Raw genomic sequence first — 57671 nt, forward strand, 5'->3', positions numbered from 1 at the left:
ACTTTGCCCAGCGAGCTGCGCACGCTGGTTTGGCAGCATCAACGCGTTGCCTACACCGCCTTGATGGATTGCGCCTGGCAGACGTTACGCGTCTTCAGTGCCAACCACAAACAGTTGCAAGGCACGCCCGGGGCCATGGCCGTACTGCATACCCATTCGCGGCAGTTGGAGTTTCATCCACACGTTCATGTGCTCATGCCTGCGGCGGCGCTGGATGCCAACAAAGGCTTGTGGCGCAGCATGCGCCGCAGCAATAAGGGCGGCGACTACTTGTTCAGCCACAAAGCATTGGCCAAAGTCTTTCGCGCCAAGTTCTTGGCCGCCCTGCGTGAACAAGGTCTGACGCCGCCGGCGAACTTGCCGCAAGTGTGGGTGGTTGATTGCAAGCGTGTGGGCAGTGGTCACAAGGCCATCATCTACTTGGGCCGCTATCTGTACCGGGGCGTCATTCAGGAGAAGGACATCTTGCGCTGCGACGGCAACAACGTCACCTACCGTTGGCGCGACAGCAAAACCAAACGCTTGACCACGCGCACCGTGAGTGGCGCGCAGTTTCTGCGCCTGGTGATGCAGCATGTGCTACCCAAGGGCTTTCGAAGGGCGCGCAACTATGGTTTCTTGCATCCGAACAGCAAAAGGCTGATCACCTTGTTGAAGTTGCTGGTGTTCAAGCGCCCAAGTGGCACCGCAACCCCATCAACGACATCTCAGACCACTCCTCGTGCGCAATGGAAGTGCGCGTGCTGCGCCGGTGCCATGAGGGTGCTACGCCGCCGAATCTTGCCATCGACCAATGCGCCGCCACCGCAACACAGTCAGGCCACCACGAACCAGTAACACGCCCGATCTCAACTTGAGGATCGCGCAACAGTGCCCCAAAAGCACTGTGCATGTGCTCGACCAAAAACAGCCTCACATTGCCCAAAAAGTGCCGCAATGGCACAAGGCGCACCGCCTTTGTATCACGTGAGCCAAGTGAATGCTCAATCGCACAGGCAGGACAAAAAAGATATTTTCTGTAGGGCAAAAACCAGCGCCTAGAACCGGGCTCGTCCAACAAACGGATCAGGTCGCGGCTTCGCGCGACCTATCCTTACTCGTTAGGCCGCACCGCCACGAGCTCGGGCCTCTTGTAGCGCCGAGTACAACAGCCGGATTCCGAACACACCGACCAGGGCTCCTGCCACGCGAGCCACGAGCGCATGAGACCGCGCGTATGCGGTTTGGATTCGGCTGTGAGAGAAGGCAACGGCGAGCAAGGTGTGCCATGCGAACGCGTTTGCCAGTACGACCACGACCGCGAGCGAGAGGAGCAATGGCGATGGTTGCTCCGGCATCGATGTAGCGAACACACTGGCGAAGAACAGCGCGGACTTGGGATTCATGATGTTGGTAAGGAAGCCAACTCGGAATGCAGCCAGCGCCGAAAGTTCGGCGGCCTCGTGTGCCGCGCTCGAAGTGCTCGACCTCCACAGTCGCAGTGCGACGTAAATGAGATAGAGGCCGCCAGCAACTTGGATGCTCAAGCGAAGCGCTGGATGTGCGGCGAAGACTGCGCCCACGCCCAAGACGGCCAAGGCGGACCAGACACCGGCAACTGCAGTCACGCCAAGGCCTGCGAAGAAAGCCACACGACGAGACTGACTGGCGGCGAGGCTCGTCACGACAAGGACGTTGGCTCCTGGTGTCACCAGGATGACCCAGTGCAGCAGGGCAATGGAGATGAGGACGGGAAGCATGTTCTGTGCGGCCTAACGCTGAAGTTGAACGGCGGCTTGCATGAGCCAGCGCGGAGCGGACCATTCACGGGCTGCGGTTCGTCGGCCCATGCAAGCCTTCCGCTCCAACTTTGAATTGGGCACTGTTTCTTTCCTAATCATGCTTTGCAAAGACCCGTGAGGCGAAACCATCCAATTCGCCTAACGGCCTGCCGTAGAGGTGAAGATGAAACGTCGGTCCATCTCCGACAACCTCTGTTGAATGAATGGCGTCTGCCGCAAGAACCATTGACTCACCGGGGCCGACGACTACGCGGTTGATCGGCGCGACACGTCTGCCCGGAACCCTCCGATACAGATCATTGGCCTCATTCCCGCAGACCCCGGCGATAACCGTCCATGTTCCGTGTTCGTGGGGCGGACTTGTGACGCCCTGTCCATCCGACACCAGATACAGCGACGGGGCGCCTGCGAGAACGGCCAACTCGTAGAGAAGTTCCTCGCTCGGCGCCGCCGCGCGCCAAGATGTCGCCCTCCAGTACGGCGATCGCGCAAGGCGCTGAAGCACAGCGGCGACCTCCTCCAGCGCGCTTTCACCGCTTCTCGGCGTTAACGCGCGGATCGTAGACATCGCCGCGATTGAATCGCGCAGCGCTTCGGAAGAAGAAGTCGTCATGTCTACCTAACGTTGGAGGTAATTGGGCCGTTGCGGTATGTGGCTAAAGGCCCAGAATGAAATAGCGAGGTCATGCCGCATTGCGCATTGATACCACTGACATCAGACGTTTTGGCATACGGAAACCTCTTTCGAGAAAGAACGCCTCGGTCTCCTGAAATGGTGTGGCGTAAATGGGAACACCACGGCACTTCTCGACCACATGCGCCAGTAATGATGAACCAATGCCCCGATGTTGATGACTCGGACGAACGACAAGCTCACCGACAAAGGTTGAGAATGCGCCATCCGTGAAGGCACTGATGTAACCAACGAGTACGCCATCAGAGTCTCGGCAATAGGCAATGATCGGATAGGCCGACAATGATCTTTCGATCTCTGCTGCGTTGTAATTCGTCTCTTTGCCCCATCCCACAGAGGCCATCAAATTGGCAACCTCTGTTGGGGCGACGTTCTTGTCTGAAATTACCTTGAAACTAGACATTGCAATCTCCTACGAAAGTGGATGCGGCATATGTCATGTAAACCGCAAAACCTGGTTGACACATCCGGGCCGTGTCGATACATCTTTCAGATAAATTGGCTGCAAGCCGCTTGCGCCTAGGCTTACAGATTCACAGACTGTCTTTTGATGCAGGTACAAAATTGCCATGAAACCCTGCGCCCCTTCCTTGCAGTCCAACCGCTTGCTCGATCAGGTGCGCGAGCGGCTTCCAAGTCCAAACTATAGCCTCAAAATATAGATAAATTAATTCTATTGATTTCGTTTTTTAATCAAAAGGAGAGCTATTTAGGATGGTGGCATGCAACACCCTCGCGAGAAGTGTGTGGCCGTATTGGAAGCGTTTTTGGCCATGCTAACCAAGGACGAGGTGGCTGGCCTATTGGCGCAAATGGAGGTGGCGACCGCACTGCTGGCGGGTGGCACCACCCGCCCTTTGGATTTATGGTTTCAAGTCTGAACAGACCTCATAAGCGCACAGGAATGCCCCGCTCCCGCATCCGCTCTTTAGCCTGCTGCACCGTGTATTCACCGTAATGGAAGATGCTCGCTGCCAGCACGGCATCAGCCCCTCCGATGCTCACGCCGTCGGCCAGGTGGTCGAGGTTACCCACGCCGCCAGATGCGATCACCGGCACGCTCACGGCGTCGCTCACGGCGCGGGTCAGTTGCAGGTCAAAGCCGCTTTTGGTGCCGTCGCGGTCCATGCTGGTGAGCAGGATTTCGCCCGCGCCGTATTCGGCCATTTGCGTGGCCCAGGCCACGGCGTCCAGGCCCACGTTTTTGCGGCCGCCGTGGCTGTACACGTCCCAGCCGGGGCCCATGGGAAGACCGTTGTTGCCAATGCGTTGCTCGTCTTCCACGCTGCGGCGCTTGGCGTCGATGGCCACCACGATGCACTGCGCGCCGTATTTGGCAGACGCTTCGCGGATGACTTGCGGGTTGGCAATGGCGGCCGAGTTGAAGCTGGTTTTGTCGGCACCGGCGTTGAGCAAGCGGCGCACGTCTTCCACCGTGCGCACACCGCCGCCCACGGTGAGCGGGATGAAGACCTGGCTGGCCACGGCTTCGATGATGTGCAGGATCACGTCGCGCCCGTCGCTGGTGGCGGTGATGTCCAAAAACGTGAGTTCGTCAGCGCCCTGCTCGTTGTAACGGGCCGCGATTTCGACCGGGTCACCTGCGTCGCGCAGTTCGACAAAGTTGACGCCCTTGACGACGCGACCGCCGGTCACGTCGAGGCAAGTGATGATGCGTTTGGCGAGCATGTTTCAGTGACCCTCTTGCGATTCGATGGAGACGGTAATGGGCTTGATGTCGGTTTGTGTGGCCGAGATGTACAGATGCTCCAGAACGCCATTGCGCTCGACGACCACAGCGGTTTGGGTTTGCGCAGCCGTTCGCCGGGCTTGATTGGCCGCCCTGGCCATGGCAGCCACCGATCCTCTCAGGCTGCTGCTGCGTGCTTGTTCAATTGACATCATCTGACTCATTTTTTTGCCCAATCCAAAGTTGCTTGCATCATGCACACAAAGCCAAGCGTTGCCAGCCAGCCCAGCGCCCACCCGCAGGCAAGGTGATGGGCTCGTAGACCTGCGCGGCTTCGACGCACAGCATGTGCCGCCAGCCGTCTTCGGGCATGTCGGCCAGGCGCTTGCACAGGTCTTGCGCGGGGTTCCAGACCACGGTGTTGGCCCAGCTGGGGCTTTGGCTGATGTGCAATGTATCGTTCAGCGTCATGGGCTGTGGCCCAGCTTCGTACACGCGGTCAAATTCGGCGGCAAAACAGATCGTGTCGGGAGCGGGCGCATGGGTGTCGGTGAGTGAATCCCACTCGGGCTGACCGCCCAGGCCCTGCAGCGTGGCCTGCGTCACGTCGGGCACGGCCAAATAGGTGTGCAGTGCACCAGAGAACGCCAGCGCTTGGGTGTCTGTGTTGTGCACGTCCAGCGTCAGTTGCAAGGCACCCGGGCTCAGGTCGATGTGCAGCGCCAAGGCAAAGGCTTGGGGCCAGCAGGCGCGGGTCTGGATGTTGTCATTCAGGCGCAGCGTGAGGCGGGCATGCTCGGCACCTAGTTCGGGGGCATCAGCCTGCCAGGCCACGTTGCGGGCAAAGCCGTGTTTGGGCAAACGGTCGGCCATGGGGCCGCGTTGGTTGAACTGCGGAAAGCACACAGGCACACCGCCGCGAATGGCGGCTTGGCCGTCCAACATGCTTTGGGGGCTGAGGTACAAGCGCTCTTGCCCGCCCGACACCCAAGACAGCACATGCGCGCCGTGCAGCGCCACCAGCAGGCGGTCGCCTTGCGGCAGCGTCAATTCGCAAGCGGGCATGCCCGCGAACGCGGTGTCGCGACAAGTGGCCTGAGCGCTCATGTGCAATCGCGAAGGGATGGATCAGCCGTTGAGTTCGTCGGCGCGTTGCTGCGCCAGCGCGAAGTCGAGGTCGCCCGAGTACACGGCACGGCCGCAGATCACGCCTTCCACGCCTTCATCTTCGACAGCGCACAGCTGCTCGATGTCAGCCATGTTGGAAAGGCCGCCCGATGCGATCACGGGAATGGTCAGGGCTTGAGCCAGCTTGACGGTGGCGTCGATGTTGATGCCGCTGAGCATGCCGTCACGGCCGATGTCGGTGTAAATGATGGACTCAACGCCCCAGTCTTCGAACTTCTTGGCCAAGTCCACCACTTCGTGGCCGGTGAGCTTGCTCCAGCCGTCGGTGGCCACTTTGCCGTCTTTGGCGTCCAGGCCCACGATGATGTGGCCGCCAAAGGCGGTGCAGGCGTCTTTCAAGAAGCCGGGGTTCTTGACGGCGGCGGTGCCGATGATGACGTAGCGCAGGCCGCTGTCGATGTATTTTTCAATGGTGTCCAGATCGCGGATGCCACCACCGAGCTGCACCGGGATGTCGTCGCCCACGGCCTTGAGGATGGACTTGATGGCGCTGAAGTTTTGCGGCTTGCCCGCGAACGCGCCGTTCAGATCCACCAGGTGCAGGCGGCGTGCGCCTTTTTCCAGCCAGGTGCGCGCCATGGCAGCGGGGTCTTCACCGAAGGTCGTGGCTTGGTCCATATCGCCTTGCTTGAGGCGAACGCAGTGGCCGTCTTTGAGGTCAATGGCGGGGATCAGAATCATGGCGAATTAAAAAAAGACTGAGGGGCTGAAAAACGGCAGTGAAAACTTCTCAAGGCTGCCAGTGGAGGAAATTGCGGAACAAGGCCAAACCTTGGGCCGCGCTTTTTTCGGGGTGAAACTGGGTGGCAAATATGTTGTCACGGGCAATGGCGCAAGCAAAGCGGCCGCCGTAATCGGTCTGGGCCGCGCTGTGCGCCGGGTTGGCCACCTGGGCATAGAAGCTGTGCACAAAATAATACCAGCTGCCGTCCTCGACGCCTTGCCACAGGGCATGCGCTGGTTGGTCTTGCCAAACTTGGTTCCAGCCCATTTGCGGCACTTTGTAGCGGGTGCCATCGGGCTGGATGCGTCCGGCCAAATCAAACTTGACCACGCATCCGGGGATCAGGCCCAAGCCAGGTGTGTCGCCCTCTTCGCTGTGGTCCAGCAGCATTTGCATGCCCACACACACGCCAAACAGGGGTTTGCTGGCTGCGGCTTCGAGCACGGCGTCCATCAATCCCGAATCGCGCAGCTCGCGCATGCAGTCGGGCATGGCGCCCTGCCCCGGCAAAACCACACGGTGCGCGTTGCGCACGACTTGCGGGTCGGATGTGACGGTGACTTCGGCATGGTCCACGCTGGAGGCGGCATGCATCACCGCCTGCGCCACGCTGCGCAGGTTGCCCATGCCGTAGTCCACGACGGCGACGCGATTGACGCTCATGTCAGAGGCTGCCTTTGGTCGAGGGGATCACGCCTGCCGAGCGAGGATCGAGTTCGAGTGCAGCACGCACGGCGCGGGCAAAGGCCTTGAAGATGGTCTCGCACTGGTGGTGTGCGTTCACGCCCTTGAGGTTGTCGATGTGCAAGGTGCACAGGGCGTGGTTCACAAAGCCCTGAAAAAATTCGTAAATCAACTGGGTGTCGAGCGAGCCCAGCGAGCCGGAGGTGAAGTTCACATCCATGTGCAGGCCGGGGCGACCCGAAAAATCCACCACCACGCGGCTCAGGGCTTCGTCCAGCGGCACGTAGGCGTGGCCATAGCGGCGGATGCCTTTTTTGTCGCCAATGGCCTGTGCAAAAGCCTGGCCCAGGGTGATGCCGATGTCTTCCACGGTGTGGTGGCCGTCAATGTGCAAGTCGCCTTCGCACGAGATGTCCAGATCAATCAAACCGTGGCGGGCGATCTGGTCCAGCATGTGGTCCAGAAAACCGATGCCCGAAGCCAACTTGGCCTGGCCTGTGCCGTCCAGGTTGATGGCGACACGGATGTTCGTCTCGGCGGTCTTGCGCGTGACATCGGCGATGCGGTCAGCACTGCGGTTCATAAGGAGACTTTCAGAGCGGCAAGGAGTTGGTCGTTTTCTGCAGCGGTGCCCACCGTCAGGCGCAGGCAATTGGCGAGCAATGGGTGCATTTTAGAAATGTTCTTGATCAGCACACCGTGGGCCTTCAGACCGTCGAAGGTTTTGGCCGCATCGGGCACGCGGGCCAGGATCATGTTGGCTTCGCTCGGGAACGGGGTCACACCAGGCAAGGTGGCCAGTTCTTTCAGCAAACGGGTACGCTGCTCGCGCAGGTCTTTGGCTTGGGCTGCAAACACCTCGGCGTGTTCCAGCGCAAACAAAGCGCATTCGGTGTTGAGCACGCTGATGTTGTAGGGCGGGCGCACTTTGTCGATCTCGGCCACCAAGGCCTTGGGGCCAATCATGTAGCCCAGGCGCACCCCGGCCAAACCAAACTTGGACAGCGTGCGCATCAAGAGCACATGGGTGTGGCGGGTGATGCGGTCTGCGTAGCTGCGGCTGGCAAAGGGCTGGTAAGCCTCGTCCATGACGACCAAGCCGCCTTGTGCACCTTGGGCGAGGACGATCTTTTCGATCGTGTCGTCGTTCCACAGGTTGCCGGTGGGGTTGTTGGGGTAAGCCAGGTAGACAATGGACGGCTTGTGCTGATCAATCGCGGCCAGCATGGCGGCTTCGTCGAGTTCAAAGTCGGCGGTGAGCGGCACGCCGTGGAAGGCCAGGCCTTGCAGCTGGGCGCTCATGGCGTACATCACAAAGCCGGGCAAAGGCGAGAGGATGCTGGCACCGGGAACGTCGCAGGCCATGGCCAGCAAGGAGATCAATTCGTCAGAGCCGTTGCCCAGCATGATGTCGAAGCCTTCGGGCATGCCGGCGTGGTGGGCCAAAGCATGGCGCAGTTCGTTCACGCGGCCGTCGGGGTAGCGGTTGAGCGCCAGGGCACCCAAGCGCTCGCCCAGCGCTTTTTGCAGCTCAGCCGGCAGTCTGTGCGGGTTTTCCATCGCGTCGAGCTTGACCATGCCGACCGAGTCCTGGATGGCGTAGGCGTGCATGGACTTCACGTCTTGGCGGATGCGTTGCGTCAATTGGGGGCTCACGGTCATGTCGGCTCTCGCATGGGGGGAACAGGGTTCAAACGCAATTCGGCAGCGCGGGCGTGGGCTTGCAGGCCTTCGCCATAGGCCAGCTCGGCGGCGATGCGGCCCAGAGGCTGCGCACCGGCTTCGCTCACCTCGATCAGGCTGCTGCGTTTTTGGAAGTCGTACACGCCCAAAGGCGAGGAGAAACGCGCTGTGCCGCTGGTGGGCAGCACATGGTTGGGGCCTGCGCAGTAGTCGCCCAGCGACTCGCTGGTGAAAGCGCCCAAAAAGATGGCCCCCGCGTGGCGCAGCAGCGGCTCCCAGCGGTGTGGCTCGCTGCTCGACACCTCCAAGTGTTCGGGTGCAATGCGGTTGCTGATGGCGCAGGCTTCTTCCATGCTGCGTGTCAGGATCAAAGCGCCGCGGTCGTTGAGCGACTTGGCGATGATCTTGCGGCGGGGCATGGTGGGCAGCAGGCGGTCAATGGCGGCTTGCACTTCGGCGATGTAGGCCGCATCAGGACACAGCAAAATGCTTTGCGCCAGCTCGTCGTGCTCGGCCTGGCTGAACAAATCCATCGCCACCCATTCGGCGGGCGTGCTGCCATCGGCCAACACCAGAATTTCAGAGGGGCCCGCGATCATGTCGATGCCCACGGTGCCGAACACGCGCTTTTTGGCGCTGGCCACATAGGCGTTGCCCGGGCCGGTGATCTTGTCCACCTTGGGGATGGTGGCGGTGCCGTAGGCCAAAGCCCCCACCGCTTGCGCTCCACCCACGGTGAAGGCACGCGTGACGCCTGCCACATAGGCGGCGGCCAACACGAGTTCATTGCGCTCGCCCCGGCTGGAAACGGCTGCCTCTCCAGAGCCGCCCGTGGCCACGCTGCCGCGCACGGGTGTGGGCACGACCATGATGATGTCCTGCACCCCGGCCACATGGGCGGGGATGGCGTTCATCAACACCGAAGAGGGGTAAGCGGCCTTGCCTCCGGGCACATAAATGCCCACGCGGTCGAGCGGTGTGACCTTCTGGCCGAGCAAGGTGCCGTCTTCGTCGCGGTAGCTCCAGCTCTCGCCAGACGCTTTCTTTTGCGCCTCGTGGTACTTGCGCACCCGGGCGGCGGCAGCTTGCAGGGCTTCGCGTTGTGCGGCGGGCAGGCTGTCGAGTGCCGCTTTCAGTTCGGCCTGGGTGATCTCCAAAGCTTTCACATCGGGGGCTTGCAGGCCGTCAAAACGCTGGGTGTACTCCAGCACCGCCGCATCGCCGCGCTTTTGCACGTCGGCCAGGATGTCGGCCACGCGCTGCTCGATGGCTGCATCGGTGTCGGCAGACCAATGCAGGCGGGCCGCGAAGGCCGCTTCAAAACCGGCGTCTGCCGTGTTCAGTTGCAACGGTTTGGCGTGCAGTGCCATCGAGTCCATGGGGGTCAGTCTTTCTTCACTGCGCCCGCAAAGGCGTCGATGATGGCGCGAATCGGCGCTTGCTTGAGCTTGAGCGCGGCCTGGTTCACGACCAAGCGCGAGCTGATGTCCATGATGCGTTCGACTTCGACCAGGTGGTTGGCCTTGAGCGTGTTGCCCGTCGACACCAAGTCCACAATCGCATCGGCCAGACCCGTGAGGGGGGCCAGCTCCATGCTGCCGTAGAGCTTGATCATGTCGACGTGCACGCCTTTGGTGGCAAAGAAGTCGCGGGCAATCGCGGTGTATTTGGTCGCCACTTTCAGGCGAGCGCCAGTGCGCACCTGCGCCGCGTAGTCATAGTCGGCGCGCACTGCCACACTCATGCGGCATTTGGCGATGTTCAGGTCCAGCGGTTGATACAGGCCTTGGCCACCATGCTCAATCAACGTGTCCAGGCCCGTCACACCCAGGTCAGCACCGCCGTATTCCACATAAGTGGGCACGTCACTGGCGCGCACCAAGACCACGCGCACGTTGGGCTGGTTGGTGGGTAAGATCAGCTTGCGCGATTTTTCGGGGTCTTCGAGCACCTCGATGCCTGCGGCTTTGAGCAACGGCAGGGTTTCGTCAAAGATGCGTCCTTTGGACAGGGCCAGCGTGATCATTTCACTCTTTCGATGTCGGCCCCCAGGCCGCGCAGTTTCAACTCCATCCGGTCGTAGCCACGGTCCAGGTGGTAGATGCGGTCGACGATGGTTTCGCCTTCGGCCACCAAGCCGGCAATCACCAAGCTGGCCGATGCCCGCAAGTCGGTGGCCATGACCGTTGCGCCCGAGAGCTTTTCCACGCCCTCGATCACCGACACTTTGCCGTCGATCTGGATGTGCGCACCCAGGCGCACCAGCTCGTTGACGTGCATGAATCGGTTTTCAAAAATGGTCTCGGTCACCTTGCTCGCACCCTGCGAGATGCAGTTGAGCGCCATGAATTGGGCCTGCATGTCGGTGGGGAAACCCGGGTATTCGGTGGTGCGAAAGCTCTGGGCTTTCAGGCGGCCATCGGCCTTGACGCGGATGAAGCCTTCGCCCGCCTCAATAGTGGCACCGGCATCACGCAATTTTTCGATGACCACTTCGAGGTGGTCGGCGCGACCGTGGCGCAAAACAACGTCACCGCCCGTGGCCGCAACGGCGCACAAAAAGGTGCCCGCCTCGATGCGGTCGGCCACCACCTGGTGCTCACAACCATGCAGACGCTCCACACCCTGAATGCGGATGCGGCGTGTGCCGTGGCCTTCGATCTTCGCGCCCATCTGAATGAGCATTTCGGCCAGATCGCCAATTTCAGGTTCTTGCGCTGCGTTTTCAAGCACCGTCTCACCTTCGGCCAAGGCCGCGGCCATCATGAAATTTTCAGTGCCGGTGACGGTGACCATGTCGGTGGTGATGTGCGCACCTTTGAGGCGCGTGCGACCTTCAGGCAAGCTGGCCAGCATGTAGCCGTGTTCCACCGTGATCACCGCGCCCATGGCCTGCAGGCCTTTGATGTGCTGATCTACCGGCCGCGAGCCAATGGCGCAACCACCGGGCAAAGACACTTTGGCATGGCCAAAACGGGCCAACAAGGGGCCCAGCGCCAGCACCGAGGCACGCATGGTTTTCACCAGCTCGTAAGGGGCTTCGGGGTTGTTAAGCCCACCGGCATCGAGGGTGACGCGTCCGTCTTCATGGTGTTCGGCGCTCACGCCCATGTTGCGGATCAGTTTGAGCATGGTCGAGACGTCTTGCAGACGCGGCACATTGCTCAGGGTCACGGGCTCGGCCGTCAACAGCGCAGCGCACAGTTCGGGCAAGGCCGCGTTTTTGGCACCCGCCACATCGAGCGTGCCTTGCAGGCGCTTGCCGCCGCGAATGATCAATTTATCCATGGGTCAATGGGGTTGGGTGAAGCCAGCAAAGGCGTTCAGTTGTTTTGCGCTGCCCATTCGGCAGACGTGAAAGTTTTCATCGACAGGGCGTGCACCTCATCGGTGTGCATTTTCTGGCCCAGCGTGGCGTACACCCGCTGGTGGCGAGCGATGGGTCGCAAACCGACAAAGGCATCGGACACCACCACAGCGCTCCAGTGGCGACCATCGCCCTCCACAGTCAGGTGGGTGCAGTCGAGGCCTGCGGCAATGATGGCTTGAAGTTGCTGTGCGTTCATGGGGAGTCAGCTCCGGATTTTGTAGCCGATGCGCAAAAGGTGAAGTGTCAAGGCACTGATGGCGGCCAAGGCAGTGCCCACCACCGCCAGACTGAGCCAGGGGGAGACATCGCTTTGGCCAAAAAAGCCGTAACGGAAACCGTCGATCATGTAGAAAAACGGATTCAGGTGGCTGAGTTTTTGCCAAAACGGCGGCAGCGAATGGATGGAATAAAACACGCCCGACAAGAACGTCATGGGCATGATGATGAAGTTCTGGAACGCGGCCATTTGGTCGAACTTTTCAGCCCACAGCCCAGCAATCACGCCCAATGCACCCATCATGGCCGCGCCCATGAAGGCAAAGGCCAAAATCCACAGCGGATTGACGAAGGTGATGTTGACCATCCAGCCGGTGATCACAAACACCCCCAGACCCACAGCCAATCCACGCACGATGGAGGAGCCCACGTAGGCCACAAACCAACTGCGGTGCGACAAGGGCGTGAGCAGCAAAAACACCAAGCTGCCCATGATCTTGCTTTGCACCAGGCTCGACGAGCTGTTGGCAAAAGCGTTTTGCAGCACGCCCATCATCATCAGGCCCGGTAGTAAAAAGGAGGTGTAGGCCACGTTGTCATAGACCTTGACATGGTCCTCGAGCACATGGCCAAAGATGAGCATGTACAGCACCGAGGTGAGCACAGGTGCACCCACCGTCTGGAAAGCGACTTTCCAAAAACGCAGCACCTCTTTGTAGAGCAAGGTTTGCCAGCCGGTCATGCCAGGGCTCCCGAGGCGGTTTGTTTGCGGTTCATGACTTCGAGGAACACGTCTTCGAGGTCGGCCTGGCGAATTTCCACGTCTTCCACCACCAGCCCCGCTGTGCGCAGGGTGGTCAGGTGGTTTTCGATTTCGACAGCGTTGTGAACCGGCAACTGGACGATGCGGCCCGTGACGCGGGCAATGGCCGCCACGGCTGGGGGCAAGTCGCCGTCAAGTTTGAAGCGCAGTACCTGGCTGGTGGCCGAACGGAGCAAGTCGGACGTGCGCTCCAGCGCCAGCAACTGACCGTTCTTGAGCATGGCAATGCGCCCACACAGGGCTTCAGCCTCTTCGAGGTAATGGGTGGTGAGCAAGACGGTGTGGCCTTGCTTGTTGAGTTTGGCGATGAAGGCCCACAAGGTCTGGCGCAATTCGACATCGACCCCGGCCGTGGGTTCATCGAGCACGATCACGCGGGGCTTGTGCACAAGAGCCTGCGCCACCAGCACTCGGCGCTTCATGCCGCCCGAGAGCTGGCGCATGTTGGAGCCTGCCTTGTCGGCCAAGCCCAGGCTGTCCAGCAATTCGTCGATCCAGGCGTCGTTGTGCTTGACGCCGAAATAGCCCGACTGGATGCGCAGCGACTCGCGCACCGTGAAAAACGGGTCAAACACCAGCTCTTGCGGCACCACGCCCAACAGTCTGCGCGCTGCGGCGTAGTCGGTTTGTACGTCGTGGCCATGCACCAGCACGCGCCCTGTTGTGGGGCGGCTCAGGCCCGCCAAAATGCTGATCAAGGTGGTTTTACCCGCACCGTTGGGGCCCAACAATCCAAAGAATTCGCCTTCCTGGACCTCCAGAGACACTTGCTTGAGTGCATGCAAGGCAGGCGCACCCGCGCTGCGGGAGGGATAAGTTTTGGAAACGGATTGGAAGGACAGAGCAGGCATGAGAGAGCTTTATTTTAAGTGCTGCTCCGAGCAAGCACCGTGCCGTGGCGAAGATAGCGCCAAAAAGAGGTTCACCAGGGCTTGTTTTTACGCAACACTTTGCCAAAAAACCGCTGATGACAAGGCGGCTGTGCACCAAAGGTGCAGGGGCTGGATCAAGTCGATTCCAGCAAATCCACCACACCGTACAGCGTGGCCAACTCGCGCAAACGTGCAGTCATGCCCAGCACCACCAATTGACGCCCCAAAGCCAGAACCTCCCGGCGCAAACCCAGCAAAACGGCCAGCGCCGAAGAATCAAAATCCTGCAAGGCCGAAACATCGACTTGAACCGGCTCTGCTGACAAAGGCTGCGCCTTCAACTGCGCTATCCACTGCGACAGACAGGCATTGGCCTGAGCATGTATCAAGCTGGTGGGCAGTTTCAGATCACTCATCGTCAGGCCTTTGCAGATCAGGGTTTGCCAGCGTTGGACTTGTTGCGGGCCACCAAACTGGCAATCAAGGCATCCATACCGCCCGCGTTGATTTCTTTGGTGAACTGCGTGCGGTAGTTTTCGATGAGCCAGACACCCAGCACATTCAGGTCAAAAATCATCCAGCCAGCGCCTTCGCCAGGTGTTTTTTCAAGACGGTAATCCAATTGAATGGGATCGCCTTTGCCTCGCACTTCCGTATTGACCACCAGATTTTTGTCTTCCTGACCGGGGCGCAGGGGTTTGACCACAACCACTTGGTCACTCACCTGACTGAGTGCGCCCGAATAGGTGCGTATCAGCAAGACCTTGAACTCGTCTTGCAACTTTTTTTGCTGCTCAGGCGTGGCTTTACGCCAAGCCGGGCCGGTGGCCAGCGCGGTCATGCGGCGGAAATTGACGTGCGGCATCAACTTGTTGTCAACCATCTGCATGATTTTGCTCACGTCGCCGTTGCGTAAAGCCTTATCAGCTTTGATCGTGTCCAGCGTGTCGGTGGTGATGCGTTTGATGAAAGCTTCGGGCGCTTCATCTGTAGCCCATGCCGCGCCAAACGTGGTGCTCAGGCCCACTGCCAGCAGGGCACCCACAAAATTGCGCCGGGAAAAGGAGTTCAGAATGTTTTTCATACAGTGAATATAGAGGGATCTGCCACACAATTTAGAAAGCTTGGGCCAGTCCTTGTGAATAACTGTAACGCGACTGACCGGCTCAGTTTCATGGCTTTTCAGATTCGCCGTAGTCAAAATTTGACGGCGGATTACCATCATAAATATCGTTCTCGCGCTTTTGCAAATAAGCGTCACGCACGAAGGTGTACGGATCGAGTGCTGCCTCCTTGACCACATCCACCGACTTGATCAGCCCTGCGCGCGTATCGATCACGCGCGTGGCGGTCAACACATTGCGGGTGGCCACATCGTTGAACTGTTCTACCGCATTGCCCTTCATGTCAATCGGTGTACCCAACGCATCACGCAATGTAGACGGCCCCAGCAGCGGCAGCATGAGATAAGGACCGGGCTTGACGCCCCAGTAGCCGAGTGTCTGGCCGAAATCTTCTTTGCGTTTTTCCAAACGCATCTCCGAGGCCACATCCAACACCCCCCCCAACCCGAAGACCGTGTTGACGCTGATGCGCATGAACGTCTCAACGGTGGCTTGCCCCTTCAATTGCAAGGCGCTGTTGGCCATGGACCACACATCTCCCAGGTTACCCAAAAAGTTGTGTATGCCCGTGCGCACAGGACTGGGCAACACCGCCACATAGGCCTTGGCGACAGGCTTGAGCACCGCTGCGTCCACAGAGTCATTGAAGTTGTAGACGCTTCTGTTCATGGATTCCCAAGGATCGCGTGCGTCTGCACTTTTAACCGTGGCGCAGCCTTGCAATAACAAGCTGATGACTGCAGTCAGAGAAAGTGCAATTTTTTTCAAGCGCAAACTCATGGCTTGGTGCTTTCGGACTTTGACTTTTCTGCCTGATTGAACAGGAACTGGCTGATTAGGTTTTCCAAAATCACGGCCGACTGTGTCGAACCGATCTTGTCACCAGCCACCAGATTTTTTTCATCCGCTCCGGGCACGATGTCCAGATACTGCTCACCCAGCAGACCGCTGGTCAGGATTTTCAGCGAACTGTCTTGCGGAAAGGTGTTTTGCGACTGCAGTCCCAGGGTCACTCTGGCTTGAAAAGACTCGCCATCGAATTCGATTTTCTTGACGCGCCCCACCACCACCCCGGCACTTTTGACGGCAGCGCCAGGCTTGAGTCCGCCGATGTTGTCGAACTTGGCGCTGACCTGGTAGTCAGCGCTGAAATTCAAGGTCAGCAAATTGGCCGACTTGAGTGCCAGAAAAAGCACCGCCAGCGCACCCAGCAGCACAAACAAACCCACCCAAATATCATTTTTTGAACGTTGCATGACGTCCTCCTCAAATGCTGAACATCATCGCGGTCAGGATGAAATCCAGACCCAAAACCGACAAAGAAGAAACCACCACACTGCGGGTCGTGGCATTGGCCACACCTTCGGGCGTGGGCTTTGCCACATAACCTTGGAGCAAGGCAATGAATGTCACCGCAATGGCAAACACCACACTCTTGATGATGCCGTTACCCACATCCTTGAAGACATCAACGCCGCCTTGCATCTGGCTCCAAAACGATCCTGCGTCCACGCCAATGAGCAAAACACCGACCACATAACCGCCCAAAATGCCCACCGCGCTGAACACCGCAGCCAACAATGGCAAGGCAATGATGCCGCCCCAAAAGCGCGGCGCCAAAATGCGCCCAATCGGGTCCACCGCCATCATCTCCAGAGCTGTGAGTTGTTCACCGGCACGCATCAGGCCAATTTCAGCCGTCAGTGAAGCACCCGCCCGGCCCGCATACAGCAAGGCAGCGACCACCGGACCCAATTCACGCACCAGACTCAAGGCCACCAACAGGCCCAAAGCCTCTGCAGAGCCATAACGCTGCAAGGTGTAGTAACCCTGCAAGCCCAGCACAAAACCCACGAACAGGCCCGACACTGTGATGATGGCCAGTGAATAATTGCCCAAAAAATGCACTTGGTCTCGCACCAGACCAAAGCGACGCAGCGTGGCACCTGACAACTTGCACAGCTTGAAAAACAAGCGTGCGCCATATCCCCAATCGGCCAAGGCCTGGCGGGTGCTTGCGCCCAATGCGGCCAGCAGGTTCAACACATTCATGCAGCCCTCCGGTCGTAGTCTTGCGCTGCTGCGGGCGCGGGGTAGTGGAACGGCACCGGGCCATCGCTCAAAGCATGCACAAACTGGTGAATCAAGGGATCTTCACTCACGCGCAGTTCGGCAGGTGTACCTTGGGCGGCCACACCGCCATTGGCCAGAATCACCACATGGTCGGCAATCTCAAAGGTTTCCGTCACATCGTGGGAGACGATCAGGCTGGTGATGCCCAGGCTGTCATTCAACCGTCGAATCAAACGCGCCGCCGTACCCAAAGAGATGGGGTCCAGCCCTGCAAAAGGCTCGTCGTACATGATCAGATCCGGGTCCAGCGCAATGGCACGCGCCAAAGCCACGCGGCGGCTCATGCCCCCGGAAATCTCGGAAGGCTTCAGATCTCGGGCACCGCGAAGTCCTACGGCATCGAGCTTCATGAGCACGATGTCGCGAATCAAGTCCTCAGACAGGGCCGTGTGCTCACGCAGCGGAAACGCCACATTGTCAAACACACTCATATCGGTGAAAAGCGCGCCAAACTGGAACAACATGCCCATGCGGCGACGCGCGGCATACAACTCCTGCTGGTTCATGCGGCTCACATCTTGGTCATTCACCAGCACCTGACCCTGAGTGGCCCGGATCTGTCCACCAATCAGGCGCAGAACCGTGGTCTTGCCTCCCCCGGAAACGCCCATCAAGGCCGTGACTTTTCCACGCGGCACATTGAAGCTCAGGTTCTTCAATATGACGCGATCCCCGTAGTCAAAGCTCAGGTCACGGATTTCAACAAGAGAGGATGAGGTCGGTGTATTCATGAAAAACAAAAGCCGGAAAAACCGGCTCTTGTGATATTAAGCTCCCAAGGTTAACAAGCTGCAAACCTTGGTTTCAGGGATTGTACCTAGAAGCTGATCCCCCTCAGCGGGGCAAGTCGCTTTGCCCCATCAGGAATTCGTCCACAGCACGCGCGGCTTGGCGGCCTTCGCGGATGGCCCACACCACCAGCGACTGACCCCGGCGCATGTCGCCTGCAGCAAACACCTTGTTCACGTTGGTGGCGTAGCCGCCTGTGAAGTCGGTGCTGGCCTTGGCGTTGCCACGGGCATCCTTGTCGATGCCAAAGGCGTCGAGCACGGTGGCGACCGGGTTGGTGAAACCCATGGCCAGCAAGACCATGTCGGCCTTGTATTCCTTCTCGGTGCCGGGCACCTCGACCATCTTGCCGTCCTTGAACTCAACGTGCACCGTCTTCAAGCCAGTGACTTTGCCCTTCTCGCCCATGAATTCCTTGGTGGAAATGGCAAATTCGCGCTTGAGCAGGCCTTTTTCAGTGCTCTCGTCGTGACTGGAGCTGGTGCGCAGCTTCATGGGCCAGTAAGGCCAGATCATCGCTTTGTTTTCTTTTTCAGGCGGCTCGGGCATCACCTCGAACTGGGTGACGCTCACGGCACCGTGGCGTGTGCTGGTGCCCACACAGTCGCTGCCGGTGTCGCCGCCGCCGATCACGATGACGTTTTTGCCGTCAGCGCGCAATTGGCCTTTGAGCTTGTCGCCCGCGTTGACCTTGTTTTGCTGGGGCAGGAATTCCATGGCGAAATGGATGCCATCGAGGTCACGGCCGGGCACGGGCAGGTCACGCGACTGCTCGGAGCCACCTGTGAGCAGAACAGCATCAAAGTCTTTTTTCAGCTGTTCGGCGCTGATGGTTTCTTTGGCCCAGTTGGTGACCTTGGAATCCTTGGGCCACTCACCGACCAACACGCTGGTGCGGATCTTCACGCCTTCGGCTTCGAGCTGCTGCACGCGGCGGTCGATGTGCGTCTTTTCCATCTTGAAGTCAGGGATGCCGTAGCGCAGCAAACCACCCACGCGGTCGTTCTTCTCAAACAAGGTCACATCGTGGCCAGCGCGTGCCAGCTGCTGTGCTGCGGCCAAGCCAGCGGGGCCTGCGCCGATGATGGCCACGGTTTTGCCGGTCTTGACTTTGGCAGGGCGGGGTGTGACCCAGCCTTCGGCCCAGGCGCGGTCAATGATGGCGTGCTCGATGGACTTGATGCCCACGGCATCGTCGTTGAAGTTGACCACGCATGCCGCTTCGCAAGGCGCGGGGCAGATGCGGCCGGTGAACTCGGGGAAGTTGTTGGTGCTGTGCAGCACCTCGATCGCGTTCTTCCAGTCGCCCTGGTACACCAGGTCGTTGAAGTCCGGGATGATGTTGTTGACCGGGCAGCCGTTGTTGCAAAACGGTGTGCCGCAGTCCATGCAGCGGGCCGCTTGCGTTTTGGACTGCTCGGGTGTCAAGCCGATCACGAACTCACCGTAGTTCTTCAAGCGCTCTGTGACGGGTTTGTAACCCTCTTCGATGCGCTCAAATTCCATGAAACCTGTGATTTTTCCCATGATGTTTCCTTAACTTTTTGACGTAGGGCTCAGGCGGCGACAGGCTTGGCGGCCTTGGCCGCGTTCGCCGCTTTGCGTGCGTTGATCTCACCCAGGGCGCGTTTGTATTCGTTGGGGAACACCTTCACGAACTTGGCGCGGGCCGTGGCCCAGTTGTCCAGCAACTCGCGGGCACGCTGGCTGCCGGTCCACTTGTGGTGCTCTTCCAGTAGTTTCTTGAGTTGCGCTTCGTCGGCCTGGTCGCGGTGCCAGACCTTGCGGTCCACTTGCGCTTCTTGCTCGGCAGCTGTCAGCACTTTTTCCATGCTGACCATGGCGGTGTTGCAGCGCGAGGCGAATTCGCCGTCTTCGTCGTACACATAAGCGATACCGCCGCTCATGCCTGCGCCGAAGTTGCGGCCGGTTTTCCCCAGCACCGCCACGGTGCCGCCGGTCATGTATTCGCAACCGTGGTCGCCTGTGCCTTCGACCACCGCAGTGGCACCCGACAAACGCACCGCAAAGCGCTCACCGGCCACGCCAGCAAAGAAGGCTTCACCCGTGGTCGCGCCGTACATGACGGTGTTGCCCACGATGATGTTTTGCGATGCCACGCCACGGAACTCCAGGCTCGGGCGCACCACGATGCGACCACCCGACAAACCTTTGCCGGTGTAGTCGTTGGCTTCGCCGATCAGGTACAGCGTGATGCCCTTGGCCAGGAATGCACCAAAGGACTGACCGCCTGTGCCTTCGAGTTGAATCCGCAGGGTGTCGTCGGGCAAGCCTTCGGGGTGCACCTTGGTCACGGCACCGGACAACATGGCACCGACCGAGCGGTTCACGTTACGGGCGACTTCCATGAACTGGACTTTTTCGCCCTTGTCGATGGCGGCGCGGCTCTTGGCGATCAGCACGTTGTCCAGGGCTTTTTCCAAGCCGTGGTCTTGTGTATCCACATGGCGCACGGCCACGGTGGAAGCGACCTGTGGCACGGCCAACAGACGGCCAAAATCCAGGCCCTTGGCTTTCCAGTGTTCCACACCGCTCTTCATGTCGAGCAGGTCGGCGCGACCCACCAAGTCGTCAAACTTGGCAATGCCCAGCTGAGCCATGATCTGGCGCACTTCTTCGGCAATGAAGAAGAAGTAGTTCACGACGTGCTCAGGCTTGCCGGTGAACTTGGCGCGCAAAGTAGGGTCTTGCGTGGCCACGCCCACGGGGCAGGTGTTCAGGTGGCACTTGCGCATCATGATGCAGCCCTCGACCACCAGCGGTGCGGTGGCAAAGCCGAACTCGTCCGCGCCGAGCAATGCGCCAATCGCCACGTCACGGCCGGTCTTCATCTGGCCATCGGCCTGCACACGGATGCGACCGCGCAGGCCATTGAGCACCAGGGTTTGCTGGGTTTCGGCCAAGCCAATTTCCCATGGCGAGCCTGCATGTTTGACGGACGACCAAGGCGAAGCGCCCGTGCCGCCGTCGTGACCGGCGATCACCACATGGTCGGCCTTGCACTTGGCCACGCCTGCGGCAATCGTGCCCACACCGATTTCAGACACGAGCTTGACGCTGATGTCGCTGTGTGGGGCCACGTTCTTCAGGTCGTGGATCAGCTGGGCCAAGTCCTCGATGGAGTAGATGTCATGGTGCGGAGGTGGCGAAATCAGACCCACACCTGGCACCGAGTGGCGCAGCTTGCCGATGTAGTCGGACACTTTGCCGCCGGGCAACTGACCGCCTTCACCGGGCTTGGCACCCTGGGCCATCTTGATCTGGATCTGGTCGGCGCTCGACAGGTATTCGGCCGTCACACCAAAGCGGCCCGACGCGACTTGTTTGATCTTGGAGCGCAGGCTGTCACCGGCGGCCAAAGGCATGTCCACTTCGACGTTTTCTGCACCGATCACACTCTTCAAGGAATCGCCCAACTTGATCGGAATGCCTTTGAGTTCGTTGCGGTAACGGTTGGCGTCTTCACCGCCCTCGCCCGTGTTGCTCTTGCCGCCAATGCGGTTCATGGCCACGGCCAATGTGGCGTGCGCCTCGGTGGAGATAGAACCCAGCGACATCGCGCCGGTGGCGAAACGCTTGACGATTTCGGCTGCAGGCTCGACCTGCTCCAGCGGGATGGCTTTGGACGGGTCGATCTTGAATTCGAACAGACCACGCAGCGTCATGTGGCGCTTGCTTTGGTCGTTGATGATCTGCGCGTATTCCTTGTAAGTGCTGAAGTTGTTGGCACGGGTGGAGTGCTGCAACTTGGCAATCGCGTCGGGTGTCCACATGTGCTCTTCGCCACGGGCGCGCCAGGCGTATTCACCGCCTGCGTCCAGCATGGTGGCCAGCAAGGGGTCGTCACCAAAGGCTGCGGTGTGCATGCGCAAGGCTTCTTCGGCGATTTCGAACACGCCGATGCCGCCCACGCGGCTGGAGGTGCCGGTGAAGTACTTGTTGATGGTCTCGTTGTTGATGCCAATGGCCTCGAACAACTGGGCACCGCAATACGACATGTAGGTCGACACGCCCATCTTGGACATGATCTTGGACAGGCCCTTGCCGATCGCCTTGATGTAGTTGTAGATGGCTTTCTCGGCAGACAAGTCGCCAGGCAGTTCTTTGTGCAGCGCAGCCAGGGTGTCCATCGCCAAGTAGGGGTGCACGGCTTCTGCGCCGTAACCGGCAAGCACCGCAAAGTGGTGCACTTCGCGGGCGGTGCCGGTTTCGACCACCAGGCCAGCGGTGGTGCGCAAGCCCTCGGTCACCAAGTGCTGGTGGATGGCCGATAACGCCAGCAGCGCGGGCACAGCCACTTGGGTGGCGTTCACGCCGCGGTCGCTGATGATCAGGATGTTGTGGCCGCCCTTGATGGCATCCACGGCTTCAGCGCACAGCGATGCCAGCTTGGCTTCCACGCCTTCGCGGCCCCACAAGGCGGGGTAAGTGATGTCGAGCGTCGCGCTTTTGAACTTGCCCTTGGTGGCTTGCTCGATGTTGCGCAGCTTGGCCATGTCGGCGAAGTCCAGGATGGGCTGGCTGACTTCGAGGCGCATGGGCGGGTTGACCTGGTTGATGTCCAGCAGGTTCGGCTTGGGGCCGATGAAGGACACCAGTGACATCACGATCGCTTCGCGGATCGGGTCGATCGGGGGGTTGGTCACCTGCGCGAACAACTGCTTGAAGTAGTTGTACAGCGGCTTGTTTTTGTCGGACAGAACGGCCAGTGGGCTGTCGTTGCCCATGGAGCCAATGGCTTCTTCACCGGCCGAGGCCATGGGGGCCAGCAGGAACTTGATGTCTTCCTGAGTGGTGCCAAAGGCTTGTTGCAGGTTGAGCAAGGCCACATCCGAGGCGGGGGCCAAGGGGGCCGCGGCCACGTCGTCCAGCTTGACGCGCAGGTTTTCGATCCACTGCTTGTAAGGCTTGGCGCTGGCCAAACCGGCCTTCAACTCTTCGTCGTTGATCATGCGGCCTTGTTCCAGATCGATCAGGAACATCTTGCCCGGCTGCAGACGCCACTTGCGCACGATCTTGCTTTCGGGGATCGGCAGTACGCCGGTTTCCGAACCCATGATGACCATGTCGTCGTCGGTGATGATGTAACGAGAGGGGCGCAGACCGTTGCGGTCCAGCGTGGCGCCGATCTGGCGACCGTCGGTGAACACGATCGAGGCGGGGCCATCCCAGGGCTCCAGCATCGCGGCGTGATACTCGTAAAAGGCCTTGCGGCGCTCGTCCATGGTGGTGTGCTGTTCCCAAGGCTCGGGGATCATCATCATCACGGCCTGGCTGATGGGGTAGCCCGCCATCGTCAGCAGTTCCAGGCAGTTGTCAAAGGTAGCGGTGTCAGACTGACCGGCGAAGCTGATGGGGTAGAGCTTTTGCAGGTCGTTGGCCAGCACGGGCGAAGACATCACGCCTTCACGCGCCTTCATCCAGTTGTAGTTGCCCTTGACGGTGTTGATCTCGCCGTTGTGCGCCACATAGCGGTAAGGGTGAGCCAGCGGCCACTCGGGGAAGGTGTTGGTGGAAAAACGCTGGTGAACCAGGCCCAGGGCCGAGACGCAGCGCTCGTCTTGCAGGTCCAGGTAATAGGTGCCCACTTGGTCGGCCAGCAACAAGCCTTTGTAGACGGCTGTGCGGCTGGACATGCTGGGGATGTAGTACTCGTTGCTGTGCGTCAGGTGCAGATTTTGAATGGCAGCGCTGGCGGTCTTGCGGATCACGTACAGCTTGCGTTCCAAGGCGTCTTGCACGATCACATCAGCACCGCGGCCAATGAAGATCTGGCGCATGACCGGCTCTTTTTCGCGGACGGTCGGCGACATGGGCATGTCGCGGTTGACGGGCACATCGCGCCAGCCCAGCACCACTTGGCCTTCGGCCTTGACGGCGCGTTCGAGTTCTTGCTCACAAGCCATGCGCGAAGCATGTTCTTTGGGCAAGAAGACCATGCCGACGCCGTATTCACCAAAGGGTGGCAGCGCCACACCTTGTTTGGCCATCTCGTCACGGTACAGCGCATCGGGCAATTGAATCAAGATACCGGCACCGTCGCCCATGAGCGCGTCCGCACCCACAGCACCCCGGTGATCCAGGTTTTCCAGGATCTTGAGCGCCTGCGTCACGATGGCGTGGGTCTTGTGCCCTTTGATGTGGGCCACAAAGCCGACACCGCAAGCATCGTGCTCATTGGCAGGGTCATACAGACCGGTCGATTGGAAATGTTCTTTTGCACTGGCCGAAGTCATGGGCGCTCCTAAGGGTTTTCACGCAGACCGAAGAGTGTAGTGCACTGCAGCATCCATGCCAAACTTTTTAATTGGGGTCAGATCCCAATTAATTAGGCTTTTGACTTGACCTTGAATTAATTGGGGACAGATTCAATCGGGGGTCTTTTTGGCGGGTCGCCCCGCCCTGCTTGGCACCAGGCGACGCTGGGTGGCTTGCTGTAAGCCCCCAACAAAATCGGCCGACCCCAGCGCCCAGCCCGACAAGGCGCTTTGCGTGAGTTGGTCCTTTTCGCGCTGCGCAAGGCCCGTCTGCACCAACTCGGCATAAGCCGCCTCACGGGCAAAGGGGGTGTTGCCCAAGCCCCAAAACAGGGCATGAGGCGTCACCCGTTTGTCGCTCAACTGTCCAATACAGTGCCTGTGGCTGGACCATTTGAAGTCGGCGGGCTGAGCCACCATGCCCGCCCGCACCGGGTTCAGGTCGATGTAAACCATGCATGCCAAAAGATAGCGCTCACTCTCAATGAGGTTGCTGCGGTAACGCCCCTCCCACAAAGTGCCGGTGCGTTGGTGCCGCAAATTGAAGTAGCGCACATAGGCCCGCCCCACCGCCTGCATCATCTGCGGCAGGCCCTCGTCGGTTTCGGGGGTGAGCAGCAAATGGAAGTGGTTGTCCATGATCACATAGGCATGAATGGCCACCTTGAAAGTTTGCGCATGCTCTTGCCACAGCGCCAGCAAACGCTCGCGGTCCGCATCGTCGCGCACGATGGCCTGGCGGTCATTGCCGCGCTGGATGACGTGGTGGGGATAGCCTGCAACGGTCAGGCGGGGTTGGCGGGCCATGGTGACTCCCTTTATGAGACCCGCAGTTTAATTGGGATCTGACCCCAATTAAATTGAGCCTCAAAGCACTGCTTTTAAATGCAAAAATATGAGCCATTTTGTTCAATTTTGTGCGGAGTCCTGATGAACCGTGTTTTCAAAGCATTGACTGTGTGCCTGTCGCTTTGGCTGTCCGCCAACTTGCAGGCCATGACACTGGAACGCGTGGGCAAGGACCTCTTCGCTACGGGACCCACCGTCGATCATGACTTTGTGCAGTTCAAAGATGCACTTGCTCAAGGCGGCATTGAGCGGCTGATTTTGGTCAACGGGCCAGGGGGTGACCTTTGGACGGGCATGCAAGTGGCACGCATGGTGCGAGACGCCAAAATCACCACCGTGGCTTCGGGCGCCTGCATGTCGGCATGCTCGCTGATTTTCATGGCCGGACAAGCGCGCGCCTTTGGCACGGGAAGCTTGCCAAGAGTGACCATGGTCGGCATTCACGGCGCACACGACCTGGACTCCAAACGCGTCAATCCCAGTTTGATGCCCCAGATGTTCGCTTGGTACAAGCAGCAAATGGGCGACAGATTTGATGCCCAGGTCATGAACCAAGCGCTGTATGACATCCAGGAGGCTTATGGGTTTTTAAGAATCCGCGAACTCCAACGCACGCAAGAAAAAGACCGTACACCCTGGTTCTGCCCCACCGGACAAACGCCTTTCGATCAATGCCAACAACACACCGGCAAAGACGCTTTCAGCCTGGGTGTGGTGACACAAACCGAGACCGTGCCCCTGCAATTGCCCGCCAGCATGAAAGTACAGCTGGGCTTTTTTGGCAAATCCCTGGGCGAGCCGATGGTGGACATGCATGACCGCGCCGGAGTACTGATTGAAGGGCTTTGCAAAGGCCAATTGCTGTGCAAAACGATTGGACAACGCACTTTCGACAACTATCTGAGTGCGAATCACAACAAAGCCATGGCGATTGGCTGGGGCAAAACGGGTTACGGCGTGCGCTGGGGCGTAGATGACCCTGGGCAGGCCATATTACGTGCGCTTTACAACTGCAATCACGCCAAGAACAACCCCAAACTCTGCCGCCTGATTTCTGTCAACGAGCACGAGGTACTGCCGCTCTACGACGAGGCAAGCACCCAAGCCGCTGCCATATTGGGCCAGTTGCCAACACCATCGCCCGAACATCTCCAGGCAGAGCGCGATGAACCCGGTGCAAGAACGCCATCCAAATTGCGTTGGGCTCAGGCACTCACGGGCATGACCCCAAAAGCATTGGATGGCATTCAACGCTGGGATACCGCCACCTTGGCCCAAGCCCTCCGGCAAGCCGAACGCCCTGTGGTGATTGATGCGGCGAGCTTTGGACCTGTGATTCCCGGTGCGCTGAGCTTCATCAACAGCGGTCTGGCTTTCGAGGATGACAAGTTGGATCAGCCCTATGCCGAGCGCTTTGCCCAAATGCTGCGGGCAGCCGCACCAGACCTGAACAAACCGGTGGTTTTTTACTGCAGCCACTCAGAAAGCTGGCTGTCCGTGAATGCGGCCATGCGTGCGCGCCAGCTGGGCTACACCCAAGTCATTTGGTACCGAGGGGGCTTCAAGGCATGGACCCAAGCGGGCTTGCCCACCGTGGGGCGGGTGCCTGTCGCTGTGGTGCATTGAGTTCTCCCTGGGTGACAGCCAAATCGCACCTGTGCGTATAAGCTTGGCGGATGCACAAGACAACTATCCGAATTGGCGCCGGTGCAGGTTATTCAGGTGACCGCATCCCTCCCGCCGTGGAACTGGCCGAAAAGGGCCAGCTGGATTATTTGGTGTTCGAGTGCCTGGCCGAGCGCACGATTGCATTGGCGCAACTGGAGCGATCCAAAGACCCGGCTGCAGGCTTTGACCCGATGCTCCAGGCCCGCATGCGCGCCGTGCTGCCCGCCTGCATTCGCCATGGCACCCGCATCATCAGCAATATGGGCGCAGCCAACCCGCTGCAGGCCGGGCATGCGGTGCTGGCCGTGGCCCGTGAATTGGGCTTGCCGCAGCTCAAAGTGGCGGTGGTGCTGGGCGACGATGTGCTGGCCACACTGACCCAAACCGGCTTGGCGCTGCCCGTGCTGGAGAGCACGCAAACCCTGGCCGACTTGCAGCCCCAGTTGATTTCGGCCAATGCCTATTTGGGGGCCGAAGCCTTGCTGCCCGCGCTGCAGACAGACGCCCAGGTCATCATCACTGGCCGCGTGGCCGACCCTGCCCTGTTTTTGGCCCCCTTGATGCACCACTTTGGCTGGGCACCCGACGACTGGCAAAGCCTGGGCAAAGGTGTGCTGGTCGGGCATTTGCTGGAATGTGCGGCGCAGATCACGGGCGGCTACTTTGCCGATCCGGGCTACAAGGACGTGCCCCAGATGGCACGACTGGGCTTTCCACTGGCCGAAGTCAGCGCCTCGGGTGACGCGGTCATCACCAAAGTAGCGGGTTCTGGCGGCTGGGTCACGGTGGCCACTTGCACCGAACAGCTGCTGTATGAAATCGAGAACCCGGCACGCTATCTGCAGCCCGATGTGGTGGCCGATTTTTCTCAGGTTCAGCTGACGCAGGTGGGCCCCGACCGAGTTCAGGTGACCGGTGGCAACGGCCATCCGTGCACCGACACGTTCAAAGTCACGCTAGGTTACCGCGACGGTTTCATTGGCGAGGGCCAGATGAGCTATGCCGGGCCGGGCGCACAAGCTCGGGGCCAACTGGCGCTGGACTTGGTGCGCCAACGGCTGGCCGATGCCGGTTACGCCGAATTGGAAAGCCGCTACGACCTGATCGGCGTGAACGCCATCTTCGGGGCCTCCGGCCAAGTACCGTCAGAGCCCGCCGAAGTGCGTGCCCGCGTGGCCCTGCGCGTGCCCACCTTGCAACAAGCCCAGCATGTGGCGCACGAAGTCGAAGCGCTCTACCTCAACGGCCCGGCCGGTGGAGGCGGTGCCACACGCTCGGTGCGCGAAGTGATTGCCGCTGCCGCGGTGCTCATGCCGCGCAGCGCCGTGCACACCACCACCGTGCTGCTCACACAGGACCACTGACATGCTGCTGCGCGACATCGCCCACACCCGCACCGGCGACAAAGGCAACCGGTCCACCTTGTCGGTCATTGCCTACGACAAGCAAGACTTTGCCCTGCTGGAACAACACCTGAGCGCCGAACGCGTACAAGCCCACTTTGCAGGCACCGTGCACGGCCCGGTAGAACGCTACGCCCTGCCCCAACTGGGCGCACTCAACTTTGTGCTGCACCAATCGCTGGGCGGCGGGGTCACCCGCTCGCTGGCTCTGGATGCCCACGGGAAATGCCTAAGTGCGCACCTGCTCACCCTTGTGATTGAATAAATCTTGTAACTTGAACCCGGAGAAACCATGAAAACCACCCACTTCCTTGGCTTGTTGAGCTTTGCGCTTGCATTGACCGCCCCCACGCTGCATGCGCAGACTTACCCCAACAAGCCAATCAAGGCCGTCGTGCCCTTTGCGGCGGGCAGTGCCACTGACCAGATTGGCCGCGCCTTTGCCCAAAAAATGTCTGAATCCCTGGGCCAGCCCATCGTGGTGGAAAACAAGGCCGGTGTGAACGGCATGCTGGGCGCTGACCTGGTGGCCAAATCGGCACCCGATGGCTACACCTTGCTGGTTGGCACCAACAGCACCAATGCTGCGCTCAAGAGCCTGATGAAAAAACTGCCTTACGACCAGGACACGGCCTTCGCACCCATTGCCTACCTCGGCTCAGTGCCGCTGGTCGTGGCCGTCAACAACGACGTGCCCGTTAAAAACCTCAAAGAACTGGTGGCCTTGGCCAAGAGCAAACCCAACCAGCTGACCTATGCCAGCGCCAGCACATCCCAGCGCGTGTCCACCGAAGTGCTCTCCCACATGGCGGGCATCGAAATGACCTATGTGCCCTACAAAAGCGGGCCAGCAGCCATGACGGACCTCATCGGTGGGCAAGTCAATCTCTTCACGGCCGACTTTGCGGTGATGCTGCCCCAGATCAAGGCCGGCAAAATCCGTGGCCTGGCGGTCACCTCCACCCAGCGCTCCAAAGCCATTCCCGAATTGCCCACGGTCAATGAAGCACTGGGCTTCAAGGACTATGAGCTGATCGCCTACTTCGCCATGTTTGCGCCTGCAGGCACACCCCCAGACGTGATCGCCAAACTCAACAAAGCCGCCAACGCCGCAGCCAATGACAAGGATGTGCAAGAACGCTTTGCAGCCTTAGGTTTTGAAACCGCCCCGGCCTCGCCAGAGGCCCTGGCGCAGCGCTCAAAGGCGGAAACCGCCAAGTGGGCCAAGGCCATCCGCGACGCAAAAATCGAGGCGGAATAAACGCCAAGGGCGCGAAGCCGCAGGGGCTCACTGCGGCCCATGCGCCCAAGGCACACACCCGCCATTGAAGACGCTCAGCCCCAAACACCCTTGCTCATGGCGGCTCATTTCCCCGAAGACTTGGCCCACTGGGTCAAGCAAGTCGAGTCCCAGGTGTATGCCGCCCCCCAAGGCGCCATCGCAGCGGCGCGCGAATTGCTCAAGCGGGTTCACAGCGACGAGCACCTGGCCTATGTGTATGAGCAGCTGGGTTTTGCGCACCTGATCCTGGCCGAACACCGCCTGTCTTGCGTGTTCTACGAACAGGCCCTGGCCTTGCAGCCGCGCAATATGTACGTGCTGGCCAATCTGGCGCATGCACTTTATGAGCTGGGCGAAAACGAGCGCGCCGTGGTCATCGGGCGCGCAGCCCTGCATATCAAGGACGAAGAGGCCTGCCAAAGCCTGTCCCCGCGCAGCTTTGCCGCCTTGCAAGCGCCCTATCACGGCCCCCTGAATCTGGTGTCTTTCAGCCTTTACGGCCAGTTGCCTCGCTACTGCGAAATGGCCGTGCTCAATGTGCTGGCCGCACGCGTGCATTTGCCCGATTTTGTCTGCCGTTTTTATCTGGACGACACGGTGCCCCCCGCCCTGGTACAGCGACTGCGCAGCCTGGGCGCACAGTGCATGCCCATGCACGCCCAAGGCCTGCAACTGCCCGCCACGTTTTGGCGTTTTTTAGCCATGGACGATGCACAGGCCGATTGCGTTCTGGTGCGCGATGTGGACGCCCTCATCGACGCCCGTGAAGCGCTGGCCGTGCAGCAATGGCGCCAATCGGGTCAGGCGTTTCACATCATCCGCGATGACTGCTGCCACACCGAACTCATCCTGGCGGGGCTGCTGGGCATCCGCTCAGGCGTGTTGCGCGGCATCGCCCAAAGCATCGATGACTTTGTGAAGGCTCAAGGCGACGCCGCCTGGCGTCGCTACGCCGACCAACTGTTTTTGCGCCACCACGTCTGGCCCACCGTGCGCGACCACCATCTGGCCCACGATCGGATCTATGGCTTCGGTGATCGCGTGCAGCAGCTGGCCCCCATCGCCCACCCGAGCGAACGCCCCCTCAATGCCTTCATCGGCGCCAACCACGCCACCTGCCGACTTCAGTGCGAACTGGAACAAGCTTTAGCCCCCGGAGAATGCCTGTACCTGACCCTGAGTGACGCCACCGGTGCCCTGGTTTGCCGCTACCCCATGCACCACCTGAGTGCGCCCACACCACAGCCAGACCACCGATCAGCCTGGGACATCCACCTGCCCCGCATCTATGCTGAGCCCCTGCAAAGCGGCCGTTGGACACAGAACTTTTCAGTCATGGCCGAAGGGCTGGACAGCGTGGGCGCGGGCAGCATTGAGGCACGGGTGCTGGGGTTGGGGCTTGAAAAAGGTCTATCACAGAAAGTCAATATCACTCTCTCGTAACATGCCGTGTAAACACCCATATTCGGGAAAACCAGCTGGACTAATTTTTACATTCTTTTATATTCATCCATCATTTCAAAATACTACATTCGCAAAGGTTCAATATGTTTTGTCATTCATGCGGTAAATCGATCACAGACGGTGCAACATTTTGCAACCACTGCGGCGCAGCTCAAAATGTCACACCAGACAGTGCTGCCAATCTCAACCCACCTGCTTTACAAACGCCTTCCAGCCATGATTACAGCATTGGGAGAGTGATTTCCAATTCATTTGCTGACTTGAAATCCAACTTCTTGACACACGTTGTTGCAACGCTGCTCACAACCATCATTGGTGGCTTTGCATTTGGTTTGCTTGTAGGACCGCTTCAAGTCGGATACATGAAGTTAGAAGAGAAAATAAAAACCGGCCAGCCATCCACATTTACCGACATTTTCAAAGGATTCGACCATTTGGTTCCTGCCTTGGTCGCATTCCTGATCAGTGCCGTTGTGACGGGTATTGGTTTTATGCTGTGCTTCATTCCAGGTTTTTTTGTCATGTCATTGATCCCAGTCTCTCTTTACTTGGTGGCGCAAGGTGAAACTGACGGTGTTCAAGCCGTGCAACGAGCCTGGGGTTACTTGAAAGGCAATTTATTCATGCCCATGATCACCTTGTTGGTGTTGTCTGTTTTGAGCTCAATTGGCATGATTTTTTGCTTCATCGGTATCTTCTTGACACTGCCGCTTCTATACATTGGTTCTTACCACATGGCCAAAGAATTGGTCGGTGATATGGCCCCTGCAAACCCAACAAACTGATTGCGATCGCGCCCTCGTGAAAGCGATGGTTTTATCTACCCAGGAGAGGTGGTTTCGCTGCGCCCTTTGGATCCTCTTGCCAGTCAGTGCTCAAGCCTTAACAGCGTGGGGACTGCAGCACGATGGACTTGTACCCTGTCTCTTTAAACAGTTTACTGATCTGCCGTGCCTCCTTTGTGGCGGAACTCATGCGGTACACCACCTGCTTGGCCTTGACTTTGGGTCAGCATTTCAAGCGAACGCTGCAGTTTCACTGATCGTCACAGCTACAGGTTTAGCAGGTGTTGTGATGTTGATTGAAGCCCTGCTTGGTTTTCGCTTTTTACGCAAGGCATCCCTTTCGAAGGTGCGTTTATGGGGCATCAGGGCCAGCGCCCTCATTTTGATGGTCAATTGGTTGATCATCCTGATGAATTGAACTTGCCTGATTCGCTGCACATTCGTCAAACAACGGATTCAGATGCGACGATCTGCAAATGCCTCTAAAGCATGCGGCCCCACCAAGGGATACCGCGCCCCCATCATCCCCTCCACCCCAAACTCCTTGAGCAGCGCCAGCAGGCGCTCGCCGGAAGCGCGTTTTTTCTGGCCGGTGTACTTGGCCAGAATCAGCTCGTTTTTCATGGAGTGCTCCCAGCCCACCAGCTCGGTCACCGTGACTTGGTAGCCCTTTGACTCCAGATACAGACAGCGCAGCACGTTGGTCAGCTGGCTGCCCACTTCGCGGGTGTGCAAGGGGTGACGCCACAACTCGGCCAAAGGTGTGCGCTGCAAATTGAGCGCCTTGTTTTGGTTGAGGGCTCGGGCCAGCTCGGCCTGGCAGCAAGGCACCAGCACCATATAGCGGGCTTTCTTTTGCAGGCCGAAGGCGATGGCGTCGTCGGTGGCCGTGTCGCAGGCGTGCAGTGCGGTGACCACGTCGATTTGCGCGGGCAGCTGATCACTTTGCGTGGATTCGGCCACGCTCACGTTCAAAAAGCGCATGCGCTCAAAGCCCAGCTTTTGGGCCAGCGCTTTGGACGATTCCACCAGCTCGCTGCGCGTCTCAATGCCGTAGATCGTGCCTTGACCCAGTGCCTTGAAAAACAGGTCGTAAATGATGAAGCCCAGATACGACTTGCCTGCGCCGTGGTCGGCCAGCGTGGGGCCGCTTTCGCTGGCGGGTAGCTCCAACAACAGCTTTTCGATGAATTGGAACAGGTGGTAAACCTGCTTGAGCTTGCGGCGCGAATCCTGGTTGAGCTTGCCCTCGCGGGTCAGGATGTGCAGTTGCTTGAGCAGTTCGACCGACTGGCCGGGACGTACATCCAGGTCCAGCGGTTTTGGGGCAGAGGTGAGTTTGTGTTTGGGCATGTAGCCATTGAACCTATTATTTTGAGACAGATTGATGTCGTTGCAACCATGTATTTCTTCCACGACTTGGAAGAAATACATGGTTTACCCCTCGATCGTGATGCAAACGGTGTCCGCATCACTGCAGGCAACATTTGCATTGGGGATAACACCGCCAAATGACACTCTATTAGGGGCCTCAGAATGACCGACTCAATCGTGCGGCCCGACATCCAGCTTTTTCCAGCCCTCGGCCCCCAGCTTGTCCATCGTCTCCATATTGGTCTCGTAAATCATCTCAGCCTCGGGAAAGGCCTCCACCGCCCGGTCAATGCTCTCCTCGCGCAGCAAGTGCAGCGTGGGGTAAGGCGAGCGGTTGGTGAAGTTGGTGATGTCGTCGGGCTCGGTGTCGGCAAACTGGAACTGCGGGTGGAAACTGGCCACTTGGAACACGCCTTCCATATCCAGCTCTTGCAGCACGGCATCGGCCTCGTCCAGAAAGTCGTTGAACTCCAAAAAGTCTTGCAGCATCTGCGGCACGATCAGCAGCACGGTCTCACGCTCTTCAGCGGGCAAAGCGGCCAGGGCCTGCAGCTGTTCGATCAGCTCGTCACGCAAGCCTTCCAGGCCTTTGGCCTCGCTCAGCACGTAATGAATCTGGCCCTTGACATGCGGGGCTTTGGCAAAGGGGCAGAGGTTGAGGCCAATCACGGCGCGTTCGAGCCAGCGCACGGTGTCGGCAATTTCGGGGGTGTTCAGGTCGGTCATGGGGGAGATTGTGCCTGCTGGCCCGTGAGCCATTTCATGCAGCGTCGTCAGGTGAAGCATCCCCCTGCCCGATCTGCCTGACCAAGCGGTCAAAGTCACTTTCAAACAAACGGTCCTGCACGATGCGGTATTTCTCAAACTCACTTTCGGCATGCGCCTTGGCGATTTCGGCCGACACCTTGCCTGCGTCTTGCAAAATTTCTCGATCCCAGAGCTTCAAGAAACCACTCAATCGCACCTCCCAATCCTGCATGGTCATGGGGATACGGCGCATGGCCTGAAGTTCAGCCATGTCCAGATAGGCCGAGACAATCCGCAGCATCTGCGCCAACTCAAATTCCAAAAGGTAGTTCTTGGCCACCGATACATCGTATTTGTGGATCTTGCCTTGAGGTGAGCCATCCCATTGGGTCAGACCCATATTCTCTTTTTGATGGTCAGCCCGATCCACGATCACCTCGGCAGCGGTCTGCCCGTGTACAGCGTAGTGGAGTTTGTTTTGCACTGCGTCAAAAAAGCGTTTTGTGGCGGTGGCTGTTGGGTCGTAATCCAGAGCCGTAGCATAAATGTCGGTGATCTTTTGGTAGAACTTGCGCTCAGAGAGTCGGATTTCCCGGACCTTCTCCAACTGCCGCTCAAAGAAATCTTCGGTCAGCACACTGCCACCGCTTTTGAGACGCTCCACATCCATGACCCAGCCCTGAATCGTGTAGTCCTTGACGATTTGGTTGGCCCATTTGCGGAACTGCACCGCACGCTCATTCTCGATTTTGAAGCCGACAGCAATGATGGCCTGCAGACTGTAGTGGTCCACCTTGCGCTGAACCTCGCGTTCACCTTCGGTTTGAACCATTAAGTACGGCTTAACAGTTGCCTCGCGTTCCAGCTCGTTGTCAGCATAAATGCGCTTCAAATGCTGACTGATGGCGGGCACCGACACGTCGTAGAGGGCCGCCATCATTTTCTGCGTGAGCCAGAGATTTTCATCTTCGTAGCGCATTTCCACACTGGCATGGCGGTTGCCTGTGGCCGCAACAAAGGTCAGGTATTCCGCTGCAGAGGAACGGACGAGGGAGATTTCGGTCTTTTTGCGCCCGGGTTTGCCGCTGCTGGAAGATCGCCCGCTCATGCGTCCCCCTCCAATTCGCGTTCGATTTCTTCGATGGTCGGCAGGCTGCTTTCCAGACTCTCGGGCAGTGCTCGGGTGAGCTCGAAACTGGAAACACCTATGGGCTTGTCCACACCACGCAGCGCATATTCCGCCAGCACTCGGTTGGGTTGCTGGCAAAGAATCAGCCCGATGGTGGGTCTGTCGCTTTCATGGCGCAGCCGATCATCCACCACGCTGCAATAGAAATTCATCTTGCCCGCATATTCAGGCTTGAAATCACCGCGCTTGAGGTCAATCACCACATAGCAACGCAGCTTCAAGTGATAAAAAAGCAGATCGACATAAAAATCCTGATCACCGACATCGAGATGGTATTGCCGTCCGACGAAGGCAAAGCCCTGCCCCAGCTCCAGCAAAAACTTTTCCAGATGCGCGATGAGGCCAGTTTCGAGTTCGCGCTCATGGAAGCCCGATGCCAGCGTCAGAAAGTCAAACAGGTAGGGGTCTTTCAGGGTTTGCTGCACCAGATCTGAATCGGGCAAGGGAAGGCGCTTGGCAAAGTTGGTGGTGGCACGCCCTTGGCGCTGATGCGCGGCCACTTCGATTTGCATGACCAGAATGTTGCGGCTCCAGCCATTGGCCAGGCAGGCTTGCATATACCAATGGCGGGCAGCCAGGTCCTTGACCTTGGCCATGAGCTCGGTGTGGTGCCCCCAGGGGATGGACTGAACCAAGTCAGCCGGGAAAAGTGCCGCAGCCTGTGGCACTTTGGGATCTGGGTCAATTTGTGCCACAGCTTGTGGCACAAATTCCAGGTACGGATATTCGCGGTAAAACGCCAACATCCGCTTGATGTTTCGCTCGGAAAAACCCTTTTCCTCCGGCAATTCATTGTGCAAATCACGCGCCAAACGCGGAATCACCCCAGCCCCCCAGCCTTCTTGCTGCTGGCGAGCGTGGATCAGAGCGCCGATGTCCCAATACAGACGAATGAGCTCGGCATTGACGGCCAACACCGCCCGCGTTTGCCCATGGCGCACGCGTTGCTTGATGTCGCCGAGCAAAGCAAGGTAATCGGCAGAGACAAGAGAGGCGGGTTGGTCGGTCATGGTTTCTCCCTTATGCCACCGTCACCTGACCGTTCATCAGCAGGGGGAGGAGCCAGTCTCTCAATAATGCAAGCTCATCATTTTCTTTCAGGCGCTTTTGCTTCATGTCTTCAATTGGACAAACAAAATCAAAAAACCGTTGCGCCAACTGTTGTGACGGCATGCACACCACATGCTTTGTTGTGAAAGCTTCAAACAAAAGATTCTTTATGCCACTTGTCTTACCCTCCCAACCGAACAAGACCTTGTTTTCGTAAGCTGACTTCCACAAATACGCGAAGTTGAATACATAAAAGCTATTTTTCAACGATATGGCTTTGCAAAAATTCGAACAGATCACTGGTCGGGAAAACCGCTTGATTGACTCGGAAGTCATCAATGCCAGCCGACCTGTTGATTGGGTGGGACTGCCACCTGAGATCTCAATAACCAAGTCAAAAGGTGCGAGGATTTTTCCTTTGTTTTTTTCGAGGATGAAACGAGTGGGTGCGGCGACAGCACCCTTGCCGTTTAGCCCGTTGATATCTGTTCCTCGAATGCAATCCACGCTTAATGTGTAGTTGCCTTCGGCCATGTCCTTACCCCAGTCCCCGGTTTTATCCTTGGCAATCCAATCTGATAGTGGTCCAACAACCCACCCCTGCGGAATTTCACGCCCCAGCATGGCGTTGTAGACCATCTTGCCGCCGGACGATTTATAGGGTTTACCGTTGGCATCGGGGAAATCGAACTGCACAAACCAGTAGTCGTACAGCGCCTTGGCCATCGCCTCCAGCTCGGCGTTGATGCGGTTGTTGCAGTCAATTTTCGAATCTATGTGACCAAGTAAATCTGCGACTTTTTTTTGCTCACCCAAGCCAGGTATGCGCACTGGAAAGCTCGGAATTTCACCCACTGAAATTCGATCTACAGTGGCTCCAGTGATCGTGTTGGCAATAATGGCTTGCTGAAATGCTGGCGATAAGTAGGCGTAAAGAAGGTACTTCGGAATTACCTTATCTAAACGTGGACGCAACAAACCCATGCGACGGCCCAAACATGCCTTTATGCCATCAGGCATCAAAGCTGCTTCACCCAAGCGTGTTTCGTAAGAGAACAAAACATCACCCTTTCTTGGCGTGATGCGTTTTGTCCATTTTTCGAAATCGTCTTCGCTCAGATGGGCTGATTTCGATAAATCAAGCCGTCCGTTTTCAAGACTCGAAATGCTCAAGAAAAATGGCCCGTGGCTTGTTTTAAATGGTGTTGCGTGTGGACCGTCAAAAATCTCAGCGACGCTTCCAATGGTAGTCATGAAGTCAGCCATTAAAAATCTCCCCCATCAACCACATCTTGTTTCCCAGATGCATCCATCCCCAGGCTCCCCGCATGCGTCAACCGGTATTTTTGCAAGCGGCTTTGGGGTTTGTCGGGCAGGGTTCTTTCAATCCAATGGGCCTCCAGCAGCGCATTGACTGCGCGGTTCAGTGCGCCAGTGACGGACTTGAGGCCCAATTGGCTTGAGAGTTCGGACTTGGATAAAGCGGCGTCGCGAAGAAGATGCAGGATTTTTTTCGATAACGACTCTGCCCCCGACTCTGCCCCTGACTCTGCCCCTGACTCTGCCACTTCGGGGATAAGCGCCAGGGCTTCAGACGCCATCGGAAAACGCAGTTCAAAAAAGTGCTCGCTGATGTGAACAATGTTGCTGTCATAGGCGCTCAAGATGCGCCGCATGCCCGAGCCCAGGTGCTCGACCAGTTCCATGTCGCGAAACACCCGCATCAGTTCGCGGTTGCGCGGCATGGATCGACCGCTCAGGCATTCCTCCAGACTCAAACCGCTGAGCAGCCCGCCATACGAGGTGATGCTGATGCGATCAGCGTAAATCTCCACCAGCGGCGGTACCTCAGCGGTGTAGTCGTTGTGGATGATGGCGTTGATCAACGCTTCGCGCAGGGCTCGGGCATTGAACAAGCGACGCTGCTCGCGCTCTGCGGCGCCGGTGATGCGGGTCAGGGTGCGGTTTTCGATTTCGAGCTTGTCGAGCACACGGTGCGTCGCCTTGAGCAGTGAGCAGTAGCCGTATTCCTGGTTTTCAATCAGGTCGCATTTGTCGGTGCCTGCATATTTGGCGACCTTGATGGAAATGCTGTTGGTGTCCGCCAGCAAGTAGGCGGCGTAATTCAGGCGTTCGCTGTCGGGTACGTAAAGATCGAGGTTGTGCAAAAAGGTGTCGTTGATCTCGAAGCCTTTTTCCTGGTAGTAAATCTTCAACTGCTGGAACGTGAGTTTGAGCGTGGTCGGCGCGGGGATGTTGCGCAACGAGTTGCGCACCCGCCCGGCATAGAGTTGGTCAATCATGCCCGTGGTCATGGGCTGCACGCCGCTGCCTACCCGGGTAAAACACCCTGCAGGTGATTGGCCGTAGCGTCTGAGGTAGTACGGTTTTTCGGTGCCGCGTGTCACCAGCACATGAATCAGAGTTTTGCCCTCGTGTTCCTGCGCATACACGTCGTACAACCCGAGGCAAGAGGGCAAGATGTTGTTGCGGATGCGGTCAGAAATCGCCAGCATCTGGGCATCCACATCGCTGACGCCCAGCACTTCACCGTCGTCATCCACACCGATGTACAGATCGCCGCCCTTGGCTGAATTGAGAAAAGCCACCACTTCTTTTTCCAGCGCATCGCTGAGCTGTCGTTTGAATTCGGTGGTGCTGTTCTCTTGGCCAAACTTACTCATAGCGCAAGCCCGCTAACTGTTTTTTGATTTCTTGCTCAAGCCCCGCCGACTCCTCAAACAGTGCGTCCAGCCTTGTGGTGAATCCTTGGAGTTTTTCGTCAAATTGCGCGGGTGTCAGGTCGGTGTATTCAATCTTGACGTCGAAATATTGCCCGGCACTCAAGCTGTAATTTTTGGCGGCGATTTGCCCGTAACTCACCACCACCGAGAAATCTTCCACAGCCTGTTTGGTGTTGAAGGTGGCGATGATGCGGTCTTCTTCAGCCTCAGACAGCAGCGTTTTCTGGTTCTTTCCGTCTTTGACCTTGGTGCCAAGGCCCGAAGCATCGATCAGCACCACATCACCCTTGTTGCTGGCATCAATGAACAGGATGGACACGTTGGTGCCAGTGGTCGCAAAAATATTGCTGGGCATGGAAACCACGCCCGCCAACATTTTGTTATCCACCAAATACTGGCGGATGCCTTTGTCGATGCCGCTTTGCGCAGTAATGAAGCCGGTGGGTACAACCACAGCCGCTTTGCCGCCGTCTTTGAGCGAATAAATGATGTGCTGCAAGAAGAGCTGGTAAATGGCCATCTTGTCGAAGGCCTGTTTGGGAATGTTGGGAACCCCAGCAAAGAAGCGCTCTTGGTGCTCTTTGGTGTCCAGCTCGTTTCTAAAGTCACTGAAATCCATCTTGAAGGGCGGATTGCTGACGATGAAATCAAACTTCTTGAGAACTTTGCCATCCCGGTGGTACGGGTGGAGCATGGTGTTGCCCTGAATGATGTTGGGAATGGAGTGCACCAGATTGTTCAAGATCAAATTCAGGCGCAGCAAGCTGGAAGACTTTTGCGAGATGTCTTGCGAATAGATGCTGCATCGGTGCTCACCAATGGCATGGGCGATGTTCATCAACAACGTGCCTGACCCCCCTGAGGGGTCGTAGCAACTGACATTGCTGACTTGGCCGCGCACTGCATGCGGGACCAGGATGGCGGCCATGATCTTGGCGACTGCATGCGGCGTGTAGTACTCCGCATATTTGCCACCGCTGTCTTTGTTGTAGTCCTTGATCAGGTATTCAAACAGTGCGGCAAAAAAGTCATATTTCTCGTTGAAGATCCGCTCAAAACTGAAGTCACCCAACTTGTTGATGATGGCCCGGCAAAAGTCGTCGCGCTTGGACGGGTCGGTGATGAACTCGCTGACGCGGTCAAACAGGGTGATTTTTGCGCCGCCTTCGGTCTTGACGGCGAAGATGTCGTTGTTGCTGATGGCAATGTCGCGCAAGGTGTCGTCAAACAGCTTGGCGAAATCGGGTGCATTCTGGCGTCCAAACAGGTGGGCGATGAAGTGCTCTGGCTTGAGGCGAGCCGTGTTCGGCCCCATTTGCATTTGCAGCATGTCCAGGTCATCAGCGCTCATGGCCGCGATGGCGGCTTCCCAGCGCTCGGCCTTGGCCAGTTCTGGCTGGATTTTTTTGGCCTCAAAGGCGAACTTGTCGTTCAGGAATTTGTAAAGAAAAACCTGGGTGATGATTTTGAATTCGTTGCCGTCGTTGCCCAATCCATAAGCGGCACAAATGGCCTTGAGGCTGTCGATCAGTTCACGGGTGCGTTGCTCAAATTGCAGGGTTACCAAGGGTGGGCTCCAGTACTTGGGCTGCTGCCCATGCGGGCACCAGCGGAAAATTCATTCATGTATTCGGCCACCACCAAGTGGTTGATGGTGCGGGTGGCGTCTGGGGTGAGTTTGATGCGCTGGCGGGTGTAGAACTCACCGATCACGATGGGTTGCATCATGCGTTCGAAATAACTCTCGTTGTTCAAAAGCTGCGTGTTTTGCAGCACCTGCTCGTCGGCCTGCGCTTTGACGCCTGCCAGCGCCTCAAACAATTTGCGCTCAGTCTGCGTGCCCTCTGGGGTGAGTGGACCACGCTCTTGCAGGCGCTTATGGATGCGGGTGTATTTGGCATCGCCTCGGTATTTGCCGCGCAACTGGTTGTTTTGGCGATTAAGCTCTTTGACCTTGTCATGGATGGCGTTGAGCGCCCCGATATTGGCCGTCATCTCATCTTGGCTAACTTCGCTGAGTTTCTTTTTCTTGAACAGGCGTTCAAGCTCTTCGCGCAGGGTGATGAATTTGGGGTCAACCTGATCAAAGTTGTCTGCCAGCGCTTCGCGTGTCTGCCGAAGGGTGTTTTTCAACTTGTCAGCCAGTACCAGCTCTTCTTCCCGGATCTTGGCGAATTTAAAGATCACCTCTTCCAGCGCGACATTGAGCAGTTGCCCCGTGTCGGAGGCGGATTCGATGGTGTCTTTCAGGTTGAGCAGGTCGAGGTGGTTACAGGTTTCGCGGTACAGCTGTCCCAGTTTGTGGAAATCCAACTGCTGCAACAGACCATATTCACCTTGCAGGCGAATCATGTTGTAGAGGTTGCGGGCGTCGCCCAATGCCTTTTTGAGCGCCAGCACCGTGGCACGGTCTTGAATTTGGTTGAGCTGCCTGGAAAATTCTTCGGCGTTTTGGATGTTAAAGCTGAACAAAATGTCTTTGATGGCTTCGATTTCTTGCGTGATCTCTGCAGAAGATTTGAACAGATTCGAATAGTGCTCGATCTCGTCGCCCAGCTCGGATTGCAACTCGTCAAAATAGTCTTTGTTGGTCTTGTCGAATTCCTTGCGGATGTCGGCAAAGTCGACCACGTAGCCGTATCGAAAATCCTTGTAGGTGCGGTTGACTCGGGTGAGCGCCTGCAACAGGTTATGGGCCTTGATGATGCGACCGAGATAGAGCTTTTTCAGTCGCTTGGCATCAAAGCCCGTGAGCAGCATGTTGTAGACAAACAGGAGGTCGATCTTGCCTGCCTTGAAGTCTTCGACCCAATCCTTGCGCTCGTCTTTGCTGCCTACATCGTGCAGGATCAGCGCGGCAGTTTTGGCGCGGTTTTCCAGCAGCGTACGGGCAGCGTAGCTGTCAGGCAGGCCTGCGGCGATGATCGCTTGAGCAGAGTCCTGCGCGGTGAGAGCAGGTAATGGTTGTAGCGCGTACACCGCAGTGAAGATTCGGAACATTTGACGCGCTTGCTCGGCGCTGTCGCAGATCACCATCCCGCCGATGCTGGCATCGCCCAATGCACTGCGACTTTTCTCGAAGTCTCGGACGATGTAATCAAGCATGGGCTCGACAAATTTGGGATGCGAATAGATGCGCTTGCGGTCGATGTCGCCCTGCTGCAGCTTGACAGTGGCGAGTGCCTCTTGCAGAGAGAGCTTGTAATTGGTGGCGATTTCTTCGCGGATCAGGCGCAGGGTATAGCCGTCAGCAATGGAGGCGTTGTAGTAGTACTTGTGGATGTAGTCGCCAAACAGGGCACGCGAGTTGTAGTCATCGCCCAAAAGCGGCGTACCGGTGAGACCGATTTTGATGGCGTTGCGGTCAGACTGGCTGAGGTTGGCCAGAAAACTGCCCTGCGGGTTGTAGCTGCGATGCACTTCGTCCAGAAAATAGACGCGCTGGATGCTGAAGTCGTAATCTTCGGCGCGAACCACATCCGGATCATCTTGAAATTTCTGGATGTTGACCACGGTGATTTCAGGCTTACCGCTGTGGTTATGCAGTACTTGCGTGGATTTGATGTCGCGGGCAAAGGCATCGCGGCTGTCAATGGTGTGCACCACCAATCCGCGACAGGCAAATTCACGCTGAGCCTGAATGAGCAAATCCAGCCGGTCGACGATGAAATAGAACTTGGGGATGACGCCTTTGCGCTGGTAGTAATCGGTGAGGAAGCGGGTGGCGTAATAGGCCAGCGCAGTTTTACCGCTGCCCTGGGTGTGCCAGATGATGCCCTTCTTGATCCCCGCGTCGAGTTTTCTCTCGATGGCTTTGGTGGCAAAGAGCTGGGGATAGCGCATGACGTGTTTGTGGAGGCCATCGCTTTCATTGACGTAGGCCAGTGAAAAACGGAGCATGAAAGCCAATCGGCCACGGCTGAACAAGGATGTACAGATCCGATTGGTCGGTGTATCAGGCGACTTGTTGGTCAGAAATTCTGGGCTGTGCTTGATGACGTTGAGGTTGTTGTCGCGCAGCACTTCATTTTCGAGGGCGTCATCTTCAGCGGCCAGAAGTTGGGTGTAGTCCAGCGTTTCTTCTTCACGGAAATAGTTGAAGACGGGCGAGTCATAGGATGGACTGGCGTAAAACGCACCTTCGATAGGCTGCGGCGAGCCATCCTCGTACTCCATGTTGTTGGAGAAGACCATCAACTGCGTGATGTTGATGAAGCGGCGAAATTTTGGGTTGCGGCTTCGCGTGATGATGCGGTTGCGCTCGGCCAGCACACCTTCACGGTTGTTGGGCTTCTTGACCTCGATGAAGGCCAGCGGCATGCCGTTGATCAGAAGGGTGATATCAGGACGGAACTCGTCGTCGCCGTTTTTGCAAGTCAGCTCAGTGACGACATGGAAGCTGTTGTTGTCGAAGTTTTCAAAGTCGATCAGTCGGATGCCTGAGCGCTCAGTCAACCGTTCATAGAAAGCCTTACCGAGATCTTCGTTTTCGAGCAGGAGTTTGACATCAGCCAAAAAACGGCGCAGGTCGTCTGGCGTGAGATCAGGGTTAATTCGTCCAATTGCTTCGCTGAAGAGTGAAGGAAAAATATTGGACTCTTCATCCCAAACGGCCCCCTTCAGGGAAAGATAGCTGTAGCCGAGACGAACCAAATGCAGGATGCAAGGAATTTTGACCCGTGAGTCTTCGCTGAAAACCATTGAAGCTGTTCTCCCCTATCTTTATTGCTGTATTTGACGATTCACTTGGGTCAGCATCAACTTGCCAAAATCTCAGACCAGTTGGTCTATGCAGTCCAAAGATCAATTGGGGTTGATGAAAAAACAGCCTGACGCTATTTGTCAGGGTTGAAATTTATCAGCTTAACGGGCACCACCTGTATTAACTTGCAGGATTGTTTTGCAAGCCAGACCGCCGCGCCAACTCCCGCCCAGCCATCCAAGCCAACCCCGCCCCCACCACACAACACCCCACCGTGACCAGCGGCGTGAGTTGCCAGCCGCCTGCACGCGCCGCCACAGCAGCCACCACGGGCGGCCCCGCAAATTGGCCCAAAGCAGACAACTGCTGCACCCAGCCCACGGTGGTGGCCACTTGCTGCTCGCCCGGGGCCAGACGCACCGCCAGGCTGAACAGCGTGCCCGGCACCAAGCCGCCCACACCCGAAAACAGCAGCACCCCGGCAAAGCGCAGCCAAGGCAGGCTTTCGGTGAAGGGTGCAAAGGCCACGGTGCTGCCCAGCGCCATCGCGCCAAAACCCAGCCACAAGGTCGAGCGCGGTGCCCAGCCGCGTTGCAGCAGGCGGCCCGATGCCATATTGCCCAAGATGTTCACCGCCGCAGCCAAGGCCGTGAGCACACCCAAAAGCGCCCCGCTCACGCCCGCAGCGGCGTAAATCGACGGCAAAAAGCCCACCACCGCCAGCCACTGGCCTGAATACATGCCAAAAGTCAGCGCCACCAGCCAGGGGCCGGGTACGCTCAGGGTGCGGCGCAGGCGGCTCCAGGAGCCTTGCCCGGCAGTGGCCACCGCATGGGGAGGATCGGATGGCACCGCCCGCAACAGCCACAGCGCCATCGCCATTGACACCCCAGAAAACAACCACCACCAGGCCCCCCAGCCCCAGGCCGGGATGAACAGCGGCCCCAGCAACAAGGCCAGCGCCGTGCCCGTGGGCATGTAGGCACCCCACACGCCCAGCATGCCGGGCAATTTCGCAGGCGGCACCAAGCGGCGGATCAGGGCAGGCGCAGGCAGGGCCACCAGCAAAAATCCCAGCCCTTCAATCGCCCGCAACACCAGCAAAGCCGTCACCGAGGTGGCGAAACCGCCCAAACCACTGGCCAGCGCCAGCAGGCACAGGCCGCGCACCATGCTGCGCTTGAGCCCCATGCCATCGGCCAGCAAGCCCATGAACACCGCCAGACTCAGGCCGGCCAGCTGCACGATGGACAAAAGAAAGCCCGACTGCACCAGCGTCAGGCCCAGCTCAGCCTGCAAGGCAGGCAAGGCCGGGGGCAGCTTGCCCACTTGTAAGGCGGCCACGCCACCGGCTAAAACGACCAGCCAAGCCGAGTGTTTTGCAGCCTTCATGCGAATAATCCTGTAGGTCGGCACTCGCAGAGTCCGACATGGGCTGGACATACCACCAACGCTTGTGCAAACGCTACCGCACAAGCAAGCAGCGTCGGGGTCTTCGACCACCGACCTACAAAACTGTAGCTCGGTTGCTTCAGCCCCAACAAAGGCCTGAGCCGGAGCGCGCAGCGTCGGGGCTGAAGCCACCGACCTACAAGAAGGCACAAAAACAGGTTCACAAGAGCTTGCGCCCCGTCAGGCGTTCGTGTTCGCGCAGGGCAAAGCGGTCGGTCATGCCAGCGATGTAGTCGGCCACGGCGCGGTGCAAGTCGGCCCCTGCTGCAAAGTCGGCGGGCATTTCTGCAGGGCGTGCCACATAAGCCGCAAACAGCTCGCGCACGGCCTGCTGGGCCTGGCCGGTGGTTTGCATGACCTGCGGATGGCGGTACAGACTCGCAAACAAAAACTTCTTGAGTTCCGCCGTGCGGGCTTTCATGTCGGCGCTGAAAGCCACCAAAGGGCCCGCCAGCCGGACCTCGTCGGCCGACTGAACCCCTGCACGCGCCACCGCCTGGCGGGTGGTGTCGATCACGTCATACACCTGATCGCTCAGCATGCGGCGAATGGTTTCGTACAGCAGTCGGCGCGGCTTTTCAGACAGGACGGGGTGCTCGTTCAAGGTCTGCTGGTGGTAGTGGGCAAACAGCGCCACCTCCTGCAACTGCCCCATGCTGATCAGACCGGAACGCACCCCATCGTCAATGTCATGCGCGTTGTAGGCAATCGCATCGGCCAGATTGCACAACTGCGCCTCCAGGCTTGGCTGGGTGCGGTCGATGAAACGCCGCCCCACCCCGCCCGGCTCGGCCCGCTCCAGATGCTCGGCATTGGCCCGAGAACAATGCTTGAGCACGCCCTCACGGGTTTCAAAACTCAGGTTCAGGCCATCAAACGCGGGGTAACGTTCCTCAAGCTGGTCCACCACACGCAGGCTTTGCAGGTTGTGCTCAAAACCGCCGTGCGCAGCCATGCACTCGTTCAGCGCGTCTTGCCCGGCATGCCCAAAGGGCGTGTGGCCCAGGTCATGCGCCAGCGCCACGGCCTCGACCAAATCTTCGTTCAGGCCCAGCGCCCGGGCAATGGATCGGCCCAGCTGCGCCACCTCCAGCGAATGCGTGAGCCGCGTGCGGAACAGATCGCCCTCGTGGTTCAAAAACACCTGCGTCTTATAAACCAGCCGCCGAAACGCCGTGGAATGCACGATGCGGTCGCGGTCGCGCTGAAAGGCATTGCGCGTGGGGGCAGGCGGCTCGGCGTGACGGCGGCCACGGGTTTGGGCGGGGTCGCAGGCCAGGAAATGCAAGGCAGTAGTGGTCATGAAAGGGGCAAGGTCAGCGCTTGAGCATACTGCAAGCCCTTTTCCAAGCCATTGAAGGGCACCCTTCGCATAGGTGCGCACTTATTCAAGTCTCATTACATATTTTTTGACGCCTTTAATTGACAAAAAATTTATATATACTTAATTTTTGAGTATCTAAATATTCAAAAATTAACCACCACCTGGAGATGAACATGCGCAACAAACAAAAATCCATATTGACCGTGCAACATGGTCTGACCGCTCTGGCCTGTGCCTGTTTGGTTGCCTGTGGGGGGGGCAGTAGCCCAACAGCCACCGGGGACAACAACGCTTCAAATAACACTTCAAACGGATCTTCAAGCACTCAGGCCCAATCGCTACTGACCGGCACAGCCGCCTACGGTGCGCCTATGGCGGGTGCCAGCATCACACTCATGGATGCAGCGGGCACAACCAAAACTGCAACTGCCGACAGCACGGGCAACTACACGTTGACTGTGACGGGCTTGACCGCCCCCTTCTTGATCAAAGCCAGCATGCCATCGGGCGACTCGGTCAAGGAATATTCCTCTTTGGTGATGACAGCCCCCAAAGCGGGTGACACCGGCGTTGCCAACGTCACACCTCTGACCCATGCTCTGGTCAGCATGGTTTCCAGCGATGGTGCCAACCCCAATGAATTTGCGGATAAGAACACACTCAAGAACGTGGACCCAGCCAAGCTGACTGCGGCTTTGAAGAACTTGCAAACGGCACTTGCTGAAGTGCTGAGCGCTGCCAAATTGCCTGCGACTTTTGACCCCATGACCACCAGCTTCAAGGCTGATCGGGACAATGAAGCTGACTTGCTGCTCGACACCATCAAGGTGGGTGTGAGCGATCAAGGCGTGTCGTTGACGAATGCGCGTGTGCCCGCCAGCGACACGGGCAGCAACACCGCCCCTGCAACCATCACACTCAAAGGAACCACGACAGGCACAGTGACCGCTTTGCCTAAACCCACGGTCGCTACAGATGACCTGAAAGGCCTTGATGCCTTCCAGGCAGAGGCTAATGCCTGTTTGGCACTCGCACCTGCGGCCCGGGTGAGTCAAAACAATGGTAGTTACACGTTCTTGGGCGCATGCGCCAACGTGACCGGCTTTGACACCAACAATTACAAAGCCTTTGGCTACAGCTTGCAGCAGTTGTGGGGATACCGACTTTTGAACGAAATTCCTGCAGACTCCAAATTGTTGACACCCGAATTTTTGCTCTTCCTCGACGATGGCAAAAAAGCGATTGTTCGCTTGGCAAGCGCCTCCCCAAGCGGCGGCAAAGTCTATTTTGAAACCGCTCAAAAAATTGGCGACGTTTGGAAAATCGTTGGCAATCAACGTGACTACGATGCCAGTGTTGGCGTCAGACTGTTCCGCCAAAACGACTTGAGTACCAACGGGTGGACCATTCCATCGACCTACATCAACAGCCTTGACAGTGGTAAGAACGTCGGGAAATTTGACGCCTACACAAGCCGCTTGAGCTTCAGCTTCAACCAATCAGGCCCGAATGGATACGATGTCTATGCCGTACGTGTCAAAGGACCGGGCTTGCCAGCCAGTGGCATTGTGCTGAGCCGATCCAGCGCATGTGGCACAAATGACTACCTGGCTTTTTACAGCAACAACGGATCGCTGCCGGCACCCAACAGTTCCAGTTTGCCCACCAGTTCTGCCACCAACAGCTGGGTACTTGACGTTGCCAATTTCGGATCTGCTTACAAAGGCACTACCACTGAGTTCTTCAATCAATACCGCGGACTGAATTCCCTCGGAAGCCCATCGACCAGTACTGGAAACAACACGGCACAAAACAGAGTCGACTTGTCCACCATCCCTGAATTTGCGGTCTACAACTGGGAAGTCTTCACCAACGCAGTCGGTCCCAATGTTGCGGCCACATTCAGATCGCGCATCATCACCCGCCCCCTTGCAGCCACTGAAGGGAAAAAACAAGCCTGGGCCACTTTGAACCAAGATGCGTTGGATTACCTCAACCCCAACAACACAGCCAAAGCAGCTGAACTGAACAATGGACAATTCAGCTGGGCACTGCCGAACGCAACTGCACCCATCGTTGTCAATGGCTACATCTTTGGCTCAGGCGATTTGGGACGCATGAATATGGGCCGAGCTGTCACCAAATCAGGTGACACCAGCCTGAACTTGACTGCTTCAGCAGAATATAAAGGCAATGGTCAAGCCTGTAACTATGCAAAAGTCCCCACATTCACCAGCACTTCAGGTTACCGCGAAGTGGGCATTCGCCAAGTGACAGAGAGTGGCTTGATGCTCAGCCAATACAGCTTCCACACTGGCCGCGCAGCCCCCTGATCTCACCCGCTGAACAGGTCTAAACAACCCACCAGGCCACAAGCCCGGTGGGTTTTTTCTTGCCCGATGCGCCAACCCTCAGCCGCAGCAGGCGTTGATCACGTCGCGCACCATGGCGTCGGGTGCGCCGCACACGGTGGCTTGGCCGGGGCCGTCGATGATGACGAACTGGATGTCGCCGCCCACGGCTTTTTTATCGAGGCGCATGTGTTCGATGTAATGCCCGGCGTTGTCGGCAGCGTCGATGATGGGGCCGCGCACGGGCAGGCCTGTGCGCTCGATGAGGGCTTTGAGTCGGGTCACAAAAGCGGCATCGACCTTGCCCAGGCGCTGCGACAGCTCGGCCGCCATGACCATGCCGCAGCCCACCGCCTCACCGTGCAGCCAAACGCCAAAGCCCAGACCCGCCTCGATGGCGTGTCCAAAGGTGTGGCCAAAGTTGAGGATGGCGCGCAAGCCCGCTTCGCGCTCGTCTTGTCCGACTACCCAGGCCTTGATTTCGCAGCTGCGCTTGACGGCATGGGCCAGGGCCTTCGGGTCTTGAGCCATGAGCGCATCGATGTTCGCCTCGATCCAGTCCAGAAACGCCATGTCGGCAATCGGGCCGTATTTGATGACTTCGGCCAAGCCCGCGCTCAACTCACGCGGGGGCAAGGTGCCGAGGGTGTTCAGGTCGCAAATCACCCGCACTGGCTGGTAGAACGCGCCGATCATGTTTTTGCCCAGGGGGTGGTTGATGGCGGTTTTGCCGCCTACCGAGGAGTCGACTTGCGACAGCAGCGTGGTCGGCACCTGCACAAAGGGCACGCCGCGCATGTAGCTGGCGGCCGCGAAGCCGGTCATGTCGCCGATCACGCCGCCGCCCAAGGCAAACAACACCGTTTTGCGGTCGCAGCCTTTGCCCAGCAGGGCGTCAAAAATCAGGTTCAGGGTTTGCCAGTCTTTGTACGCCTCGCCGTCGGGCAGCACCACGGTGTGGACTTGCTTGTAATGCGGGCTGATGGCGCTGCGCAGCTGGGCTTCGTAAAGGGGCGCCACAGTGTCGTTGGTGACGATCATGGCTGTTTGCGCCTTGGGCAAACCGGCCCAGGTGTCGGGTCGACTCAACAGGCCTTGGCCAATCTGGATGTCATAACTGCGGTCATCCAGCGAAATGGCGACCTGCTCAATGGAAATGGGGTGCTCGGACATAGGGCGTAAGTGTAGGGCTTTGACACAGCCTTCTCGTCGGGGCTGAAGCCACCGACCTACGAAGATGACAGGGCTGTCCCGCAGGTCGGTACTCGCAGAGTCCGACGTTTTCAGCCTTCGGCGAAGGCACAACGTCGGGGTCTTTGACCACCGACCTACGGGGCGGTGCCATCCCCCCACGTTTTCGGGAAGCGCATGGCTTTGGCTGCCCCGTAGGTCGGCACTCGCAGAGTCAGACGTTTTCAGCCTTCGGCGCAGGCACCATGTCGGGGTCTTCGACCGCCGACCTACGGGGCGGTGCCATCCCCCCACGTTATCGGGAAGCGCATGGCTTTGGCTGCACCGTAGGTCGGCACTCGCAGAGTCCGACGTTTACTGCCTTCGGCGAAGGCACAACGTCGGGGTCTTCGACCGCCGACCTACGGGGCGGTGCCATCCCCCCACGTTTTCGGGAAGCGCATGGCTTTGGCTGACCCGTAGGTCGGTACTCGAAGAGTCCGACGTTTTCAGCCTTTGACGCAGGCAGCATGTCGGGGTCTTCGACCGCCGACCTACGAAGATGACTTGCCCGCTTACGAAGACTTGGTGGGCAGGAGACCGGCCAGTTCCAGTTGCATGGTGATCATGTTGACCAGGGTGGCCACGGAGGGGCGGCCGGTTTCAATCACGAAGTGGGCGGCTTCGCGGTAGAGCGGGTCGCGGGTGCCATACAGTGCGCGCAGGCGGGCCATGGGGTCGTCCACTTGCAGCAGGGGGCGTGCGGTGTCGTGGCGCACGCGGCGGTAGACGTCTTCGGGGGTAGAGCGCAGATAGATGACGTGACCGCGTTCGTGCAGGTGTTGGCGGTTGGCGGGTCTCAATACCGCGCCGCCGCCAGTGGCGATGACGCCTTCGTGGGTTTGGGTCAGGTCGTCCAGCACCTGTTGCTCGACATCACGGAAATTGTCCTCGCCTTCGCGCGCGAAGTATTCCCGGATTGAACAGCCCAAACGCTCTTCAATCACATGGTCGGAGTCCACAAAAGGCAGGCCCAGACGGCGCGCCAGTTGGCGGCCAATGGTGGTTTTGCCTGAGCCTGGAAGGCCCACGAAGATGATGCTCAAGGAAGTCTCACACGAAGTAGTCGGCCCGCACCGGACAAAAAAGGGCGGGCCGTTTGAAGTGGGCAAGTGTATTCGACCCGCTTTGCCCGCTCTTTACTGCGGCAAGCTGGCCGGTGCGTCGGCCACCACCCGAGGTGTGAGGAAGATCAGCAGTTCACTTTTGCGCTGGGTTTGGTCGCGGTTTTTGAAGAGCCAGCCCAGGCCCGGCACATCGCCCAAACCCGGCACCTTGGCTTCGTCGTTGCGCCGGGTTTCCTCAAAAATGCCGCCCAGCACGGCGGTGCCGCCGTCTTCCACGCGCACCTGGGTTTTCACGTGTTTGGTGTTGATGGCGTAGCCCGCCGGGGTGATTTGGCCCACGCTGTCGCGGTTCACATCGACTTCGAGCACCACCGAGCCATCAGGGGTGATTTGGGGCGTGACTTCGAGTTTGAGGTTGGCTTTGCGAAACGAGATGGCGGTCACGCCAATGCCTGCCGATGTTTGGTAGGGCAATTCGGTGCCCTGCTCGATCAGGGCCTTGGTCTGGTCGGCGGTGACGACCCGGGGGCGCGAGACCACTTTGCCAAGACCTGCCGCCTCCAGTGCCGAGAGTTCGACGTTGATGAACCGGTCTGCCGCCGCGTTGAACAGCGAAACAGCAAAGGTGGCCGGGGCGCTGACGGTTTGGCCCGCGCTGCCTGAGGGCAAATTCACCTGGTTGCCGCTGGCCACGCCCGCCGCTGCGCTCTGGTTGGTGGCGCCCATGCTCAGGGTTTGGCTGTTGCCCTGCACTTTCAGGGGCACGGCCAGGCCCGCCCCCAGGCGCACGCCCAGCGATTGGCCAAACTGGTCGTCGGCCTCAACGATGCGTGCCTCGATCAGGACTTGCCGCACGGGCACATCGAGCAGGGCGATCATCTGCTGGATCTCGGCCAGGCGAGCGGGCAAGTCGGCAATGAACAGCTGGTTGGTGCGCGGCTCGGCCAGCACCGTGCCCCGGGGACTGAGCCAGCGACCACCACCGACCACGCCAGTGGTGCCACCACCTTGCAGGCGCTGCGCGACTTCACTGGCCCGGGCGTATTGCAGGCGCTGCGACCACATGCTCAAGGGGCTGACGGCGTCCAGGGCGGCCTGCGCATCGCGCTGCTTTTTCTCGCGCAGCGCCCATTCGCCTTGCGGGGCCACCCACAGCACACGCCCTTCCTGGCGCGAAGTCAGGCCTTTGGATTGCAGCACGATGTCCAGCGCCTGGGGCCAGGGCACCTCGTTCAAACGCACCGTGACGGGGCCACTGACGTTGTCGGTCAGCACCAGATTGAGCCCGGCAAACTCGGCAAACACTTGCAGCAAGGCGCGCAAGTCGATGTTTTGAAAATTCAGACTGATGGGGCGGTGGTCGGTGGACGCGGGCCACTCCACCGGAAACGCCACAGCCCTGGACGCCGGAGTAAGGGCCGAGGCGGGTGCCGGACTGACCCCATTTTGCGCCGCCACACACAGCCCCCAGCAACAGGCCACGGCTGTCCAGCCACGTTTGTTGTTCATCATTTGCCGCCCTCCCAATGCAAAACATGGACCGGCCCACGCGCCGCCCGCAGGGTCACGCCCTCGCTCGTGATGGCCTGCACCCGATGGCCTTCGAGCGTGACGCGCTGACCAGGTCGCACACGCGCCCAGTGCGGACCGGCCACCAGCACGGCCTGCCGATCGGCTCCTTGTTGCCACACCCCGGCCAGGCGCACGCGCGCCAGTGGCCAGCGTTCGGGGTCTTCGGGCAGGTCGGGGGTTGTGGTTGCAGTGGGCTGCGATGTCGCGCCGGACCCTGAACCTGCAGCACCGGGCTGTGCCAGCGCCGGTGCAGGCTGCGCAAACAGTGGCACAGCCTGCGCTGCGACCTGGCGTGGCAGTGCACGGGCACCGTCCAGTGGACCATCCACTGGGCCGTCGTGCCCTGGCCAGGCTTGCCAGGTGCTCTCCCCCGGGCGCATCCACACCCGCAGCACGGCATCGATCTGCACGTCCTGGCTGTCAGCTTGCGCCACGATGCTGATGCGGTCGATGGTCCACACCGGCCCCGCCTGCGTGAAAGCGGCCCAGGCTTGCGCCCAGCGCACAAATGGCCCGATCACACGCAGGGCCACAGCCTGACTGGGCACGGTCGGTGCGGTGCTGGCGGCAGGGCTGGCGCGCCCTGGTGCCATGCGCTGCACCTGCGGACTCACAGGGCGCAAGGCCATGACGCGCAGGCCCTGCTGGCTCAGTGCCTGTTGCAAATCCAGCCAGATGCGGCTGGGCTGGGCCTGGCCGGGCAGGCGTGCCAGGGCGTCACGCTGAGCGTGTTCGGCATCTTCAGCTTTCAAGGGCTGGGGCGGGGCCAAGGCCACCGTTTGCTGGCGCAAACGCTCCACCGCTTCATCTGCCTGGGTGTAGGCGTCTGTGACATCCAGATGCACAAGCACCACAGCACACGCCCCCAGCACCGCACTGCCCAGTCCCCAGACCCAGGGGCGCAGCATGAGCAGGGCTTGTTTTTGCCAGTTCGCCCAAGTGGTGGACACATCCACAGCGCCTGTGTCCCACAGGCGTGACAGTTTGCCGATGTTCATCGTCCCCCCTTGGACGCCACGGCTGAGGCTGCCGGGGCCGCAGCCGTTGTGGCAGGGGCTTGGCCCGAAGCTTCGGCACGTGGCTCAACGGAAGTCCAGGCCACTTGCCAGACAAACGACACCTGAGCGGACCGGGCGCTGTCCGACTCGCCCGAAGTGTTTGAGGCCGTGAGACTGGCCAAATTCACCGCTTGGCCCGAATGCTCGGCCAGTTGCTGGCGCGCCGCCGTCATGGAGGTCACGCTGGGCGCAAAGCCTTGCAGCTCCAGCTTGTCGCCTTCGGCCTGCAAGCGCTCCAGCCGCAAGTTGCTTCGTTGCGCCTCGGCCAGCAAGGCCTGGTGCCAGACATCCCAGGTTTGCTGATGCTGTGCAATTTGGCTCAGTTGCTGGCGCTGCAAACGTTGCTGCTGCAACTGTGCGCGTTGGGTGTCCAGCATTTTGAGGCGCTGTGTGCGCTCGGCCAGGCGACTTTGCAGTTGGCTTTGCTCGGTCAGGAGGGCCTGGGTTTTGGCCGCCTGCCACCACAACCAACCCCAAGCCAGCACGGCGCCCAGAGCACAACCGAGTAAACCCGTGACCCAGCGGTGCCGCCGTCTTTGCTGCTGCGCCAAGTTGGGGTAATGCAGCAAATTGAATGCGCCGCTCATGACCACGCCTTCAAGGCTAATCCTGCCGCGACCAAACGCGCCCCCATGGGCGAGGCCATGGCTTGCAGCAAGGCGGCGTCTCCAGTGGCCAGCCCTGCAGCTGCTGTGATGTGGGGCCCGTTATGGGGTCCGGGCAAACGAAACTGCCAATCCAGCACCGGCTGGGTCAGCAAACTGGGCAATCCGCCTTGCAGGGCGTTCGCGGCCCGCCGAGCGGCATGCAGTTCAGGCTCGACGGTGGCCAGATGCCAACCTGCAGCCTGTGTGCACTTTTTGAAATCGGCAATGTGCGACTTGGCACATGCGACCCATTGCACCCGACGCACCAACGCCCGCGAGGTCTCTTCGGGTTGAAAATCAAAATTGACCTCATCGGGCTCCAGCCCCAAGGCTTGTGCGGCCTCCAGTTGCACTTCGGCCAGCCAGTCGTCCTCGGGCAACTGCACCGGAAATTCGATCTCCCCCAAGGCCAGATCCACCAATGGCAGCGCCATGTTCAAGCGCTTTTCCACGCCAACTTGGGCTGAACCCATTTGCCTCAAAGCCTGGCTGAGCCACACCTTGTCATGATGCGCCTGTGCGGGCGTGGGTTGCAGGGTTTGAGTACTCTGGACTCTGGCCAGATGCTCGCTTTGGCGTTGCAGGCCCAACAGCGCCCAAGCGGGGCCTTGCTGCGCCAGCCCCCACCCCAAGCGCGTCGGCCGCGCACCGATGCGTTGCCACCACCGAATCAAGCCGTTCATGTTGCCCCCTTGCTTGAGGCCTTACAGGCCCTCTGAGAGATGTTTTGTAACATGAATAAAGCGTCCAAACAATATTTTTGAATACCAAATAGTTATTTGTGAATTTTCCAAGCCCCACCTGAGAGGCTGAGCATTTTTATAATGTGGGGTGCCTTGTATCCTGCAAGCCACCCCCACCTCCGCCATCTATGCCCTCCAAAGACACCCCCTCTTCTGAAAAGCAGCGCCCCAGCGACGCGGCCAGTCCATCCCGGGTGCCCTCCTGGCTGGTGAAATTGGCCCTGTGGACCATGGGCATCGTGGGGGCGTGCCTGGCCTCCATCTTTCTGGTGGTGGGCGTGGCCATGGTGGTGGCCTACCCCAATTTGCCCGACATTTCGGACCTGGCCGACTACAAACCCAAATTGCCGCTGCGCATCTACACCGCCGATGGCGTGTTGATGGGCGAATTTGGCGAAGAGCGCCGCAACCTCACGCCCATCAAGGACATCCCCCAGGTCATGAAAAATGCGGTGCTGTCCATCGAGGACAACCGCTTTTACCAGCACGGCGGCCTGGACTACATCGGCCTGTTGCGCGCCGGTTTGGCCAACATCGGGCGTGCCAAAAGCCAAGGGGCATCGACCATCACCATGCAGGTGGCACGCAATGTGTACCTGTCTTCCGAGAAAACCTTCACCCGCAAGATTTATGAGATTTTGCTGACCTACAAGCTCGAACAAATGCTGACCAAGGACCAGATTCTGGAGGTCTACATGAACCAGATTTATCTGGGCAACCGGTCTTATGGTTTTGCCTCGGCTGCCGAGGCTTATTTTGGCAAACCGCTCAAGGACATCAGCATCGCCGAAGCGGCCATGCTGGCCGGGCTGCCCAAGGCACCCTCGGCCTACAACCCGATCGTCAACCCCAAACGTGCACGTTCGCGCCAGCTCTACATCATCGAGCGCATGGAGAGCTTCAACTACATCACCGCAGAACAAGCCGTGGCCGCCAAAGCCGAGCCGCTCACCCTGCGCAGCGCCGGTGACAAACGCACCCTGCACGCTGAATACGTGGCCGAAACCGTGCGTCAGATGGTGTTTGCCCAGTATGGCCAGGACACCTACACCCGGGGCCTGAACGTCTACACCACGGTGCAATCCACCGAACAAATGGCCGCATACAAGGCCCTGCGCCAAGGCATCATGGACTTCGAAAGTCGCCAGATTTACCGGGGGCCAGAAAAGTTCGTCGATTTGCCCTCAGACCCCAAGAAGATGGAAGACGCCATCGACGATGCGCTGGAAGACCACCCCGACAACGGCGATGTGATGTCGGCCGTTGTGCTCGAAGCCTCCCCGCGCAAAGTGGTGGTGGTGCGCCAGAACGGAGAGCAGATCAGCATCACCGGCGATGGCCTCAAGCCTGTGCAGTCGGGCTTGTCTGAAAAAGCCCCCCCAGCCAAACAGCTGCGCAAAGGCGCGGTGATCCGCATCACCCAAAACCCCAAAGGCCTGTGGATGGTCACGCAACTGCCCGAAGTGGAAGGCGCTTTTGTGGCCATCACGCCGCAGACCGGCGCCATCAGAGCCTTGGTCGGCGGCTTTGACTATGCCAAAAACAAGTTCAACCACGTCACACAGGCCTGGCGCCAGCCGGGTTCGAGCTTCAAACCCTTCATTTATTCGGCAGCCCTCGAAAAAGGCTTCACCCCGGCCACCGTGGTCAACGACGCCCCCTTGTTTTTTGATGCAGGCGTGACCGGCGGCCAGCCTTGGGAGCCTAAAAACTACGACGGCACCTTTGATGGCCCCATGTCGCTGCGCCGCGGCCTGGCCAAGTCGAAAAACATGGTGTCGATTCGCGTGCTGCAGTCGGTGGGTGCCCGCAATGCGCAAGAGTGGATCACCCGCTTTGGCTTTGACGAAGACAAACATCCCGCCTACCTGACCATGGCGCTGGGCGCAGGCTCGGTCACGCCCATGCAGATGGCCACGGCTTATTCGGTGTTTGCCAACGGCGGCTACCGCATGCAACCGCACCTGATCACCCGCATCAGCGACTTCAAGGACCGGGTGCTGGTGGACAGCCCTGTGCCCACGCAAATGCCCGAAGAGCAGCGCACCTTGCCCGAGCGCAACGCCTTTGTCATGAGCAGCCTGCTTCAGGAGGTCACCCGCTCCGGCACCGCAGCGCGGGCGCAGGCCATGCTGCGCAGGCCCGATGTGTATGGCAAAACCGGCACCACCAACGACTCGATGGATGCCTGGTTTGCAGGCTACCAGCCGCGCCTGGCGGCTGTGGTCTGGATGGGCTACGACACCCCACGCAAACTGGGTGACCGCGAAACCGGAGGAGGCTTGAGTCTGCCGGTCTGGATCAGCTTCATGGAAACGGCGCTGCGCGGTGCGCCTGTGTCCGAGCCGCCCGTGCCCGAAGGCGTGATCAACGTGAACGGCGACTGGATGTTTGACGAGTTCGCCAAAGGCGGCGGCATCAGCAACTTGGGCACAGGCAACGACGGCACCGCCAAAGCCCCTGCCCCAGTGCCACCCGGCGAAGAAAAAAGCAAGATCCTCGACCTGTTCCGAAATTGAGTCGACGCTGTTGCCGCCGACCTACAAATGCCCGTAGGTCGGCACTCGCAGAGTCCGACGTTGCAGGCTTCTGCACAGGCCCATGTCGGGGTCTTCGACCACCGACCTACAAATACACCCATCGGGCTTTAACGGTTGCGGCTGTTGCCGTAGGTCGGCACTCGCAGAGTCCGACGTTTGTGCGCTTCGGCAAAGGCCCATGTCGGGGTCTTCGACCACCGACCTACAAATACGTCTATCGGGCTTTAACGGTTGCGGCTGTTGCCGTAGGTCGGCACTCGCAGAGTCCGACGTTTGTGCGCTTCGGCACTCGCAGAGTCCGATGTTTCAGGTTTCTGCACAGCCCCACGTCGGGGTCTTCGACCACCGACCTACAAATACGCCCATCGGGCTTTAACGGTT

General features: G+C 58.8%; 52 protein-coding genes. 11 read left to right on the plus strand and 41 right to left on the minus strand.

The features are described from left to right. A partial coding sequence (locus H663_RS35080) for an IS91 family transposase (RefSeq protein ID WP_116695904.1) occupies nucleotides 1-837 on the plus strand: 837 nt, incomplete at its 5' end. A 263-nt stretch (nucleotides 838-1100) separates the two neighbouring features. Here the strand turns inward: H663_RS35080 and H663_RS35085 are convergent. From H663_RS35085 to H663_RS35095, 3 genes are all read right to left on the minus strand, one after another. Next, nucleotides 1101-1739 carry a LysE family translocator gene (locus H663_RS35085; protein ID WP_053172204.1) on the minus strand — a complete coding sequence of 213 codons (639 nt, stop codon included), beginning with the start codon at nucleotides 1737-1739 and terminating at the stop codon, nucleotides 1101-1103. Between the two features lie 133 nt (nucleotides 1740-1872). Further along, nucleotides 1873-2394: a cysteine dioxygenase family protein gene (locus tag H663_RS41670; protein WP_165803929.1), complete on the minus strand. Its 522-nt coding sequence runs from the start codon at nucleotides 2392-2394 to the stop codon at nucleotides 1873-1875. A 70-nt stretch (nucleotides 2395-2464) separates the two neighbouring features. Next, entirely contained in the window at nucleotides 2465-2878 is a 414-nt protein-coding gene (locus tag H663_RS35095; protein WP_053172208.1) for a GNAT family N-acetyltransferase, read from the minus strand. 319 nt (nucleotides 2879-3197) lie between these two features. On the opposite strand from H663_RS35095, the gene H663_RS41675 reads away from it, so the two are divergent. Next, nucleotides 3198-3356, plus strand: a complete 159-nt coding sequence (locus H663_RS41675) for a hypothetical protein (protein ID WP_165803930.1) — start codon at nucleotides 3198-3200, stop codon at nucleotides 3354-3356. 7 nt (nucleotides 3357-3363) lie between these two features. On the opposite strand, the gene hisF is transcribed toward H663_RS41675, so the two are convergent. The 22 genes from hisF to H663_RS35205 all read right to left on the minus strand — a co-directional run bounded on the left by hisF (nucleotide 3364) and on the right by H663_RS35205 (nucleotide 24856). After that, the gene (gene hisF / locus H663_RS35100; RefSeq protein WP_053172211.1) at nucleotides 3364-4164 is read right to left on the minus strand and encodes an imidazole glycerol phosphate synthase subunit HisF; all 801 of its coding nucleotides are present in this window, start codon (nucleotides 4162-4164) and stop codon (nucleotides 3364-3366) included. A 3-nt stretch (nucleotides 4165-4167) separates the two neighbouring features. Then, nucleotides 4168-4377, minus strand: coding sequence for a hypothetical protein (locus H663_RS35105; protein ID WP_133240039.1), 210 nt, complete (start codon nucleotides 4375-4377; stop codon nucleotides 4168-4170). Nucleotides 4378-4417: 40 nt separating this feature from the next. Further along, nucleotides 4418-5272, minus strand: a complete 855-nt coding sequence (locus H663_RS35110) for a D-hexose-6-phosphate mutarotase (RefSeq protein ID WP_053172213.1) — start codon at nucleotides 5270-5272, stop codon at nucleotides 4418-4420. A 21-nt stretch (nucleotides 5273-5293) separates the two neighbouring features. Next, entirely contained in the window at nucleotides 5294-6034 is a 741-nt protein-coding gene (hisA, locus tag H663_RS35115) for a 1-(5-phosphoribosyl)-5-[(5-phosphoribosylamino)methylideneamino]imidazole-4-carboxamide isomerase (protein WP_053172214.1), read from the minus strand. Between the two features lie 49 nt (nucleotides 6035-6083). Beyond that, nucleotides 6084-6740, minus strand: coding sequence for an imidazole glycerol phosphate synthase subunit HisH (gene hisH / locus H663_RS35120; RefSeq protein WP_053172215.1), 657 nt, complete (start codon nucleotides 6738-6740; stop codon nucleotides 6084-6086). Nucleotide 6741: 1 nt separating this feature from the next. Beyond that, complete coding sequence (gene hisB / locus H663_RS35125) at nucleotides 6742-7344, minus strand: imidazoleglycerol-phosphate dehydratase HisB (protein WP_053172216.1); 603 nt, start codon at nucleotides 7342-7344, stop codon at nucleotides 6742-6744. Then, nucleotides 7341-8423 (minus strand): histidinol-phosphate transaminase, encoded by a 1083-nt coding sequence (gene hisC, locus H663_RS35130; RefSeq protein ID WP_053172217.1) that lies wholly within the window; start codon nucleotides 8421-8423, stop codon nucleotides 7341-7343. The genes hisB and hisC overlap by 4 nt, the downstream gene beginning before the upstream one ends. Continuing rightward, nucleotides 8420-9814, minus strand: a complete 1395-nt coding sequence (gene hisD / locus H663_RS35135) for a histidinol dehydrogenase (RefSeq protein WP_053173504.1) — start codon at nucleotides 9812-9814, stop codon at nucleotides 8420-8422. The genes hisC and hisD overlap by 4 nt, the downstream gene beginning before the upstream one ends. 14 nt (nucleotides 9815-9828) lie before the next feature. Beyond that, nucleotides 9829-10470, minus strand: a complete 642-nt coding sequence (gene hisG, locus H663_RS35140) for an ATP phosphoribosyltransferase (protein ID WP_053172218.1) — start codon at nucleotides 10468-10470, stop codon at nucleotides 9829-9831. Next, on the minus strand, nucleotides 10467-11732 hold the full coding sequence (murA, locus tag H663_RS35145; RefSeq protein ID WP_053172219.1) for a UDP-N-acetylglucosamine 1-carboxyvinyltransferase: 1266 nt from the start codon (nucleotides 11730-11732) through the stop codon (nucleotides 10467-10469). Before murA ends, hisG begins: the two co-directional genes overlap by 4 nt. A gap of 35 nt (nucleotides 11733-11767) precedes the next feature. Further along, a complete protein-coding gene (locus H663_RS35150) occupies nucleotides 11768-12010 on the minus strand; it encodes a BolA family protein (RefSeq protein ID WP_053172221.1) in 243 nt (80 codons plus the stop codon). Between the two features lie 6 nt (nucleotides 12011-12016). Beyond that, a complete protein-coding gene (locus tag H663_RS35155) occupies nucleotides 12017-12772 on the minus strand; it encodes an ABC transporter permease (RefSeq protein ID WP_053172222.1) in 756 nt (251 codons plus the stop codon). Beyond that, nucleotides 12769-13704, minus strand: coding sequence for an ABC transporter ATP-binding protein (locus tag H663_RS35160; protein WP_053172223.1), 936 nt, complete (start codon nucleotides 13702-13704; stop codon nucleotides 12769-12771). Before H663_RS35160 ends, H663_RS35155 begins: the two co-directional genes overlap by 4 nt. A 155-nt stretch (nucleotides 13705-13859) precedes the next feature. Then, nucleotides 13860-14141, minus strand: a complete 282-nt coding sequence (locus H663_RS35165) for an STAS domain-containing protein (RefSeq protein WP_053172224.1) — start codon at nucleotides 14139-14141, stop codon at nucleotides 13860-13862. 17 nt (nucleotides 14142-14158) lie between these two features. Beyond that, on the minus strand, nucleotides 14159-14809 hold the full coding sequence (locus H663_RS35170; RefSeq protein ID WP_053172225.1) for an MlaC/ttg2D family ABC transporter substrate-binding protein: 651 nt from the start codon (nucleotides 14807-14809) through the stop codon (nucleotides 14159-14161). An 88-nt stretch (nucleotides 14810-14897) separates the two neighbouring features. After that, entirely contained in the window at nucleotides 14898-15629 is a 732-nt protein-coding gene (locus H663_RS35175) for an MlaA family lipoprotein (protein ID WP_053172227.1), read from the minus strand. Further along, nucleotides 15626-16105, minus strand: a complete 480-nt coding sequence (gene mlaD, locus H663_RS35180; protein ID WP_053172229.1) for an outer membrane lipid asymmetry maintenance protein MlaD — start codon at nucleotides 16103-16105, stop codon at nucleotides 15626-15628. Before mlaD ends, H663_RS35175 begins: the two co-directional genes overlap by 4 nt. A 10-nt stretch (nucleotides 16106-16115) precedes the next feature. Next, nucleotides 16116-16901, minus strand: coding sequence for a lipid asymmetry maintenance ABC transporter permease subunit MlaE (gene mlaE / locus H663_RS35185; protein WP_053172236.1), 786 nt, complete (start codon nucleotides 16899-16901; stop codon nucleotides 16116-16118). Next, nucleotides 16898-17713, minus strand: coding sequence for an ABC transporter ATP-binding protein (locus tag H663_RS35190; protein ID WP_053172238.1), 816 nt, complete (start codon nucleotides 17711-17713; stop codon nucleotides 16898-16900). Before H663_RS35190 ends, mlaE begins: the two co-directional genes overlap by 4 nt. Nucleotides 17714-17816: 103 nt before the next feature. Next, nucleotides 17817-19298 (minus strand): glutamate synthase subunit beta, encoded by a 1482-nt coding sequence (locus H663_RS35195; RefSeq protein ID WP_053172240.1) that lies wholly within the window; start codon nucleotides 19296-19298, stop codon nucleotides 17817-17819. A 29-nt stretch (nucleotides 19299-19327) separates the two neighbouring features. Beyond that, complete coding sequence (locus H663_RS35200) at nucleotides 19328-24028, minus strand: glutamate synthase-related protein (protein WP_053172242.1); 4701 nt, start codon at nucleotides 24026-24028, stop codon at nucleotides 19328-19330. A 132-nt stretch (nucleotides 24029-24160) separates the two neighbouring features. Continuing rightward, entirely contained in the window at nucleotides 24161-24856 is a 696-nt protein-coding gene (locus H663_RS35205) for a transposase (RefSeq protein ID WP_053172244.1), read from the minus strand. A gap of 123 nt (nucleotides 24857-24979) precedes the next feature. Between H663_RS35205 and H663_RS35210 the strand changes: the two genes are divergently transcribed. The 7 genes from H663_RS35210 (at nucleotide 24980) to H663_RS35240 (ending at nucleotide 31918) form a co-directional block, all read left to right on the plus strand. After that, on the plus strand, nucleotides 24980-26524 hold the full coding sequence (locus tag H663_RS35210; RefSeq protein WP_053172246.1) for a rhodanese-like domain-containing protein: 1545 nt from the start codon (nucleotides 24980-24982) through the stop codon (nucleotides 26522-26524). Nucleotides 26525-26574: 50 nt separating this feature from the next. Next, nucleotides 26575-27930: an acyclic terpene utilization AtuA family protein gene (locus H663_RS35215; protein WP_053172247.1), complete on the plus strand. Its 1356-nt coding sequence runs from the start codon at nucleotides 26575-26577 to the stop codon at nucleotides 27928-27930. 1 nt (nucleotide 27931) lies between these two features. Then, nucleotides 27932-28234 (plus strand): AtuA-related protein, encoded by a 303-nt coding sequence (locus tag H663_RS35220; protein WP_053172248.1) that lies wholly within the window; start codon nucleotides 27932-27934, stop codon nucleotides 28232-28234. Between the two features lie 27 nt (nucleotides 28235-28261). Next, nucleotides 28262-29230 (plus strand): Bug family tripartite tricarboxylate transporter substrate binding protein, encoded by a 969-nt coding sequence (locus H663_RS35225; protein WP_053172250.1) that lies wholly within the window; start codon nucleotides 28262-28264, stop codon nucleotides 29228-29230. 96 nt (nucleotides 29231-29326) lie between these two features. After that, a complete protein-coding gene (locus H663_RS35230; protein ID WP_053172252.1) occupies nucleotides 29327-30694 on the plus strand; it encodes a tetratricopeptide repeat protein in 1368 nt (455 codons plus the stop codon). Between the two features lie 104 nt (nucleotides 30695-30798). Further along, nucleotides 30799-31500, plus strand: a complete 702-nt coding sequence (locus tag H663_RS35235) for a zinc-ribbon domain-containing protein (RefSeq protein ID WP_083451151.1) — start codon at nucleotides 30799-30801, stop codon at nucleotides 31498-31500. Nucleotides 31501-31525: 25 nt separating this feature from the next. Beyond that, complete coding sequence (locus H663_RS35240; protein WP_083451152.1) at nucleotides 31526-31918, plus strand: DUF2752 domain-containing protein; 393 nt, start codon at nucleotides 31526-31528, stop codon at nucleotides 31916-31918. Between the two features lie 38 nt (nucleotides 31919-31956). Here the strand turns inward: H663_RS35240 and H663_RS35245 are convergent, their stop codons facing one another. The 10 genes from H663_RS35245 to H663_RS35290 form a co-directional block, all read right to left on the minus strand. Then, nucleotides 31957-32853 (minus strand): class I SAM-dependent methyltransferase, encoded by an 897-nt coding sequence (locus H663_RS35245; protein ID WP_053173506.1) that lies wholly within the window; start codon nucleotides 32851-32853, stop codon nucleotides 31957-31959. A 192-nt stretch (nucleotides 32854-33045) separates the two neighbouring features. Continuing rightward, nucleotides 33046-33600, minus strand: a complete 555-nt coding sequence (locus H663_RS35250; RefSeq protein WP_053173509.1) for a DUF1415 domain-containing protein — start codon at nucleotides 33598-33600, stop codon at nucleotides 33046-33048. 34 nt (nucleotides 33601-33634) lie between these two features. After that, complete coding sequence (locus H663_RS35255) at nucleotides 33635-34729, minus strand: virulence RhuM family protein (protein ID WP_053172256.1); 1095 nt, start codon at nucleotides 34727-34729, stop codon at nucleotides 33635-33637. Continuing rightward, nucleotides 34726-35820, minus strand: coding sequence for a PDDEXK nuclease domain-containing protein (locus tag H663_RS35260; RefSeq protein ID WP_053172258.1), 1095 nt, complete (start codon nucleotides 35818-35820; stop codon nucleotides 34726-34728). The genes H663_RS35255 and H663_RS35260 overlap by 4 nt, the downstream gene beginning before the upstream one ends. 10 nt (nucleotides 35821-35830) lie before the next feature. After that, a complete protein-coding gene (locus H663_RS35265; protein WP_053172260.1) occupies nucleotides 35831-37126 on the minus strand; it encodes a restriction endonuclease subunit S in 1296 nt (431 codons plus the stop codon). Beyond that, nucleotides 37126-38544: an RNA-binding domain-containing protein gene (locus H663_RS35270; protein WP_053172262.1), complete on the minus strand. Its 1419-nt coding sequence runs from the start codon at nucleotides 38542-38544 to the stop codon at nucleotides 37126-37128. Before H663_RS35270 ends, H663_RS35265 begins: the two co-directional genes overlap by 1 nt. Next, a complete protein-coding gene (locus H663_RS35275) occupies nucleotides 38537-40171 on the minus strand; it encodes an HsdM family class I SAM-dependent methyltransferase (RefSeq protein WP_053172264.1) in 1635 nt (544 codons plus the stop codon). The genes H663_RS35270 and H663_RS35275 overlap by 8 nt, the downstream gene beginning before the upstream one ends. Then, the gene (locus H663_RS35280) at nucleotides 40165-43305 is read right to left on the minus strand and encodes a type I restriction endonuclease subunit R (RefSeq protein ID WP_053172266.1); all 3141 of its coding nucleotides are present in this window, start codon (nucleotides 43303-43305) and stop codon (nucleotides 40165-40167) included. Before H663_RS35280 ends, H663_RS35275 begins: the two co-directional genes overlap by 7 nt. Nucleotides 43306-43486: 181 nt before the next feature. Next, nucleotides 43487-44698, minus strand: a complete 1212-nt coding sequence (locus tag H663_RS35285; RefSeq protein ID WP_053172268.1) for an MFS transporter — start codon at nucleotides 44696-44698, stop codon at nucleotides 43487-43489. A gap of 220 nt (nucleotides 44699-44918) precedes the next feature. Next, nucleotides 44919-46061, minus strand: a complete 1143-nt coding sequence (locus tag H663_RS35290) for a deoxyguanosinetriphosphate triphosphohydrolase (protein WP_053172269.1) — start codon at nucleotides 46059-46061, stop codon at nucleotides 44919-44921. A gap of 194 nt (nucleotides 46062-46255) precedes the next feature. Here H663_RS35290 and H663_RS35295 point away from each other — a divergent pair, with 194 nt between their 5' ends. Continuing rightward, nucleotides 46256-48415, plus strand: a complete 2160-nt coding sequence (locus tag H663_RS35295; RefSeq protein ID WP_133240042.1) for a hypothetical protein — start codon at nucleotides 46256-46258, stop codon at nucleotides 48413-48415. A gap of 78 nt (nucleotides 48416-48493) precedes the next feature. Here the strand turns inward: H663_RS35295 and aroB are convergent, their stop codons facing one another. From aroB to pilM, 6 genes are all read right to left on the minus strand, one after another. After that, on the minus strand, nucleotides 48494-49606 hold the full coding sequence (aroB, locus tag H663_RS35300; protein ID WP_053172274.1) for a 3-dehydroquinate synthase: 1113 nt from the start codon (nucleotides 49604-49606) through the stop codon (nucleotides 48494-48496). A gap of 572 nt (nucleotides 49607-50178) precedes the next feature. Further along, a complete protein-coding gene (locus tag H663_RS35305; RefSeq protein WP_053172276.1) occupies nucleotides 50179-50709 on the minus strand; it encodes a shikimate kinase in 531 nt (176 codons plus the stop codon). A gap of 93 nt (nucleotides 50710-50802) precedes the next feature. Beyond that, nucleotides 50803-52239: a type IV pilus secretin PilQ gene (locus H663_RS35310; RefSeq protein WP_053172278.1), complete on the minus strand. Its 1437-nt coding sequence runs from the start codon at nucleotides 52237-52239 to the stop codon at nucleotides 50803-50805. After that, nucleotides 52239-53300 (minus strand): hypothetical protein, encoded by a 1062-nt coding sequence (locus H663_RS35315; protein WP_053172280.1) that lies wholly within the window; start codon nucleotides 53298-53300, stop codon nucleotides 52239-52241. The genes H663_RS35310 and H663_RS35315 overlap by 1 nt, the downstream gene beginning before the upstream one ends. Further along, entirely contained in the window at nucleotides 53297-53947 is a 651-nt protein-coding gene (locus H663_RS35320; protein ID WP_053172282.1) for a hypothetical protein, read from the minus strand. The genes H663_RS35315 and H663_RS35320 overlap by 4 nt, the downstream gene beginning before the upstream one ends. Further along, entirely contained in the window at nucleotides 53944-54690 is a 747-nt protein-coding gene (pilM, locus tag H663_RS35325; protein ID WP_053172285.1) for a pilus assembly protein PilM, read from the minus strand. Before pilM ends, H663_RS35320 begins: the two co-directional genes overlap by 4 nt. Before the next feature lie 188 nt (nucleotides 54691-54878). On the opposite strand from pilM, the gene H663_RS35330 reads away from it, so the two are divergent. After that, nucleotides 54879-57269: a penicillin-binding protein 1A gene (locus H663_RS35330; RefSeq protein ID WP_053172287.1), complete on the plus strand. Its 2391-nt coding sequence runs from the start codon at nucleotides 54879-54881 to the stop codon at nucleotides 57267-57269. The last annotated feature ends 402 nt before the right edge of the window (nucleotides 57270-57671 follow it).

The sequence above is a fragment of the Limnohabitans planktonicus II-D5 genome, assembly GCF_001270065.2.
GTDB lineage: Bacteria > Pseudomonadota > Gammaproteobacteria > Burkholderiales > Burkholderiaceae_C > Limnohabitans_A > Limnohabitans_A planktonicus.

Coding starts and splice junctions, on each gene's coding strand:
- H663_RS35200 (WP_053172242.1), bottom strand. CDS start 24,028: ATGACTTCGGCCAGTGCAAAAGAACATTTCCAATCGACCGGTCTGTAT.
- H663_RS35280 (WP_053172266.1), bottom strand. CDS start 43,305: ATGGTTTTCAGCGAAGACTCACGGGTCAAAATTCCTTGCATCCTGCAT.
- H663_RS35160 (WP_053172223.1), bottom strand. CDS start 13,704: ATGCCTGCTCTGTCCTTCCAATCCGTTTCCAAAACTTATCCCTCCCGC.
- H663_RS35155 (WP_053172222.1), bottom strand. CDS start 12,772: ATGACCGGCTGGCAAACCTTGCTCTACAAAGAGGTGCTGCGTTTTTGG.
- H663_RS35230 (WP_053172252.1), top strand. CDS start 29,327: ATGGCGGCTCATTTCCCCGAAGACTTGGCCCACTGGGTCAAGCAAGTC.
- hisB (WP_053172216.1), bottom strand. CDS start 7,344: ATGAACCGCAGTGCTGACCGCATCGCCGATGTCACGCGCAAGACCGCC.
- hisC (WP_053172217.1), bottom strand. CDS start 8,423: ATGACCGTGAGCCCCCAATTGACGCAACGCATCCGCCAAGACGTGAAG.
- H663_RS35210 (WP_053172246.1), top strand. CDS start 24,980: ATGAACCGTGTTTTCAAAGCATTGACTGTGTGCCTGTCGCTTTGGCTG.
- H663_RS41670 (WP_165803929.1), bottom strand. CDS start 2,394: ATGACGACTTCTTCTTCCGAAGCGCTGCGCGATTCAATCGCGGCGATG.
- aroB (WP_053172274.1), bottom strand. CDS start 49,606: ATGTCCGAGCACCCCATTTCCATTGAGCAGGTCGCCATTTCGCTGGAT.
- H663_RS35170 (WP_053172225.1), bottom strand. CDS start 14,809: ATGAAAAACATTCTGAACTCCTTTTCCCGGCGCAATTTTGTGGGTGCC.
- murA (WP_053172219.1), bottom strand. CDS start 11,732: ATGGATAAATTGATCATTCGCGGCGGCAAGCGCCTGCAAGGCACGCTC.
- H663_RS35265 (WP_053172260.1), bottom strand. CDS start 37,126: ATGGCTGACTTCATGACTACCATTGGAAGCGTCGCTGAGATTTTTGAC.
- H663_RS35330 (WP_053172287.1), top strand. CDS start 54,879: ATGCCCTCCAAAGACACCCCCTCTTCTGAAAAGCAGCGCCCCAGCGAC.
- H663_RS35175 (WP_053172227.1), bottom strand. CDS start 15,629: ATGAGTTTGCGCTTGAAAAAAATTGCACTTTCTCTGACTGCAGTCATC.
- H663_RS35315 (WP_053172280.1), bottom strand. CDS start 53,300: ATGAACATCGGCAAACTGTCACGCCTGTGGGACACAGGCGCTGTGGAT.
- hisF (WP_053172211.1), bottom strand. CDS start 4,164: ATGCTCGCCAAACGCATCATCACTTGCCTCGACGTGACCGGCGGTCGC.
- H663_RS35150 (WP_053172221.1), bottom strand. CDS start 12,010: ATGAACGCACAGCAACTTCAAGCCATCATTGCCGCAGGCCTCGACTGC.
- H663_RS35205 (WP_053172244.1), bottom strand. CDS start 24,856: ATGGCCCGCCAACCCCGCCTGACCGTTGCAGGCTATCCCCACCACGTC.
- H663_RS35110 (WP_053172213.1), bottom strand. CDS start 5,272: ATGAGCGCTCAGGCCACTTGTCGCGACACCGCGTTCGCGGGCATGCCC.
- H663_RS35320 (WP_053172282.1), bottom strand. CDS start 53,947: ATGAGCGGCGCATTCAATTTGCTGCATTACCCCAACTTGGCGCAGCAG.
- H663_RS41675 (WP_165803930.1), top strand. CDS start 3,198: ATGCAACACCCTCGCGAGAAGTGTGTGGCCGTATTGGAAGCGTTTTTG.
- H663_RS35190 (WP_053172238.1), bottom strand. CDS start 17,713: ATGAATACACCGACCTCATCCTCTCTTGTTGAAATCCGTGACCTGAGC.
- H663_RS35250 (WP_053173509.1), bottom strand. CDS start 33,600: ATGACCGACCTGAACACCCCCGAAATTGCCGACACCGTGCGCTGGCTC.
- H663_RS35240 (WP_083451152.1), top strand. CDS start 31,526: ATGGTTTTATCTACCCAGGAGAGGTGGTTTCGCTGCGCCCTTTGGATC.
- H663_RS35290 (WP_053172269.1), bottom strand. CDS start 46,061: ATGACCACTACTGCCTTGCATTTCCTGGCCTGCGACCCCGCCCAAACC.
- H663_RS35225 (WP_053172250.1), top strand. CDS start 28,262: ATGAAAACCACCCACTTCCTTGGCTTGTTGAGCTTTGCGCTTGCATTG.
- H663_RS35310 (WP_053172278.1), bottom strand. CDS start 52,239: ATGAACAACAAACGTGGCTGGACAGCCGTGGCCTGTTGCTGGGGGCTG.
- hisG (WP_053172218.1), bottom strand. CDS start 10,470: ATGATCACGCTGGCCCTGTCCAAAGGACGCATCTTTGACGAAACCCTG.
- H663_RS35285 (WP_053172268.1), bottom strand. CDS start 44,698: ATGAAGGCTGCAAAACACTCGGCTTGGCTGGTCGTTTTAGCCGGTGGC.
- H663_RS35260 (WP_053172258.1), bottom strand. CDS start 35,820: ATGACCGACCAACCCGCCTCTCTTGTCTCTGCCGATTACCTTGCTTTG.
- pilM (WP_053172285.1), bottom strand. CDS start 54,690: ATGAACGGCTTGATTCGGTGGTGGCAACGCATCGGTGCGCGGCCGACG.
- H663_RS35220 (WP_053172248.1), top strand. CDS start 27,932: ATGCTGCTGCGCGACATCGCCCACACCCGCACCGGCGACAAAGGCAAC.
- H663_RS35085 (WP_053172204.1), bottom strand. CDS start 1,739: ATGCTTCCCGTCCTCATCTCCATTGCCCTGCTGCACTGGGTCATCCTG.
- hisH (WP_053172215.1), bottom strand. CDS start 6,740: ATGAGCGTCAATCGCGTCGCCGTCGTGGACTACGGCATGGGCAACCTG.
- H663_RS35215 (WP_053172247.1), top strand. CDS start 26,575: ATGCACAAGACAACTATCCGAATTGGCGCCGGTGCAGGTTATTCAGGT.
- hisA (WP_053172214.1), bottom strand. CDS start 6,034: ATGATTCTGATCCCCGCCATTGACCTCAAAGACGGCCACTGCGTTCGC.
- mlaE (WP_053172236.1), bottom strand. CDS start 16,901: ATGAATGTGTTGAACCTGCTGGCCGCATTGGGCGCAAGCACCCGCCAG.
- H663_RS35295 (WP_133240042.1), top strand. CDS start 46,256: ATGCGCAACAAACAAAAATCCATATTGACCGTGCAACATGGTCTGACC.
- H663_RS35195 (WP_053172240.1), bottom strand. CDS start 19,298: ATGGGAAAAATCACAGGTTTCATGGAATTTGAGCGCATCGAAGAGGGT.
- H663_RS35165 (WP_053172224.1), bottom strand. CDS start 14,141: ATGAGTGATCTGAAACTGCCCACCAGCTTGATACATGCTCAGGCCAAT.
- H663_RS35105 (WP_133240039.1), bottom strand. CDS start 4,377: ATGTCAATTGAACAAGCACGCAGCAGCAGCCTGAGAGGATCGGTGGCT.
- H663_RS35255 (WP_053172256.1), bottom strand. CDS start 34,729: ATGAGCGGGCGATCTTCCAGCAGCGGCAAACCCGGGCGCAAAAAGACC.
- hisD (WP_053173504.1), bottom strand. CDS start 9,814: ATGGCACTGCACGCCAAACCGTTGCAACTGAACACGGCAGACGCCGGT.
- H663_RS35270 (WP_053172262.1), bottom strand. CDS start 38,544: ATGAGTAAGTTTGGCCAAGAGAACAGCACCACCGAATTCAAACGACAG.
- H663_RS35235 (WP_083451151.1), top strand. CDS start 30,799: ATGTTTTGTCATTCATGCGGTAAATCGATCACAGACGGTGCAACATTT.
- H663_RS35095 (WP_053172208.1), bottom strand. CDS start 2,878: ATGTCTAGTTTCAAGGTAATTTCAGACAAGAACGTCGCCCCAACAGAG.
- mlaD (WP_053172229.1), bottom strand. CDS start 16,105: ATGCAACGTTCAAAAAATGATATTTGGGTGGGTTTGTTTGTGCTGCTG.
- H663_RS35245 (WP_053173506.1), bottom strand. CDS start 32,853: ATGCCCAAACACAAACTCACCTCTGCCCCAAAACCGCTGGACCTGGAT.